General features: G+C 35.3%; 39 protein-coding genes (1 of these 39 only partly in view). 17 read left to right on the top strand and 22 right to left on the bottom strand.

Going from position 1 to position 57,671, the window contains the following annotated elements:
• The 9 genes from K5X82_00405 to K5X82_00365 all read right to left on the bottom strand — a co-directional run.
• Window positions 1-478 carry the 5' end (the start) of a BamA/TamA family outer membrane protein gene (locus tag K5X82_00405; protein ID QZT37369.1) on the bottom strand. 911 nt of this gene lie to the left of the window's left edge, so 478 of the gene's 1,389 nt are visible here — the first part of the coding sequence; its start codon is at window positions 476-478; the stop codon falls past the left edge of the window.
• Window positions 479-686: 208 nt separating this feature from the next.
• The gene (locus K5X82_00400) at window positions 687-2,834 is read right to left on the bottom strand and encodes a S46 family peptidase (GenBank protein QZT37368.1); all 2,148 of its coding nucleotides are present in this window, start codon (window positions 2,832-2,834) and stop codon (window positions 687-689) included.
• A gap of 73 nt (window positions 2,835-2,907) precedes the next feature.
• On the bottom strand, window positions 2,908-5,241 hold the full coding sequence (locus K5X82_00395; GenBank protein ID QZT37367.1) for a zinc-dependent metalloprotease: 2,334 nt from the start codon (window positions 5,239-5,241) through the stop codon (window positions 2,908-2,910).
• A gap of 75 nt (window positions 5,242-5,316) precedes the next feature.
• Window positions 5,317-6,849: a hypothetical protein gene (locus tag K5X82_00390; GenBank protein ID QZT37366.1), complete on the bottom strand. Its 1,533-nt coding sequence runs from the start codon at window positions 6,847-6,849 to the stop codon at window positions 5,317-5,319.
• A gap of 45 nt (window positions 6,850-6,894) precedes the next feature.
• Complete coding sequence (locus K5X82_00385; GenBank protein QZT37365.1) at window positions 6,895-8,349, bottom strand: RagB/SusD family nutrient uptake outer membrane protein; 1,455 nt, start codon at window positions 8,347-8,349, stop codon at window positions 6,895-6,897.
• Window positions 8,350-8,362: 13 nt separating this feature from the next.
• Window positions 8,363-11,350 (bottom strand): SusC/RagA family TonB-linked outer membrane protein, encoded by a 2,988-nt coding sequence (locus K5X82_00380; GenBank protein ID QZT37364.1) that lies wholly within the window; start codon window positions 11,348-11,350, stop codon window positions 8,363-8,365.
• Window positions 11,351-11,375: 25 nt separating this feature from the next.
• Entirely contained in the window at window positions 11,376-13,241 is a 1,866-nt protein-coding gene (locus tag K5X82_00375) for a 4Fe-4S binding protein (GenBank protein QZT37363.1), read from the bottom strand.
• A gap of 748 nt (window positions 13,242-13,989) precedes the next feature.
• A complete protein-coding gene (locus tag K5X82_00370) occupies window positions 13,990-14,787 on the bottom strand; it encodes an AraC family transcriptional regulator (GenBank protein QZT37362.1) in 798 nt (265 codons plus the stop codon).
• 539 nt (window positions 14,788-15,326) lie between these two features.
• Window positions 15,327-16,388 (bottom strand): SMP-30/gluconolactonase/LRE family protein, encoded by a 1,062-nt coding sequence (locus K5X82_00365; protein ID QZT37361.1) that lies wholly within the window; start codon window positions 16,386-16,388, stop codon window positions 15,327-15,329.
• A 258-nt stretch (window positions 16,389-16,646) separates the two neighbouring features.
• Between K5X82_00365 and K5X82_00360 the strand changes: the two genes are divergently transcribed.
• Window positions 16,647-17,324 (top strand): PorT family protein, encoded by a 678-nt coding sequence (locus K5X82_00360; GenBank protein QZT37360.1) that lies wholly within the window; start codon window positions 16,647-16,649, stop codon window positions 17,322-17,324.
• Between the two features lie 1,048 nt (window positions 17,325-18,372).
• On the top strand, window positions 18,373-18,837 hold the full coding sequence (locus tag K5X82_00355) for a superoxide dismutase, Ni (protein ID QZT37359.1): 465 nt from the start codon (window positions 18,373-18,375) through the stop codon (window positions 18,835-18,837).
• 134 nt (window positions 18,838-18,971) lie between these two features.
• Here K5X82_00355 and K5X82_00350 read toward each other — a convergent pair whose 3' ends face one another.
• Window positions 18,972-19,973 (bottom strand): haloacid dehalogenase-like hydrolase, encoded by a 1,002-nt coding sequence (locus K5X82_00350; protein ID QZT37358.1) that lies wholly within the window; start codon window positions 19,971-19,973, stop codon window positions 18,972-18,974.
• Between the two features lie 364 nt (window positions 19,974-20,337).
• Window positions 20,338-22,647: a glycoside hydrolase family 3 C-terminal domain-containing protein gene (locus K5X82_00345; protein ID QZT37357.1), complete on the bottom strand. Its 2,310-nt coding sequence runs from the start codon at window positions 22,645-22,647 to the stop codon at window positions 20,338-20,340.
• Between the two features lie 331 nt (window positions 22,648-22,978).
• Here K5X82_00345 and K5X82_00340 point away from each other — a divergent pair, with 331 nt between their 5' ends.
• Together K5X82_00340 and K5X82_00335 are read left to right on the top strand one after the other, a co-directional pair.
• Complete coding sequence (locus K5X82_00340) at window positions 22,979-24,406, top strand: carbon starvation protein A (protein QZT37356.1); 1,428 nt, start codon at window positions 22,979-22,981, stop codon at window positions 24,404-24,406.
• A gap of 93 nt (window positions 24,407-24,499) precedes the next feature.
• Complete coding sequence (locus tag K5X82_00335; GenBank protein QZT37355.1) at window positions 24,500-25,090, top strand: NAD(P)H-dependent oxidoreductase; 591 nt, start codon at window positions 24,500-24,502, stop codon at window positions 25,088-25,090.
• A gap of 91 nt (window positions 25,091-25,181) precedes the next feature.
• Here the strand turns inward: K5X82_00335 and K5X82_00330 are convergent, their stop codons facing one another.
• On the bottom strand, window positions 25,182-26,666 hold the full coding sequence (locus tag K5X82_00330) for an acetyl-CoA hydrolase/transferase family protein (protein ID QZT37354.1): 1,485 nt from the start codon (window positions 26,664-26,666) through the stop codon (window positions 25,182-25,184).
• A 1,009-nt stretch (window positions 26,667-27,675) separates the two neighbouring features.
• Here K5X82_00330 and K5X82_00325 point away from each other — a divergent pair.
• The 3 genes from K5X82_00325 to nhaC all read left to right on the top strand — a co-directional run bounded on the left by K5X82_00325 (window position 27,676) and on the right by nhaC (window position 32,186).
• Window positions 27,676-29,334, top strand: coding sequence for an RNA pseudouridine synthase (locus K5X82_00325; GenBank protein ID QZT37353.1), 1,659 nt, complete (start codon window positions 27,676-27,678; stop codon window positions 29,332-29,334).
• 175 nt (window positions 29,335-29,509) lie between these two features.
• Window positions 29,510-30,106, top strand: coding sequence for a sigma-70 family RNA polymerase sigma factor (locus tag K5X82_00320; GenBank protein ID QZT37352.1), 597 nt, complete (start codon window positions 29,510-29,512; stop codon window positions 30,104-30,106).
• 613 nt (window positions 30,107-30,719) lie between these two features.
• The gene (gene nhaC / locus K5X82_00315; GenBank protein QZT37351.1) at window positions 30,720-32,186 is read left to right on the top strand and encodes a Na+/H+ antiporter NhaC; all 1,467 of its coding nucleotides are present in this window, start codon (window positions 30,720-30,722) and stop codon (window positions 32,184-32,186) included.
• Window positions 32,187-32,234: 48 nt separating this feature from the next.
• On the opposite strand, the gene K5X82_00310 is transcribed toward nhaC, so the two are convergent.
• The 4 genes from K5X82_00310 to K5X82_00295 all read right to left on the bottom strand — a co-directional run bounded on the left by K5X82_00310 (window position 32,235) and on the right by K5X82_00295 (window position 36,936).
• Complete coding sequence (locus tag K5X82_00310; protein QZT37350.1) at window positions 32,235-32,891, bottom strand: leucine-rich repeat domain-containing protein; 657 nt, start codon at window positions 32,889-32,891, stop codon at window positions 32,235-32,237.
• Window positions 32,892-33,107: 216 nt separating this feature from the next.
• Window positions 33,108-34,226 (bottom strand): T9SS type A sorting domain-containing protein, encoded by a 1,119-nt coding sequence (locus K5X82_00305; GenBank protein QZT37349.1) that lies wholly within the window; start codon window positions 34,224-34,226, stop codon window positions 33,108-33,110.
• A gap of 389 nt (window positions 34,227-34,615) precedes the next feature.
• On the bottom strand, window positions 34,616-35,122 hold the full coding sequence (locus K5X82_00300; GenBank protein QZT37348.1) for a hypothetical protein: 507 nt from the start codon (window positions 35,120-35,122) through the stop codon (window positions 34,616-34,618).
• Window positions 35,123-35,379: 257 nt separating this feature from the next.
• On the bottom strand, window positions 35,380-36,936 hold the full coding sequence (locus K5X82_00295; protein QZT37347.1) for an arylsulfatase: 1,557 nt from the start codon (window positions 36,934-36,936) through the stop codon (window positions 35,380-35,382).
• Window positions 36,937-37,292: 356 nt separating this feature from the next.
• On the opposite strand from K5X82_00295, the gene K5X82_00290 reads away from it, so the two are divergent.
• The 6 genes from K5X82_00290 to K5X82_00265 are packed head-to-tail and all read left to right on the top strand — an operon-like array spanning window position 37,293 to window position 43,637.
• Window positions 37,293-38,246 carry an AAA family ATPase gene (locus K5X82_00290; protein ID QZT37346.1) on the top strand — a complete coding sequence of 318 codons (954 nt, stop codon included), beginning with the start codon at window positions 37,293-37,295 and terminating at the stop codon, window positions 38,244-38,246.
• Window positions 38,247-38,250: 4 nt separating this feature from the next.
• A complete protein-coding gene (locus tag K5X82_00285; GenBank protein QZT37345.1) occupies window positions 38,251-39,168 on the top strand; it encodes a DUF58 domain-containing protein in 918 nt (305 codons plus the stop codon).
• Window positions 39,149-39,610: a DUF4381 domain-containing protein gene (locus K5X82_00280; protein ID QZT37344.1), complete on the top strand. Its 462-nt coding sequence runs from the start codon at window positions 39,149-39,151 to the stop codon at window positions 39,608-39,610. The genes K5X82_00285 and K5X82_00280 overlap by 20 nt, the downstream gene beginning before the upstream one ends.
• Window positions 39,576-40,583 (top strand): VWA domain-containing protein, encoded by a 1,008-nt coding sequence (locus K5X82_00275; protein QZT37343.1) that lies wholly within the window; start codon window positions 39,576-39,578, stop codon window positions 40,581-40,583. The genes K5X82_00280 and K5X82_00275 overlap by 35 nt, the downstream gene beginning before the upstream one ends.
• Window positions 40,576-42,315, top strand: coding sequence for a VWA domain-containing protein (locus K5X82_00270; protein ID QZT37342.1), 1,740 nt, complete (start codon window positions 40,576-40,578; stop codon window positions 42,313-42,315). The genes K5X82_00275 and K5X82_00270 overlap by 8 nt, the downstream gene beginning before the upstream one ends.
• A complete protein-coding gene (locus K5X82_00265; GenBank protein ID QZT37341.1) occupies window positions 42,309-43,637 on the top strand; it encodes a BatD family protein in 1,329 nt (442 codons plus the stop codon). The genes K5X82_00270 and K5X82_00265 overlap by 7 nt, the downstream gene beginning before the upstream one ends.
• A gap of 57 nt (window positions 43,638-43,694) precedes the next feature.
• On the opposite strand, the gene K5X82_00260 is transcribed toward K5X82_00265, so the two are convergent.
• The 3 genes from K5X82_00260 to K5X82_00250 form a co-directional block, all read right to left on the bottom strand.
• Window positions 43,695-44,966 carry an MFS transporter gene (locus tag K5X82_00260; protein QZT37340.1) on the bottom strand — a complete coding sequence of 424 codons (1,272 nt, stop codon included), beginning with the start codon at window positions 44,964-44,966 and terminating at the stop codon, window positions 43,695-43,697.
• A 194-nt stretch (window positions 44,967-45,160) separates the two neighbouring features.
• Window positions 45,161-45,922 carry a DUF6515 family protein gene (locus K5X82_00255; protein ID QZT37339.1) on the bottom strand — a complete coding sequence of 254 codons (762 nt, stop codon included), beginning with the start codon at window positions 45,920-45,922 and terminating at the stop codon, window positions 45,161-45,163.
• Between the two features lie 11 nt (window positions 45,923-45,933).
• Window positions 45,934-46,545, bottom strand: a complete 612-nt coding sequence (locus tag K5X82_00250) for a hypothetical protein (GenBank protein QZT37338.1) — start codon at window positions 46,543-46,545, stop codon at window positions 45,934-45,936.
• Window positions 46,546-46,814: 269 nt separating this feature from the next.
• Between K5X82_00250 and nth the strand changes: the two genes are divergently transcribed.
• Both nth and K5X82_00240 read left to right on the top strand, forming a co-directional pair.
• On the top strand, window positions 46,815-47,465 hold the full coding sequence (gene nth, locus K5X82_00245; protein QZT39063.1) for an endonuclease III: 651 nt from the start codon (window positions 46,815-46,817) through the stop codon (window positions 47,463-47,465).
• A gap of 518 nt (window positions 47,466-47,983) precedes the next feature.
• The gene (locus tag K5X82_00240; protein QZT37337.1) at window positions 47,984-51,412 is read left to right on the top strand and encodes a hypothetical protein; all 3,429 of its coding nucleotides are present in this window, start codon (window positions 47,984-47,986) and stop codon (window positions 51,410-51,412) included.
• Window positions 51,413-51,557: 145 nt separating this feature from the next.
• Here the strand turns inward: K5X82_00240 and K5X82_00235 are convergent, their stop codons facing one another.
• Window positions 51,558-52,367, bottom strand: a complete 810-nt coding sequence (locus K5X82_00235; protein QZT37336.1) for a glycoside hydrolase family 16 protein — start codon at window positions 52,365-52,367, stop codon at window positions 51,558-51,560.
• A gap of 324 nt (window positions 52,368-52,691) precedes the next feature.
• On the opposite strand from K5X82_00235, the gene K5X82_00230 reads away from it, so the two are divergent.
• Window positions 52,692-53,366, top strand: a complete 675-nt coding sequence (locus K5X82_00230) for a sel1 repeat family protein (GenBank protein ID QZT37335.1) — start codon at window positions 52,692-52,694, stop codon at window positions 53,364-53,366.
• Window positions 53,367-53,384: 18 nt separating this feature from the next.
• On the top strand, window positions 53,385-54,812 hold the full coding sequence (rmuC, locus tag K5X82_00225) for a DNA recombination protein RmuC (protein ID QZT37334.1): 1,428 nt from the start codon (window positions 53,385-53,387) through the stop codon (window positions 54,810-54,812).
• Between the two features lie 80 nt (window positions 54,813-54,892).
• Here rmuC and K5X82_00220 read toward each other — a convergent pair whose 3' ends face one another.
• Window positions 54,893-55,642, bottom strand: a complete 750-nt coding sequence (locus K5X82_00220; GenBank protein ID QZT39062.1) for an SDR family NAD(P)-dependent oxidoreductase — start codon at window positions 55,640-55,642, stop codon at window positions 54,893-54,895.
• 462 nt (window positions 55,643-56,104) lie between these two features.
• Entirely contained in the window at window positions 56,105-57,313 is a 1,209-nt protein-coding gene (locus K5X82_00215) for a hypothetical protein (protein ID QZT37333.1), read from the bottom strand.
• Window positions 57,314-57,671: the final 358 nt, after the last annotated feature.

Below are 57,671 nucleotides of genomic sequence, written 5' to 3'. Positions count from 1 at the left end.
CAGGGTTATCACCTCCAACACCATAAGTACTTTGTGGAGCCATCGCCCACATCAAGGAACTAAAAATGTAATAATCATTATTATTGGTATATAAATTTGAGTTAAGACGGAAAGTCTGTTGATTATTCAATGTATAGGTATAAGACGGAACAAAATTCGAAAATCTTGTCGTAGATGAATCCCCAAACTTAGTAGACAAATTTCCTCCAACACCAAGAATTAGACTCGTAAAAGGATTATACGCTACTACAGGAAGAAAAACAGAATAAACTTTCTTATTCTTTGCCTCTTCTTGCTTCTTTTTCACTTCATCATTTTTACCCTCTTTAAGCATCTTTTCCATCTTCTTTTTCTTGAATCCATCAAGCAAAGTGAAATTATCAGGATTTAATTTCGGATCAGACCATTTATCAACCTGTCCAAAACTTAAGTTCACAAAGAAAATGGCAATAACAGTTGTAATAAGAAAACGTTTCATAAGCATGATTTTTATTAAACTTTTAATCACATGTACCCACATTGGTGACACCTCATCACCCAATTAGAGAAAGAGGCCTGCACTCTACCTATGAAACAGGACTTCATTAATAAAGTTCAATTTTACTATATATCAACCAATTACAAAAAACCACATAAACTAAATAGCTTATGTGGCTCATATATTTATCGATGATGGGATTATAGAATCACTTCCATTCTTCTAGAAGTGGCTCAGCATTTAGATAGCTCTTTAATACATAGCGAATATATCTAACATCCACAGAGATCTGACGACTTAGCTCTGGTAAATATTGATAGTCAGACACAACACCAGTTTTAACTCTATCAAAGTTTAACCCGACTAATTCTCCATTAGAATTTAGTACTGGACTTCCTGAATTTCCTCCAGTTGTGTGTACATCAGTAATAAAGCATGTAGGAATGTCGTAATCATTGCTTGAAATATTTTCCACGAATGTATCTGGTAAAGAATAGTTTAATGAATCCGATTTATATTTATCAAAGAGAGTTCTAATAGTGCTCTTGTAGTCATAGGCAACATGATGCAGGTTGTATCCTTTTACTTTTCCAAAGGCAATTCTTAAACTTCGGTTAGCATCAGGTGCAAGAGGTTTATTTTGAAACATTTCCTTTATCGATTGAACATATAGCCTATGATACTTCCCGTATTTACGTCTTATCTTTACCCTCTGTCCATAAACTTTGTCTCTATTCAGAAGATAAAAGTTGATACTTAAATCAAACAAAGGATCTTTTTGCAGTTTCTCCACATCCTCCTTTTGATAATGCTTAATGAAATTATTAATCTTCTTTTCATTAGTGAACAATGATTTCTTCATCAAGTGTTTCACATATTTGTTGATTTGCCCTTTATACTCAGCCTCCGCCTTCACTAATGATAGTGGTTTATTATCAACCCCTACATTCTGGCTAAAAAGAATCAAACTAGAAGATAAAAGTTCTTTTTCTACCTCTAATTCATAAGAATCATAGAAATCAGCAACTATTTTTTTTAATCTAACTAGTTCTTTATCTAACCTTTTTTGATTCACGCTCTTTCTTGAACAAATGGCATTAAGCATATCAAATTTAGCAACAAATGAAATAAGGTTAGCACTCCCAATACCTGCTTCCATAACATAAGTATTCACTTTCTCCAAGCTATCTAATTGACCACAATAGTAACGAATACTCGGAAGTACTTTGCCATATTTGCTCTTTCTGATTTCAGATGCATTTACCCATTTCTCATAGCGATCTTCAAAATCTCTCTTCATAGCAACTAGATCATATTGATCAATGCCATATATTTCACCTTGCCAACGTAATAATTTATTTGACATTTGACTGTAGTAGCTTTGGTATTTTAACCATGTCGTACTCTTCTCAGCCATTTTCTTTTCTAAAACAGAGACTTTCGCTTTACGTATAGCGACAGCATGATGATTAGTGATATGAACTAATTGATCTATTGCTTTTGCCGTTAAAAACTTTTTTGTATTTGCAGGAAAACCATAAACCATTGTAAAATCACCTTCGTCAACACCTCCTTCTGACAAATGTATGTAGTTTGGAGAAACAATTGGTTGATTATTCACTGAATAGTTCTGTGAACTGTTTTCATTCTCACCATACACCCTTAAAATACAGAAGTCCGCAGAATTTCTTGGCCAATTCCAATTATCTTTTTCTCCTCCAAATTTACCTATAGACACTGGAGGCATTGCGACAATCCGTACGTCTGAATAAACTTGATATACCTCTAAATAATACTGTGCTCCACTAAAATATGGTTTAATAACTGAACGATACCTCCCATTTTCATTGGCTTGAGCAACCATTTCTTTTCCTCTCTTTTGGATAAGTTTCTGGATTGCATTGTGAGACAATGTGTCACATCCACTTAAAATTCTAGATGTTACATCCTCCATTCGTACCAGTCTTGAAAGGGTTAATCCTTCAGCTGGCAGCTCTTCATTTGGTGTTTTAGCATAAAATCCTTCCTTTAAATAGTTTTTTGTTATTGAACTATGTTTTTGTAGGTAAGATACAGCACAATGGTGATTAGTCAAAACCAAACCTCTATCTCCAATAAACGATCCCGTTGCTGAAAAACCTAAAGGATTGCGCTTAGTTCCAAGCCCAACAATTGCATCATTAAGGCTTTTCTCTCCGACACGATATATCTGCTCTCCAGAAAGATGAAGCCCCATAGAAGTCATCTTCTGTAAAACATCTGACTTTAATTGTGCAGGAATCCACATTCCTTCATCTCCTATTGCATTAAAAGTAATATTTATAAAACAGAAGAATAGTATTATTTTTTTGGTCATAGTAGTCTTTATTTACTTCAGTAAGTATACGAATACAACTTTAAATTATTTACACAGGTTTCTTTTGTGTAATCTAAATCTCCGTTAGTAAGAAAGATAAAAACGAATAATGTTTTTCTAGTTTTCCACTACTCTTAGAAGCTTTCCTAATAACATCTTTTTTTATGTCAGAAAGCTCATATAGAATGTCTGCAATAACAACATTTGCAAAAAGATCCCCTTGCTTCAACTTATACTCATTCAACTCGTTTAAAAGCTGCTTCACATATACCACCTGAAGGTTCTGAATCCAAAATTTTCGTTCGTCTTTCTTTGACAACTGAAACAAAGTATTTGTTATTTGATCAAGATATTCTCCTACAGAAAAAGGCTTATCCATCATCTGAGAACAGCTAAAAAGTCGATACAACACAGCTCTATCAACTAACCCTTTCAAACACTTTTCTTGCCCCTTTACAATCTCACGATGCATGTTACCTAAATGATTCGTAATCTTCTCATCATTACTCCATTCGTAATAAGTCAATAACTGATTCATTATAAAATCTAACGCTGCCTTTTGATCCACTTTACTAACGGGATGATATAACTCTGGATAATGATGAGTTCTTTCATGGAATTCATACACTCCACCAATCATTGTAGTGGCATGCTTCAGATACTGTCCATACTGCTTCATTACGGCATCATACATTTCACGAAAGTAATCCAGTGAATGATTCGATGCATTCGTCCATTCATATAAATTGTCTAAAATCACTTTAATGTTACTGACACCATACTCTGATGCTTTCACAATATCGTCTCCTAATGCCTCAGTCTGTGCAGCGGGATCGAGACATCCATCCCCCATCCCATTTTTGGTCTTGAAAAGATACATATCATCTTCGGCATGTGCCGTAATCCAATCAGATAGTATCTCTACTTCATCCTGTGTCGATGCTACATCATATATAGGCTTATATCCCCACTTAATAGAGAAAATATCATATAATCCTAAAATTGGAGGAGTAAGTGAAACACCGTGATCTTTCGGTTGTGCCACATAATTATTTCGTGCATAATCCATGATAGAAGCAGCTGTTCCATAAGTAGCTGTAAAAGTCGGAGAACGCAATGAATCGACAGGATAACCAAAAGAAGCACGATAGTTGTGCTTTAGTCCTAAAGCATGTCCTATTTCATGTGCTGCAGCATAGCGAATCAGATCTCCCATCACTTTCTCTTCAACATGTTCCATGTCACAACGTATAGAAGGATCATTTGCAGCAGTTTGCACAAATCGCCATTTATATAGTTTAGAAAAAACGCCATGATACCATAATATATTACCCTGAAGAATCTCTCCAGATCTAGGATCAACCCATGCATTCCCCATAGCATTTGCTTTGTCTGAAACAACATATCTAAAGCATGATTTGGTAATATCACTCATTTCATAAGGACCAACATGTTTTGGATAGTCTTTAGCTACAATCGCATCTTTAAACCCAATTTTTTCGAAAGCAATTTGCCAGTCTTCAATCCCAAGTTTAATATATTTTCGCCACTTCTCAGGAAATGCACTATCAACATAGAACACAATCTGCTTCTTTGGAACCACCAATTCACCTTGTTTATAAGCTTCGATATCCGCCCCCTTTGGTTCGATTCTCCAGCGTTTTATATATCCAAAATTACGTCCCCCCAATGTCTCCGAAGACAACTCTTCTTTCTTCACATCGTAATAACCGATTTTATCACTAGATAAACGTGGTCTCATCATATCTTTATCTAGCAGTAAAAATGAGCGATGAAGACGACAACTAAAAGGTTCCTTTCTTCCTGAGAAGTGCATCTCTGTTACCAACTCAATATTCTGATCATAATTACGTATATCCAATGTACTTGTTAAAGTTGGGATTAACCTCCCTGGGGCAGCTCTCCCTCCAAAAGGAGAAATTATTGGTAGAGGATTATGTACAAATTTTGTTACATCAATAACATAACACTCCGTTGATCTATCGTATGTCTTATATCTAAATGATTCTAAGATTGTTCCTTGTCTATTGAGCTTAAACGACGGATATATCGGATCATCAACATCAATCATATTCGTTACATCCTGTTGTTGTAAAATGAGCATCTTATCTTTAAGATCCCATTTTACAACAATAGGATTGTGTCTCATCTGCCCAGCTGCAATCATACGATTAGAACTCACACTCTCTACACGACATGCCATTAAAATTGGGACACCAAATAATTTCTTAGGCACTTCTAATAATAGTTTATCCCCATTCTTTTTTATGGTCATAAACGATCGGCTTACTTCTTCTTTCTGACGCTCTTGTGTTTGAGTCGTTGAATACCCCTCTACTGAAAGGATAAATAACATAAATAGAATTAGAGATCGCACTTTCAACATATATTTTAATTGTTGCAAAATAATTAAACATCTCATTACAAAGAGAAGAACTCCTTGTAATGAGATAAAAAAGAATTAATATCTGTTTATATACTTGATACGTATTGTATAAGTATCACCATCTTTCTCAATATAATACTTAGGATCAATATTTAATCCTGCATCCGCACAGGTGAATTTAACATCTACAATAATCTCTTTTGTAGCAGTATTATATGTTCCAACAGATCTTTCCACCTCAACTAAGACAGTATTTACATTGGTAGAATTTTCAATATTTCCGACAGTATTACGAGAATCCTCATACCAGAAATAATGACTTTCCGTTGATCCATTGTGATCCACAGTTGTTTTAGCTTTCCAATCTACCCCCTCTTTTAAGGTATAAACTTTTAGTGTTTGCTGTGGAATAATTACAGCCCCTTCAGGGCTACGTGCATCTTTTGACGCAAAACGGAACCATCCTTTAGTAGAGCGGAAAGGTGCCTTCTGATAAGTTGCTTCATTCGAAAAGAATCTAGCTAGACCTAAGAGATCGCCACATTGATATTCATACCTTTCCTGCTCTTGGATATCAATACCTTTTCCTCCCAACTCTTTCTTAAATTGATTCACAACCTCTTCAAATTGGTTGCTATCTCTTCCAGAAACATGTAAATAGGTCTCTCCAGAAAGAGTAGACCAACCTGAAGTTGAACTATTGTAATAATATCGTTTTAAGAAATATGCGTCCGCATCCACTATATACTTGGTATCCGATGTGTTCCAACTCGCATATAAATAATCAAACTGGTTGGCATCATTAAACCATGAAGAAAAATCAACCTGAGGATCTACTGCTCTAAGAGTTAACTTATTGTCACTTGCCTTTATAGCATAATCTGTTACAACAGGAGCTGCGAATGAAATAACAGAGGACTTATCCATCCCCACAACACTATTGTTCTTAAAATGCACCGTAAAATTTGCAGAGACATTCCCTGCAGGAATAGTAATCTGATTTGCAGTTATTCCCTCCACAACATAATCAGTACCTTCCACTAATGTTCCTGAAATCTCAAAAGGAATAGTGATATCACTAGCCAAAGATTTGCTCAAACCAACTGAGATCACATGTTCTTCTTCTAAATATAGGTTCGTTAGAACTGAAGTCGTTGCAAAAGACACCTCAGGAGCATCAGATGCAGGAGTTTGATTGTCCTCAATTGTAATCTCTACCGCAGTAGGTGTGCCTATCTGATATATTGCAGAAGGGGCAACTTCAATCTTAACGACTTTGTTTGCCTCAATAGTTGACACATTAATTGGGTTAACAAATAGTTTAACAGAACTTTGATTTGCAGGAATCACTACACTTTCTGGTAATGTTTGATAATTTACACCAGCAATTGCTGTCCCTGATACTTGAAGTTTTACTTCTAATGGAGTATTAACTGTTATATTAGATTTAACAGTCACTACCAATGCAGATGTTGCATTCTCAGCAATTGTAGTTTCTGTTGTTTCTAATGATATTTGAGGAATTATTTGCACTTCCTCTTTTTTACATGAAAAGAATAATACTATGGCACTAACTAGCCACAATAGTTTAAATTGATTAAGCTTCATTATCAATAAAATTAAATGGTTTTATATTACGTTATACTGAGAACTCTAATATCCGGGATTTTGTATCATATAAGGATTATAATTCATTGCATCTTTAGGGATAGGAAGAATGAATAAATTGCTTGGATAAGACATATTTACATTCCTTAGTGCATTACAATCTACTCTATTTAGATTACGTCCCTGCCTTACAATATCAAAAAAGAGATGGCCCTCAAAGCACAATTCTCGTCGACGCTCATTAAAAATATCTTCCTTCAAAAGAGTTCCAGATAATTGGGTGGGTAAAGCTTCAGGGTTAGCTCTCTGCTTTATTCGATCAAGATCTGATCGCGCTTGGACTTCATTTGGAGATGGTAAGTTCATCGATGCTTCTGCTCGTATAAGATATAATTCGGCTAAACGAATAATTGGAGTATAGTGATCTTTATCACCTGCAAACTCTACCCACTTCTTAGTAAGAGTTTTTTCCATTTGAATGCCAAACAAAGAACCTCTAATATCTTTCTGATCGAACAACTGTCTTATATCCTCACTTGGAGTTAAATAAATTTGTGTTCGATTATCTTTTATCCCAATTCTATCAGAAACTGGTGCAGCAATATTACGTCCATTATTGTCCATTATAAAGATATCTTCTCTTGTTTCCATATTATTCTCATAATAAGAAGGTACCTCGTTTTGATCTAACAAAATGTAAGCTCCACTGTTTATCACTTTATTTGCATATTCAATGGCCTTGTTCCAATCTTGCTTATACAAATAGATTCTTGCTAATAAAGCCTGAGCAGCAGCTTTTGAGAAATATCCCTTAAGGTTCCTAGCATTATCAGAATTTAAGGGAGTACCTAGGTTCGACTCTGCATATAAAAGATCCCAAATGATAGATTCATAATTATCGTATAGCAAACCTCTTAAAGCATATTCGTCATACTTTAAGTTCTTTTCTAAGTATGCAATTCCAATATGTTGTGCATTAGCTGTATAGCCATAAGGTTGTGCAAAAAGACGTGCTAAATCGAAATGAGCAAGAGCTCGTATTGCCTTAGCTTCAGCTAACGCTTGCACCTTCTGTTTTTCAGTACCATCTGTTACTGAATTAATGCTATTAATAATGTTATTTGCAGCATTTATTACAGCATAAATTGAGGCATATATATCACTAGAGTAGTCATCATCTCCTGCCACTTGATGAGAGAACTCATAAGAAGGAATATAATTAAATGAAAATGGCGATTGATTTGTTAAGTCATTCACATTCAAATTTCCACCTTTTATTCCTGGTAACACCATCATTTGACAACCATAGTAAGAAAAATCTCCCATTAAATAGTAGGTTCCATTTAATGCTTCAGCCACACCTCCTATAGTACTAAAAATTTCATCGTTTGAAACCTTTGTATCGTCATCGACATCTAAGAAACTAGAACAACTAGTTAAAAAGCATAGGACTACAGAAGCCATCCAAGTCGTAATCTGTTTATAGTTTATTGTTTTCATAACTCACTTATAATTATAGTCCTATATTTAATTGAAAAGCAAAAGTTCTCGACTGAGGAAATGGGTAACGATACTCTTCAATACCATTCCGACCTTCTGGAGTTTTTTCTTTATACCATGTAAAAACATTTGTAACATTCACTCCAACAGATGCATTATTCAAATATATTGACTCACAAAAACGACTAGGAATCTGATAGTTGAGAGAGATAGAACGCAATGAAATATTGGTCATATCATACATAAATTGGTCACTATAAGCATTAAAAGAAATGTTTTGATCCAATCGTGGGACATCAGTAATATCACCAGGCTTTTGCCAACGATCCACCATATTCACACTCTTATTATATAGATGGAAGGTCTTGGGATTCATCATATCTCTTGACGGATATGGCATCATTTTATCTGCACCATACTCGTAGGTTAACATAAAACTGAAACTGAATCCTTTATAACTAAAACTATTCGAAAAACCGCCAATAAAGTCTGGGCTACTTTGTCCAATAATCACTTTTTGTGTCGGGTCACCAGATATAAGGCTATAGTCATCTGTTGCAGTACCATCTTTTAAATACCACATCGGATCACCAGTTTGAGAATTTACTCCTGCATATTTGCTTCCCATAATAATAGAGGTTGATTCCCCGACGATTAATCCTGTATTGCCTTGAATAAGTTGATCCTCATATTGGGTTAATTCATCTAAGCGATTACGATTTAATCCTATATTAAAATTAGATGTCCACTTAATACTTCCTAAAGAAATATTATTTGCCTTTAAGGTCATATCCACCCCATAATTAGTCAAATTAGCACTATTGACAGGAATAGAAGTCCATCCTGTCTCAGGAGCAACTTTTAAAGACATAATTCCATCTTTTGTCTTATTATTATAGTAATCAATATCTATCCCGAACTTCTTAAAGACCTTCATGGACAGTGCCAAGTTAAACTTATAAGTCTTTTGCCATCCTAAATCGGGATTTGGAGGCGTATTAGGAGTTGCGACTAGATTTCCATTATAATCAGACGAAGTGTTGTAGCTGTAAATACCATTCGCAGAATATGAACCTACTCTTGCATTTCCAAGCTTTCCATAAGAGGTTTTTATCTTCAAAAAGTTGATGATCTCGTTTTCTCTCCAAAAATTCTCTTTGGAGACAATCCACGAACCACCTAAAGACATAAAATTCTCTTGCTTTTTATCTCCACCAAAATAGGACGAAGCATCGCTTCGATAGCTTATAGAAAGGAAGTATTTTTTTGCAAAGTCATAGTTTAAACGTCCATAATAGGATAAATTTGCGGATTGACTAGTAGTACCACTTGCTTTCGTATCTTCATCACTTGATCCAGTACCAGGAATCGTTATTTTCTCAGTAATAAGGTTCTCTTGCGTAACAGTCAAACCATTTCTATCGTCTTTAGACAGCTGCATCCCGATAGAACCGGTAAGAGTATGACGCAAATAGCTTCCATTATACTCGATCTGATTGTAATTAACCCAATTGAAATCTTCCAGACGACTTTCTTTTATGAAGCCATTTTTTTTTCTCCCCCTACCATTTTCTTTCGAATAAAAGGTATAGTTTTTGGTTTGAGTGTAATCAATCCCCAATAGAGATGAAGCGCTCCAATTCTTAGAAATCTTTGCCTTTAAATTCAAACTATTGTTAGAATAAAATTTCTTTGAATTATTCGTATTTTGTTCAATATCAGCTAATGGATTGGCATATGTATCCATTTGTGTATAATTACCATTCTCATCATAAGGAGAGATATTCGGTTTATAAGCATATGTCGCAAAACCACTATACTTATCTGTTTTAAAAGATGAAAGTCCTCCATTATAGATTAATGTAATATTATCTGTAAGCTTCTGAGTTAAACTGAGTCGCATCGTGGTAGATTGAAAATCATTCCCCTTTGTTGTTGTTTCATTACTATTATAGCCTAGGGATAACCTAAATGTTGAACGATTTCCTCCTCCTGAAATGCCAACATTGGTACGACGAGACATCGCATTCTGTTGTGTCAGGGCCTGCCAATCAGTGTAAACATCAGTTGGACCAACTAAACTAGGAATATCTTCTTCCGCATAGCCACTATTGCGGTAAAATTCATGACACAGTTCCGCATACTGTTCCGTATTAAGATACTGTATTTTATCAATCGGTGTAGAGTACAACATCTTCTGTGAAAAGGTAACCTTAGTTTGTCCTTTGACTCCTTTTTTCGTCGTGATGATTATCACACCGTTTGCTGCATTTGCACCATATATTGCCGCTGCTGAGGCATCCTTAAGAATTGATACCGACTCAATATCTTCAGGATTAATTAGGGCTAGTGGATTGATCACAACATCTTCGTTTTGCCCAGTTCCGCTATCATTATTTGGGTTTAATGCCTCAACAAGTGGTACCCCATCCAAGATATACAAAGGCTCACTAGAGGCTGTAAAAGTTGAACCAGTCCCTGGTAGAGAATTATTCCCTCGAATACGAACTTTAACAGGACTTGTTGGATCACCGCTATCAGACTCAATTTGCACACCTGCTACTTGTCCTTCAAGCATCTGATCAACACTCTGTGCATTACTGAACTGAAGAAGTTCTTTTGATTTAACTTGCTCAACTGAACCTACAATAGACTCTTTTGATTTAACACTACCATATCCCATCACAACCACTTCATCAATTTTTTGCTTTTGTGATTTTAATCGGACCGTTTTTATTTCACTACCTTGGGCTGCAACAAATTGTGTTTCAAAAGCTAGATAAGAGAAAATCAATGTGGATTCTTTTTGTTTTAACCGCAATGTGTAATTCCCATCTAGGTCAGTCACAACGCCATTTGACGTTCCTTTTTCAATTACGGTTACTCCTGGCATAGGTAACCCCTTCCCTGCTTCAATAACGTGTCCCTTGACCAACCGTCCTTGTGCCCAAGCTGAACATGTTATAAAAAATGACAATAAAATTAAAATGATAGGCTTCATTTATGTTGGTTTTGATTACTCTTTATTATTCTGTTATCTTATTAAATTTAAATGGGTTAATTACATTTTCTTTCTCTCCAGTGGTATAAACAAGAGAAAGTTCTGGCTGATTAATCCACTCATTAATTAAGGCTGGTTCAATTGTATTTTTGACATAATAGATCGATAAAGTGGCTTTTTCATCATATCTTGCCACCATCGCAACTGTTGTTAAATATCTCTTTCCTAAATGATTCGCAAGTAGTTGAAACATCTGTTCATTCTTAGGAAATTCCAACACATCAAATTGTACAACTCCTATTTCCTCTTTATTAAATGATTTGTACTTATTAAATGTGGCCTTATAGTTCTTAAATGTTCTCTTCATTAATCCTTTCCCATTAATAGGTACTGAAGAAGTTGTTATATGTGCAACTTTAAACTTACCATCATCCACTGAATGAAATAAATCTTTAACCTGATTCTCACTCAGTTTAGGACTACAAAAAGCCAATAAACGAATCTCAGTATCAAACTGAGTCTCGAGCTGATAAATACCTTTATCTTTCAGACCTTTGGCCATGTCTTTAAGATCCTCTTTGTCGATATACTTCGACAATCGAAGTTTATACACTACCAAATCTTCATCAAGCTTTGGTTTTTGAACAAATTGTTTACTTCTTGCATAAAGCATCTTTCTTATCTGTACAGCCTTTAGCTTAGTGGTATCATAACTAATTATTGCTGTTCTATCTTTTATGTACGTATCAACACCTGTAATACCTTTCACTTCCTTCATTTGTCGCACAAATCCCATGGAGCTGCTAAAACACTTCAAGTGTGACAAGTGATCAATCCTTACAGTTTTAGAATTATTAATTTCATCTTGACTTCCCCATTGTTTCGAAACAGTTGGCAGGTCATAAAGGCTTCCCAGAATCACGCCTGTAAAGAATAGAGCAATAACAATAACCGCAGGCAACCATTGCATCTTCAACTTATCATTAAAGGTCAAGGCACCAGGCTTTGGACATGAAGAGACACAATCTCCACATATATTACAATCAGGATGTTTTACGACACTTAAATCGGCAACATCAATACCTTGTGGACAAGTTCTTGAACATAGACCACAGTCAATACATATGTTGGTATGCCTCGTTATTTTCAACACCGATTTTACTGTCGTTTTTAACCTATATATCTCAACCACATATCCAACAATACATATCACAGCAACAACATAAGAGATATCAACGCCCAGTTCAAAGAAGTAAACTGTAATCAAAATCAACATGACACTTACTACGCCGATCCAATACTTGAAAATATTTGATATTGCTCCCAAAGGACATAAGTACTTACACCAGAACAGTCGATACATCAATGAACCTAATACCATTAATAAAATGGAGATTGTTGCAAAAAGATAGTTTACTCTGTGACCAAACATCGTTATTGATGCATAAAACGGATCATATTGCTTGCAAAATAACTCGCCTGTTTTCAACGTAATGGTTATTGTAAAAAATAACAGTACATACTTTAGCGCACGTAATAGTTTATCAGGAACTCCATTAATATCTCTACGCAAATTGTATTTGTCTCCAATTCGTCCAATCCATTCAGAAACAGTTCCAATTGGACATAAATAACTACAATAAAGTTTTCCGAGAATGAATATCATTACAATAAATAACACTCCCATTACCATCTGAGTAAAAGTCATATTACATGCAATTATACCATCCTGCATTAAAGTCAAGATTGACTGTATTCCTCCCATTGGACAATAAGATTCAAAATCGACTTCTTTCCATCCCACCTGCTGTAAAATGAAGAAAACTAAAATTGCACCTAATATTAAGAGTTGAATTCCCTTTCTTATTTTACTACCTTTTCTCTTACTCATAATGATTTGACAATTATTTATTACATCGAGAACAAATATTACGATATAACACACAATCATCGTTTCATATAGTCATATGAAACCTCACAATCAGAGAACAAGACAAAAAAACATGTCATATTAAACTAAAAATCAACAATATGCACAACTAACTAGAATTATTCCAAAGAACAAGCAGAAATGATCTTACTGTACGATTTTATACCTTTACGAATCAACACTACACATAAATCAAAAGAAGACACATAGATCTTCTTTTAAACTAACAGAACAAATCACAAATTACTTACAAATAAACACTTCAATGGAATGCAAAAATAGACCAAAGAGTAACCAATCGAACATTGATAATAATTCCATGTCTATTTCTCCATCAATATATATCACGTCGTTTTTAAATAACGCTTATTAAAGTATCTGTGACAAAAATAATTGCATATAACTAACTTGTCAATCACAACAAAAGGTGAAAATCAATTCTTGAAGAAAAATTTATTTTGATCTAGCAATCAAAACCTTACTATGATATAATAACAGATATCGACAAACATCAATATTTTTTAACTAAAAAGATAACTACTTATTGTGAGTAGGGCAACAAACAATTAATGACTTAAGAAGTTATAATACTCTAGGAAATATGGGAATGGACAACGAATTCGCTATAACCACTCACAACAAACAAGTCCTTGATACTCCACAAAAGACTCATTTTAATCAAAATATTTCGATCATATAACTTAAGATACTACAAATAAGTTCGAATATATTCTGTTGGAGTCACATCATTAAATTGTTTAAAAACACGATTAAATGATGATTTTGAATTGAAACCACATTCAAAGGCCAATTGTAGAAGTGAGTATTCCTCATGTTTATTATCTTGTATCAAGGAGATAAAATGAGATATTCGATATTTATTAATATAGTCCGAATAACTACAATTACCAATTCTATTAATAGCATTAGATATGAGATGCTCCTGAATTCCTATTAAAGAAGCTAGTTTTCGTAAGGTGAGATCCCCATCAAGATAATACTGTTGTTCCAAAACGATATTACTTAACTTTTGATATAGTAGAACCATCTCCTCACTGATCGTCTCATCTTCACGAGATTTAACTTCATTATCAATAACCAAACCAAAAGGATGTGCAAACACAAAAGCATACCTAGTATATAAATAGATTAGGCCAATAACTGATAATGTAATGAGTATATTTACAATCATTGTTAAATCAATAAATAATGAGCCAAAATAATTTCCGAATAGCTTAATTGCACAAACTAAGGTTAAAAGAGATAGAAAACCCATTCCCATGGAACTTATCCACTGAAGTCCCATACGATCTATTTTTTTTCCCTTAGTTTGTTCGATTCTTTGACGAACTAATATATTACTTGTTATTACATAAATGAATATTACACTAAACTTGAATCCCTCGCCAATCATAGCATATATATTATGGGAATGATCACATGCCCCCTCTTCTAAACAATCTAAATATCCTAACTTGGTCATTACAATCTTGTAAGTTACAAGCATGAATAAGGGTAATAAATGCCACAAAACATTTAAGTTCAAATGAATACTTGGATTCAGAAAACTTAATGTATAGAAATAGAATATCACGCCATGAAGTATATAACTCGAACAACATAATTCATAAATCCAATGATAGTCTGAGAATAGATTATGCGATGATAAAAAGAAAGTTATTAGAGACAATGATGTCAGGCACATCCATCCAATAAAAATCCAGTCAGACAATTGTTTAGTCGATTGTTTTAATAAAGAGGCACATAGAAAAAAAATAACTACTAAGCCGATAACAAACAGATAATCCATCTTTGTGTTCTTCGTTTTAAGGAGAATAAAATAGTTTCTAAACACAATTTTAACGTTTTATCCTTTTGATGTCAATACGATTAACACTTTATAAGTCTAGTATATTTTTTTTACCATGTCATTGTACACGTTGTTACTTTGGAACAAAAAACACCTAGTTTATTAACAATAAAAATTGTCAAAACTAGGTGCAAACGAATCTATATTTAACATGTATATTTAAAATTCCGAACTTCTTATTTTTTTAAAACAGGAGGTAAAAAACGATATAGTTTGTATTTACCTCTATCTTTTTCATCTAAATAGATTTGTGATGTAGGAAAATACACAAATCCATTTCCATCTATAGCAAAAGAGTCTGCCCATTTTATTCTTTCATCTTTGATCACTTGCTCTAATTCATTACGAGAAGATAGTCTATTAATAGCATCATCCTCAAGTCCTCCCATCCACAAATTACCCTTTGAATCAAACATCATTCCATCTGTAGCGGGAACTTCAGTAACTTTTTCGACATAAACTGCCACTTCTGCATCATCTAAACAATAGTCTCTTAAAACTACTGTTGGTATACGGTATAATGTATGACCAGTTAGTGCTATATAGTATAGAAATTGACCATCTGGAGTTAAAGCAATGCCATCAGAGTCAACACTATTATCCCATCGGACACCATTACACATCAAATGATCTTTTTCACTCTTTGTCGAATAATGCTGGGATAATCGTCTTTTAACTTCTTTATTCTTAAGATCTAGAATGACCAACGCTCCAGATCCTGAATCGGTCAAATAGACAACGTCATATTTACAGTCAACCCTCAAGTCATTAAAATAAGACCCTTTTTGGTAAGTATCCGAAGGGAAATAGTACTTTTCAATCAAACTATTATTAGAGAGGTTAAAACAAAATAGGACTGGTCCTCCTTCTAAGACCCCTTTAAACTTCGGATTGCGTGTATCAAGAACCCATAAACGATCTTTTGAATCAACATATACAGATTGAACTGCAATAAAATGATCCTCACTCTCAGAATTCCACTCTAAATCAGGAAAAGGCATTGCATCACCTCGAACGACTTCCGCAACACTAATTGGAACATCATCAGACCATCTCGGGTAATTGACAAAAATTCGCCCTTCTTTAGAAACAGCAACTCCTGTCCACTGATTTACACCATTACCCATCTCTTCTAAAGGGTCACATTCCTTATCAGGACCACAACAAGATGTAAAGACTAAAAGAGGTAAAAATAAAACACTAAAAATGTAATAAAGGGAACGATGACAATACTCCATATATAAGTTTTTTGTTAAATAATCAGAGATGAATATTTTCTTTATATAAATTCTCTAATTGTCAAATTTAGATCAATATCCCATTGGGGATATCTTACTATGAAAACAAAGTGTTCTACAAATAGTTCATCTTTAAGCAGGTGTATATGTGGTTTAAATCAAACAATCACCAAGGGAAGCATAGATCTCATTTGTTAAATTTCGCAAAAAAACTACCTTTAAGGTAGTTTTTTAACTAAACACTTCAATTCATTAATTATGATAAAGATTAAAACACTCTTCTCCTTAGCATGCACTCTATTGATGCTAAATACATCCTTTGCTCAAGACAAAAATGGTTTCGGTGTTAAAGCAGGTATGAACTTCAACAAACTAAACATCGATAATTTTGATAATAACAGCACTTCATACCTTGATGACACAAAAAATAAAACTGGTTTTCATGCTGGTATTTTCTATAATTTCTGTAGCAAGAGGAATAATATTGTCTTCCAACCAGGACTAAACTTTATACAAAGAGGTACGGAGGCTTCTTATATAAAAAAAGATGGTTATTACACCGACAAGTACGACTTTGATATGACGATGAATTATCTTGAGATACCATTAACAATCAGTTATAATGTTGCCAAATTAAACGGAACTGGTAATTACTTCCGCTTATTTGTTGAACCAGCCATTTCTTTTGCATTGTCTGGAAAAATAGATAACAACAACGATGAATCAAAAATCCGATTCGGGAATGATTTATCAAACGAAGATCAGATAAAACCAATCAATGTTTCTTTGAAATTTGGTGCTAGCGTTAAAATCAATAGCTTTGAACCATATCTTGGATATGACCTCGGTTTAAATGATATTAATAACAGTAATAGCATATATCAAAATAGAGGCTTTTACATTGGTCTATCTTACCACTTTAAATCTATTTATTAAACATATTTCAGGGAAGTTCATAAAACTTCCCTTTTATTACTTTTGATAATAGTCAATTTTTAACGAACAAGTCAATGGAAAACTATTTATTCTTTGTTCAAATATTTGTTTTTGTATTTCAAGAATAAATGAAGATGCATTCCATCACACAATCCCCATTAGGATATTTTGTATATGCCTCACTTCATATTCACTCGACTCAAGCTCGTCCCTTCTTTTACCTTCCTCCCACTCTTACTCACCTATTAGAGGTATAAGGGGCATATATTGGTTATGCATTCGTCACAACACATGTGTAGTTGATGTAACTGATATATGACGGATATGTGACCAATATATCAACAAAAGACGAAGGAAGGGCGAAGGAAGGGCGAAGGAAAGTAGGAGGAGATACTATGGTGGGAAAAATCGAGTAGTTTACGATTCGTTGTTTGGGAGTGTTAATTGACTCAGTCCTCTGTCTGAACAATATTAACCCGTCGGGAGTGTAATATCACGATTTCTTTTGTAAAGTCTTAAAATCAAATTGTCATAAAACAATTAATTGCGACATGTTGGCGTCGGTTTAATAGTATCGATTTATGCATCGGGTTACTTTAAATTAGCATTTTATCTATACTCTATCGAAGCGTCCTCCACCCTAACGGTTATTTGATAGAGAACAAACATGAAGTGGGTGGCTTTTAAGAGTTGTTTAATTCCCTTCTGTTATGGAAGGAAACGATATTCAAACTCCATTTTACCACAGCATAGAGAAGGACAAATAACAACCGTCTGATGTTCGAGCTGGCGTGAACATCAGACGGTTGTTATGATACTTGCATAAGAAAGTTTAGACTCTTCATCAATACATCAATCACATGACACCTTTAGGATATCAGACAGTTACACAAATTCTGGAATTATGTTATCATATTATTGCAAAATAAATATAGGTATCCGAAAACATTTTAGAGTTGCTTTTGTTTAGACAATCGAAAACAAGACATAAATATCTCTTTTATTATTTTTGCGGAAGAGTTAGTAAGAAATCATTATTATAATTACTATGAAAATTAAATCACTTTTACTGTTAGCATATTTGACATTGGGAATGACCATGATCATGCCTAAACCTGTACAAGCTCACTGTGAGATTCCTTGTGGAATATACGATGATGCATTAAGAATTAAGTTAATTAAAGAGCATATTCAAACCATTAAAAAGAGTATGCATGAGATTGATCATTTATCCACACAAAGCAAGACAGATCTTCAACAGATCGTTCGATGGACTAACAATAAGGAAGATCATGCAAAGAAGGTTCAAGAAATTATGACACAATATTTTCTATTCCAAAGGGTAAAATTAGGAACAAATGATGCGACAAAGAAAAGACAAGAACAACTTCTTTTGTCACTTCACGAAGTTTGTGTGTATGCAATGAAATGTAAGCAGTCTTTAGACTACAAAATGGTAGATAAGCTCCAAGCTGCTACTGAAAAATTTGAGAAACTTTACTTTAATAAATAAATATCTATTCGTTTTTTTCCAGCAGTTGTAACTGGTGAGTTCTGCTGGTTCTTTTGTTAATTATTTCTGACATATCGATAAGAGGCAACCATGATTACATGAGTTGCCTCTTTATCTTATTGAGCAATTAGGCTTTAATCACCAAATACATTTGCCCAATCTTGTTGCATATCTACGACTACATAACCATTTTTGTGGGCATAGGGAAGCACTTTATCAGTATGCCCATCATATTGAAACTCTCGTTTGGCATCTGTATGGTGAATTAAGATTGAGAGAGTTTGCCCTTCCCCTTTATGCGTATATTCTAACATATGAAAATCACCATTTGAATTACCAGCAGCAACAATAGGTCGTTTTCCAATCGCTTGCTTTATTAAACGTGGTTTTCCATCCCAATTATTCACATACTGTCCTTTACTCGTTCGATATAAGATCCCTTCATCATATTTCAAGGCAGTGGTTGTTCCAAAGACATGAGAAGGGTCTACACCATATAGTTCACGACTGAAAAGCTTCAAGAAGTCACCTTCATCTGCTGTAATAATGTAGACCTTGAATCCACTCTTTTTCAGGAAGTCTATCAACTCTTTCATCGGCTGGTAGGTCATCTGAAATATTGTTCTATCTAACTTATTATTCCTCCATTTGGAGAAAAAAGTCCTATTCCACATTTCATACTCTTCTACTTTCATGCCAGAAAAAGCACTACCCATTAATTGTCCAACGATATCTAACATTTTTCCTTCCTTATACTCTTCCATAAAAAAATGAAGGTCTTTCATGCTCTTCGAAAGAATAAACTGGTGAAGACTTTTAAATGGTTCCTCATTAACCTTTTCAGGATGCTCTTTAATTAATTGTTCTACTCGATAGAACACACCATAAAAGTGGCTATATAGAGGTTTTTCACTCCACAGGGTCCCATCATTATCAAATACTGCAATACGATCTTCTATTGGAACAAAAGTATCGCTTCCAGGAGTTGTCACTTTATTTACAAATTCAACAATTCTTTTTTTTACTTTATTGTCATTCCAGCTGGCTAAATCTGCAGATGGTTCTACAGGTTGTTTTTGTTCATATTGACATGATATAAAACAAAATAGAGTGATACCAAATAGTATTTTATTCATAATGAATCTTTTAAATTTCATCTCTTTATAACATTATAAAACATCAAATGGTTCACCACTCGCATTCGCACTGAAATAAAAAGTAAATCCACAAAGACAAAATATTAATTGATGGTACCCTTAATAAGATGAGTTGTTTGCTATGAAATTACCAATAAAAACAGATATTACAGAAGCAATAGAGTCATCAAATTATAAAATAAGGCACCCGTTGATGTAATGGTATTCAGTTTAATAAATCAAGACAAAAATTAGATCTAAGAGTAATACACTGAATTTCTTGCCTTGTATAATCAAAATATCTTCGCAAGTCTTGAGATCTCATTTCAAAATGTAATTGATATCAAAGGTCTATTTTCCGGAATCAGAATTTCTCATACAAGATATCCTCAGTCAATTCCACTTTTTCGTTTAATGCATCTATCTGAAACACAAACTGTCCTTTCTCTGCAATTCGTTGCCCATTGTTTAATACAAAGCTTAAATCTTTTGCGGTCAATACAAAAGATATTTCAGACGTCTCTCCTACATTAAGTTGCACTTTTCTAAAACGTCTAAGACGAATTACATCTGGAGTTAACGATGCATAACAATCAGAACTGTATAACTGAACAACCTCTTTTCCTTTACGAGACCCTATATTTTTCACCTCAACTGAGACAGTTATTGTATCCTTAGAACTAAAACTTTTGGGAGATACTTTTAAATTTCGATATTCGAACGTGGTGTAACTCAATCCATAACCAAAAGGGTACTGAGGATAGAAGCCACCGGAATAATCATATAAACCATCTGTGGTTTTACTCTCCTCAGAAGGCTTATGATAATAGACATCAAGAGAATTTGCATGCATAGGATAGGTGTATGGAAGTTTCCCTGAAGGGTTTACCTTTCCAGTGATAACATCCATCAAAGCTTCTGCTGTATAACTCCCAGAGATATAAGTTTGAACGATAGCAGATACTTTCGGTTCTATATTTCTGATTATTCGTGGTCTTCCTTCACTAAGCACCAATATTAGAGGTTTGCCACTCTTTGAAGCAGTATCAACGAGTGTTTGTTGTTTCTCCGAAAGGTCTAGTTCAGAGAGATCTCCAGGCTTCTCTGTATAAGAATTCTCCCCAAGACAAAGAATAATATAGTCTGCTTTCATAGCGCTCTTTGACACTAAGGAGAGGTTACTTGACTCCTCATGAAAATATTTAGCACCACGATATAAGACGGTAGGTAAATACTCTACATTATTTCGACCAAATATTTGAACGGCAGCCTCAAGAAAAGTCGAGTAATCGGCTCCTTCTTTGTCAGCATTCTGACCTTGCCAAGAGTAAGACCATCCTCCTAATAAAGGACGCATTGTATTTGCATTGGGACCCAATATAAGCAACTTAGATTCCGTGGAGATAGGAAGTATATTACCTTCATTCTTTAATAATGTTATAGCTTCGGATGCAGTATTATATGCTAATTTCTTTGAACTTTCTGATGCAATATTTGGGTACTCTCTAAATGAAGTGGTTGGAGTATTAAATAGATTCAACCGATGCTTTAAGACTAGATTACGCCTTACAGCATCATCTAATCTCTCCATTGAAACCTCTTTGCTCTTAACTAACTCAGTAAGCAATTTACAATATCTCACATAATCGAATGGAACCATTGATAGATCTATTCCTGCATTGAAAGCCATTTTAACAGCCTCTTTATGATTTACGGCCACTTTATCTCTCGTATGTATCTTTTCAATATCAGCCCAATCTGTAACAACGACACCATCAAATTCCATCCTTTGCTTTAGCAAATTGGTCAACAAATCTCTATTGGCATGGACAGGAAGACTATTTACAATTCCAGAATTTACCATCACAGATAAAGCCCCTTTCTCTATTGCCGCTTTAAATGAAGGCAAGTAGTAGTCGTACAACGTTGATTTAGAGATCTCGATAGGAGTACGATCTTTCCCTGAGTTAGAGGCATAACAGAAGAAGTGTTTTAAACAAGCAGCCACATGATGCTGATCCACATTATCGCGTGAGACCCCTTGGTATCCAATAACTGCAGACTCACCCATCTTCGAAGCAAGGTAAGGATCTTCCCCATAGGTTTCCCACATCCTAGCCCAACGAGGGTCACTACCTAAGTCCATTACAGGGGAAAAAGTCCAAGGGATTCCACTTGCTCTTGTTTGTTGTGCAGTCACTTCATTTATTCTTTGTGCCAGCACAGGGTTCCAAGTCGCAGCTTGCGCAATTTGTTGTGGAAATAGAATAGCCCCTTTTGTATAAGAAGCACCATGAATAGCATCCACCCCATAGAGGATCGGCACATGTAAACGAGACTCATCGATCGCGACATTCTGAATTTGTTTGATTAATCGATTCCATGTTTCAACAGGTAATGCTCGCCCTTGGGTCGTATTCAATATTGAACCCACATGATATTTAAGAAGTGCTTGATTCAATTTTAAAGTATCAAGCTCTATTCTATGTTTAGACTTTTTATTTATCACCACATCGAGGGTGATCTGTATAGTTTGTCCAACTTTCTCTTCAATAGACATAGAAGAGATTAACTTCTCGACTTCAGGAATTCGTGGAACATCATCATTTTTTTGAGTCTTACATGAGAATAGAGCAAGTGTGATGCTGATGGCAAATAAGAGAGGGTTTTTCATTATAATGTGTTAAGTTCAAAGTTTATTCTGAAATATATCAATTCTATATTCGGACGAGACTTGCCCCCCTTCATGCAGAGATGCACAATCCCTATATCTTTCAATATAATAAAAAACTTTAACAATCACATGATAGCTGAACGTGTCCATTTCAATAGAGCTGTATAGACTAATTTCATCATGTTCCATAACACATAAAAGCGTACTCAGAAACAGTCTATATTTTTCTGTTTAGAAAAGAAAAAAAAATACATTTATCCCTCAAGAACTAATCAATAAAGTAGAAAGGGGAATTCTACTACGTAAGAAAAATTGAACTAAATTAATACCTATGATTACATTTTTAGTATCAATAGCACTACTTGTTATAGGCTACTTTGTCTATGGTCGCTATATGGAAAAAGTGTTTGGAGTAGACAAAAACCGTCCAACTCCAGCAATTGAAAAACAAGATGGGGTGGATTTCGTTCCGATGCATCCAGCAAAAATATTTCTTATCCAATTCCTAAATATCGCAGGTCTTGGTCCAATATTTGGAGCTATAGCAGGAGCATTATGGGGGCCGATTGCATTCTTATGGATCGTATTTGGATGTATCTTTGCAGGAGCAGTTCACGATTTCTTGTCTGGTATGTTGTCTGTTCGACATGGAGGAGAGAGCCTTTCAGAGATTGTAGGGATCTATCTCGGCAAAGCGATTAAGATATTTATGAGAGTCTTTTCAGTCGTACTACTTATTCTTGTTGGTGTAGTCTTTGTTAAAGGGCCTGCAACGATTCTACACGATTTAACAAACATGGAGGTTCCGGTCTTGATCGCCATCATATTTTGTTATTACATTCTTGCGACACTTGTTCCTGTAGATAAACTTATTGGAAAAGTATACCCTCTATTTGGACTATGCTTACTGATTATGGCAGTAGGAATTGCATGGAACCTGATAACGGAAGATTATGCAATTCCTGAATTATCAAGAGAGATGTTTCAAAATCTTCATATTCAGAAGAAACCAATATTTCCAATGCTATTTATAACCATAGCATGCGGTGCCATTTCTGGATTTCATGCAACCCAATCACCTATGATGGCAAGATGCATGACAAATGAAAAGTTAGGGCGTAGGATTTTCTATGGGACAATGATTACTGAAGGTATTGTAGCCCTTATATGGGCAGCAGCAGCAATGTCATTCTTTGGTGGAATTAAAGAGCTTGGAGAACAGATGTCACAACCAAATCACAATGCAGCATGGGTGGTGAAAGAAGTATGTAACTCCATGCTAGGTAAAGTTGGTGGTATATTAGCCATCTTAGGGGTAGTAGCAGCACCAATCACATCAGGAGATACGGCATTTCGTTCAGCACGTCTAACAGTAGCTGATGCATTAGGTTACTCACAAAAGAGTATAGGCAAGAGACTAGCCATAACGATACCAATCTTTGCGATTGGCTTTCTTCTAACACAAATAAACTTTGCAATCATTTGGAGATATTTTGGATGGGCAAACCAAACATTAGCGACCATCACACTATGGGCAGCGACAGTATACTTAATGCAAGAAGGACGAAACTATTGGACCGCATTTATACCCGCTTTTTTTATGACGAACGTAGTCACAACCTATATTTTCGTTGCAAAAGAAGGAGTCGGTTTACCAATGAATTTATCGACAATATTGGGAGCCATAGGCTCCATCGTTTGTATTATTCTTTTTATTTTATATCGCAGAAAATATAATCGTGACAAACTAAACTCTTAATCAACATAAAACAAAGACTTACAAAGCCATTAGCTAGAACAAATATCATATTTTATTGTTCTTCTAGTGGCTTTCATTTTAACAACAAAACCTATGCAAAAAACCTTAATCATTTGTGCTCATTACGAGAATCAAGGATACTTAAACGACATCTATCAGCAGATATCGAAAACACTTGTATCCTCAGGTCATGCCTTAGAAACCATAACCCTCTATAAAGAATCTTTTGATCCCATAAGGAGTGAATATGAGGATAAGATGTATAAGATGGGGATAGAAGCTCCTTCAGATGTTCAGAAATATAGCAACCTTATTATGCACTCCGATCAAATAATCATACTCTTCCCTCTTTGGTGGAATGGATATCCTGCCATTCTAAAAGGGTGGATTGATCGAATTTTCTCACCTAATAGACTCAATAATCCCACTCGAATCACGGAGAATATTAAAACACAAGTTAAGCTTATTGCTTTCTACGAAACCCCATGGATAATGGAGCCAATAAAAGAGACCAAAGAGGCACTAGAAATAACTTTAAACCAAGGGGTATGGGGAAGAATGGGATATCATACCATGCCTATCATATGGATCGAAGACCAAAGAGAGCTCTCCAAAGAGAAGGTTGAAGATCGCCTAAATCGGATTATCCATAAAGTCCAATTAGATAGCCAAGAAGATCAATAAAATATCGTAGGATATAATGTATGAAAAAAGGTAGTACTCGAAAGTACTACCTTTTCAATATTATCTAAAAAGATATCATGTTGACTAGTGTTTACCACTTAGTTTTTCTCATATCTTTTGAATCAGCAAATTCAAGGTGCATATTAAATGCAGACCCTAATGTTTGAGGTGTATGAACGATCTTTTCATTCAATTTCAAATAACCTCTTAATAGGTCTTTATACTCAGGGTGTACACAATTTTCGATAATAGTTTCTGCTCTTTGGCGTGGACTCTTACCTCTCAAATCAGCAATACCTTGCTCTGTAATAATAATCTTCACTGAGTGCTCAGAGTGGTCTTGGTGAGAAACCATAGGAACGATAGTACTAATAGCACCACCTTTAGCAACAGAAGGACAAGTAAAGATTGACAAGAAACTGTTACGAGTAAAGTCTCCTGAACCTCCAACACCATTCATCATTGTTGTTCCAAGTACGTGAGTACTGTTTACATTACCAAAGATATCCGCTTCTAGAGCAGTATTGATCGTAATCAAACCTAATTGACGAACAACTTCTGGATTATTCGAGATCTCCTGTGGACGAAGAACCAATTTATCCTTAAAGAAGTCATAATCACGATAAATACCATCTAACTCTTCAGGTGTTACAGTAAGTGAACATCCACTCGCAAAAGTAATATCTCCTTTACGAATTAATCCAATAACTGAATCTTGGATCACCTCTGTATACATTCTAAATGGTGGGATATCTGGATTAGAACCCAATGCACCTAACACTGCATTAGCAATGTTACCTACACCTGACTGAATAGGTAAAAACTCTTTCGGGATAGTTCCTTTTTTCAACTCTCCTGCCAAGAATTTAGCTACGTTCTCTCCAATTTTTGTTGTTACCTCATCCGCTGGAGCAAAAGCACCAACTTCATCCTTACGGTTTGTTTCAACAATACCAACAATCTTAGCTGGATCTACTTTAATCACTGGAGAACCAATGCGAGTCTCAGGATTCTCAACTGGAATTTCCTTACGGTAAGGAGGATCAAGAGGCTCATAAATATCGTGTAGACCACGAATAAAAGTTGGATGGTTGCTATTCTTTTCGAGGATTACCTTTTTAGCAAGACGAATAGCAGTTGGTGAGATACCTACTCCTGAAGTAAGAACAATTTCACCATCTTCAGTAACATCAGCAACTTCGATAATAGCAACATCGATATCGCCAAAGAAACCATAACGCATCTCTTGCGCTACAACAGACAAGTGAAGATCAAAGTACTCTGCAGAACCATTGTTCAATGCTTTACGTAGATCTTTATTCGACTGGTAAGGAGTACGGAATTTAACCGCGTTTGCACGAGCTAAAGCTCCATCTAAAGAGTCACCTGTAGATGCTCCAGTGATTACTCCAATTTTAAATGGTTCCCCTTTTGCGTGAAACTCCTCTGCACGTTTAGCAATGGCAGTAGGAATATCTTTAGGCGATCCAGCTGGAGTAAATCCACTGAACGCCACAGTATCATCATGTTGAATGAATGATGCTGCTTCTTCTGGTGTTAATATTTTGTATGACATATCAGCAGTATTGCAATGAATTTTTTACGAGTCACAAATATAGCGAGGCAGAATGTAAAAAGAGATGTTTTTTTTAAAAATATAAGCTCATAATCAAAACATTCATATAAACATCCTTTCAATCTTCTATTTGAATAAGATCATAAACAAAGCAACTAAACACTGATAATCAAACACATAAACACACAACTCATTTAACATCTTCACCATAAAGACATTAAAATAAGATTATTTAATTTAGACACTTTCTAATCCAATTGAGAGCCATTCAATAAGGTGTAAATAGTTTTTCATATCTTTACATTATTAAACTTTTAATTTAAAACAATCTCTAATAATTTGAATAAATCCATCCCCTATTCAACTACGATTTTAATCCGTATTACACGATAAACCAGCCATATAGAATACTCATATATATTTTTATGGGAATAATAATTAATCTATCGGATTCCATTGAACCTTGAATTCAAGTGACAAATGCAGGAATAATTCATTAAATCCTTTTTCATTAAGTTGACCTATAAAGCCATAACTAAGATCTAGCGAGATGCCCTTCACTCCTTTTTAACCATAGACAAGCAATTGTTTTCCCCTACTTTAACACAGTCTTATGTCGGTCCTTATACGGTTCGAATACGGTGATGGTTCATAGTTCGTTCAAGGTTCCTTCATAGTTCACTCAAAGATCCGAGCTTTTTTATGAAGCAACTAAGAAAGAGTAGCAAACTAACCTTGTAGAGTCACCGTATTCGAACCGTTTATAATGCGTTTTAATACCCTGTTTAGCTGCCACTTAAATACTGTTTGATTAATATTTAGTCGTCGCTTAATAGTTGATAACGATAGAGATAGTTATATGCAAAATATGGATGAATCCGAAAATAAGCCAAACAAAGTGACTATTGGCAATAAATACGGCACAATTTGGTTACAAAAAAATGATTAGGTATTTCTCGGTAGCAGTAGAATTATTTACTTTGTATTCTTAACAAATGAAGGAGAATTGATGTTAGAACTTAGTGATTATATATATCCACTCGAAGGAGAGATCGATGCCCAAACTACAGCATTCACATTTCCTTTTCAGTACAATCCACACGATCTTGTAGTGCAAGCAAAGTGTGAAGTAATTAAATGCTTACAATCATTCTCATCCAATACCTATTTGGACAAACATGTCAACCAAAAGATGTTTGGAATATTAGTAGTAACCAACAAACAGCAACAGTTGGGCTATCTAGTAGCTATTTCAGGTATTAACCCAGATCTAACAAAAGAGTTAAACTTAGTCCCTTCAATCGTTTCATTAGAGACAAAAGATGGTTTCTTTAGAAAAGAAGAAACATACATTACAAGGATAAATCAGCTAATCCAGGACATTACAGATAAGAGCCTTTACAAAAGTAACGTAGAGAAACTTACACAAGTAAAAACTCAAAATAGCATCTATTTAGAAGAAGCAAAGAGCGTAAGACAGGAGGCAAAACGAAAGAGGGAAGCCATTAGAAGCTCTTTCAATACACTATCTGATGAAGAAGTATTCGCTTTAGATAAATCACTAAAACAAGAAAGTCAACTTCTAAAAAAAGAGTATAAGAGAGAGAAACAGCTTCGCGAAGCATTAGAACAAGACTTACAACAACTTATCGACAAGTATGAAACACTCTTAGATGATCTTAGATGTATAAGAAAGAGGATGTCACAAGCACTCCAGCAAAAGGTATTTAATCAATACCTTTTATCGAATGCAGAAGGAGATCAAATAAATATCACTAAGTTATTTCAAGACACTAAGGGAGAAAATCCACCAGCAGGAGCTGGAGATTGTGCTGCACCAAAACTTCTACAATTTGTATATAATAATAATCTAACCCCTCTTCTAATGGGAGAATTTTGGTGGGATCCAGAACATAAGGATGATCTGAGAAGACATTTACAATTCTACCCTTCATGCAAAAGCAAATGTCAGCCGATCTTAGGTTTTATGCTTCAAGGGATTCATGTCGACCCCAATCCTATTACTGAAACGGCAAATAAACCATACGAACTTCAAATTCTTTATGAAGATGATTACTTAATGGTGGTCAACAAACCTTCAGGTTTATTATCGGTTCCAGGAAAAGAGATACAGAATTCGGTTTACCATATTATTCACACTCGCCATCCTGAATTCGAAGGACCTCTATTGGTTCACAGGTTAGACATGTCGACTTCAGGTATTCTAATAGCAACCAAAGACCTTGAAACTTATCGAAGAATCCAAAAGCAGTTCCTTCAAAAGAAGATACATAAAAAGTATATCGCATTGATCTCAGGAAAAGTGACAAAAGATAACGGTATTATTTCACTTCCTTTACGAGTCGATTTAGATAATAGACCGCTACAGATGGTTTGTGAGAAATATGGGAAAGATGCCATCACACATTGGGAAAAGATTTCAGAATCTAATGGTAAGACAAGATTATCGCTCTCCCCGATTACAGGAAGAACCCACCAACTAAGAGTTCATTGTGCACATACAAAAGGTTTAAATGCACCTATTTTAGGGGATGAACTATACGGTACAAATACAAATGGTAGGCTATGTCTCCACGCAGAACAGATTACTTTCGAACATCCATATACGAGAGAAACCATAGAAGTTCACTGCGAATGTCCATTTTAAAAATCACGCAAAACGTATAATCATAAATAATATTGCAATATATTTTTATTTGTTTTGGTGGTACACAAAAAAAACATATATTTACAAAAAAATAATCAATTTACTTATTAACAAACATTAAAGCTCATTGCCTATCGACATGATTCTACCTTTATAACCAACTCAAACTATATAGATGAATCAAAATAATTTAATCCCAGATCAGACTTTGGTACAAAAGTACCTTGATGGCGATGATTATGCTTTGGACGTATTGATTACACGTCATAGAAATCGACTATTTACTTATATTGTAATGGTTGTCAAGTGTCACTCTTTAGCTGAGGATGTATTACAAGATACTTTTATCAAAATTATTCATTCCTTAAAGAATGGCAAATATAAAGATAACGGTAAATTTATCTCTTGGGCAGTAAGAATTGCACATAATCTTATCATTGATCATTTTCGAAAAGAAAAACACCTGAATACAATATCTAATGACAATTGTGAGGCAGATCTGTTCAACTGTATTCAATTCTCCGACAAAAGCATTGAGACAGAGATAATTAACGACAGGGTTATCTATGAAGTAAGTGAAATCATGAATCTTCTTCCTAAGGATCAACAAGAAATCATTAAACTTAGACACTACTATGGTCTTAGCTTTAAAGAGATTGCGGAACAAACCAATGTTAGCATTAATACAGCTTTAGGGAGAATGCGATATGCATTAATAAATATGCGTAAAATCGTTGATGATAAAAATATAGAACTAACTCTTTGTAGTTAAAACTCATCTAAGTGTTCTCTATGAGAACATCTATATAGGGTGAGGTAAAATAAACAGATTCGATCATCATACTTTTAGAAGAGTGATGATCGAATTCTCATTATATTGCTGCTGAAGAGCTATTATTATATTACAATATGAATATAATAACTCATACCGTTTTTTACTTCTCAAAAACACATCCTGCAACACTTCTATTCACACAGCTATCTTTAAATAGTTGAATGAAATACATCTTCAATAACAAAAATCTAGATATTTTCTTGATTCGATAAAAAGTAGACTAAAATAACACTTCCTAAATCCACACATATAGACTACAATTGAATCATAGACTTTTTTAATATAAAGTCAGAAATGGGTAGTATAATAAAAAAAACAGACTCCAACAACGTAATCACATTAAGTACAACATGTTACTAACAATAAATATATCAAAAAGTATTATTTCTTTGTAAAATAGAGAAGATTACACCTAATATTTATTTACATAATACCACCCCACAAAAAATCAATTAATAGTTTAATTCGATAAAAAACTTACAATTCGTAGATTTTTAAACAAAAAAATCGTTTATTTGCGACAGTTTATAATCTAAGTATATTTTAATCCGTGAATTTTTCAAGACAAGAAGTAAAGCAGCCTACACTATTACAGGCGCTCATTCCAATTGCATTTTTATTAGCATTATTGGCTATAAACGTAAAGATTTTTGATGATACTATTGCAGGATCAAATCAAATTGCATTATTACTTACAGGGGGGCTTGCAGGTCTAATCGCAATTTTTAACGGGCAGAAATGGGAACATCTTCAACATCAGATATTGAAGACGTTACATTCAGCGATGCCATCCATGCTCATTCTTTTTCTCATAGGCTCACTTGCCGGAACATGGATGATCAGTGGAGTCGTTCCAGCAATGATTTATTATGGATTGGACGTCATCAATCCGACATTCTTTCTTGTATCTTCTGTAATTGTATCAGCCATTGTATCAGTTGCAACAGGTAGTTCGTGGTCTACAATTGCAACCATTGGAGTCGCACTATTAGGAATTGGTAAAGCATTAGGTTTTTCAGAAGCAGTGACTGCAGGAGCGATTATTAGTGGAGCCTACTTTGGAGATAAGATGTCACCATTGTCTGACACAACCAATCTAGCTCCAGCCATGGCAGGAACAGATCTTTTTACCCATATCCGTTATATGGTATATACAACTGTTCCATCGATAACGTTAACACTTATTATTTTTCTAGTAATGGGATTTACTATGGAGACAAATGGTATAGCAGATGTATCGGCAGTAAAAGATGCAATAGCACAGACCTTCACCATATCACCTGTTCTATTTTTAGTTCCAATAACACTCCTAGGGATAATTATTTTAAAAATGCCTCCTCTCCCAGCACTTTTAGTTGGAACCTTAATGGGAGGATTGGCAGCGGTTATCTACCAGCCACATATTGTGAATGAAATTTCGGGTGTTACAGATAACTATGCATTATCCTCGTATAAAGGTGTCATGCAATCCATGTTAGGTTCTGTTTCAATAAAGACTGATAATACCATGGTTTCGGATCTCATGAATACATCAGGAATGGGAGGAATGCTATCAACCGTCTGGCTTATCATATCAGCGATGGTATTTGCAGGAATTATGGAAGGTGCTCATTTTCTACAAAGAATCACACAGTCCATTATCAAGTTTGCAAACAACACAACTTCACTTGTAGCGGCAACAGTTGGAACAGGCGTATTCTTTAACTTTACAGCATCAGATCAATATTTAGCTATCGTAGTTGCAGGAAGAATGTTCAAACAACCTTATCAAGATAAGAAAATAGCACCAGAAGTTCTAAGTAGAGCACTAGAAGATTCTGGAACTGTTACCTCTGTTTTAATCCCCTGGAACACATGTGGAGCTGCCCAATCAAAAGTACTAGGAGTAGCAACACTAACATATCTTCCTTACTGCTTTTTCAATATCATCAGTCCACTCATGTCTATCTTTGTAGCAATGATTGGCTATAAGATTCGATACATAAAAGACAACAAAGAGGAAATCATATCAGAATAATTTAAAAGGAGTTCGTTTAGCGAACTCCTTTTAACTATTATAGTGCAACTATCTACCATTCATAGCACTGACCTTTGAGTACACCAGATAATTTGAGAGGTTAGATACTTTAATAAAAATATCATATGAGACAATCAACTGCGTCTGCCATCCTACCTCTAAAGGAAATTCATATGCACGATTAACTCGCTTTCCTTTACTTAATACCTCAACAGAATGCAAAGAGTTGTAAACTATTAATTTTAGTTGATCACATCCTCTAAAACAACATCTCTCAATTTGACGAAGATAAAAAGGAAGTTCAACTATCGATAATTTTTCACAACCTGCAAATACTTCCCTCCCTATAAATTCGAGATGGTCAGGAAGAGAAACATATGACTTTAAATTACGACAATTATAGAATGCACGATCTTCAATATATTGAAGTTTATACGGCCACTTATTAATTCTCTCAAGACACCAAAGACCAGCAAAAGCTTCAGTTGATATCCCTACAATTGGCTTGCAATCAACATAATCAGGAAAAGATAGAGCTATTCTACTCTCTGCGATTATTTTCACATCATTAATAATTATTCGATTATCGAATTCTTTACATATCAATTCGACGTTCTTGTTTAAGGTTACCGAGAAAGAGTAATCGTCTAAGGTAGTCTGGTCAGATACATAAGAATCTGAAGAAGAGCTATACTTATAGGTCATAACAAGATATTTAAACAGTTTTCATGAAGTCTTACATTCATACAACAACAGCAAATTCATATTGTTACAAAAAAGGCACATAAAATATTAATTCTATGCACCTTTTCCTTTTTTTATAGCTTATTGTGACCTTATCAATGATTTTTACGATATCCAATCACCCTCATTTTGATTTTATATCATCATTGCAAGAAGATTTATTAACATTATTGGGGGCTAGTTCTTTGTAAATTTAGAGGAATAAACCAATTTATGATCTGTTCCGTATAACTTAATAATGTACATCCCCGAAATTAATGATGAAACATTAAGAGCTGTTTCATTTGAGTCAATTGCACCCTTTGAAACAATCGATCCCAATACATTGTAGATCTCAAAAGATGAAATTAAATCATTACTTTTCACATTCAATATCTCAATAACTGGGTTTGGATAGATTGAAACATTCACTTTTTGCAAATCTACGCTTGCCAAAGCTCTACTGTTCTCGTAGATAAAAAGTTTGTCAGTAGTAGAAACAAAAACTTCACTTCGACTACCAGCAATACTTTTCAATGCACTAACTTTCACGACAACGTTATCCACAACATTATCTATATTCTCATAGGTAGTAAGTTTCTTATCAAACTGATTTACTCCCCAGTGATTCGAACTTTTGTCTGTAAGAGATAAAACCATAAAGAAATCAGCAGATTCAGCAACAGCTTGTGATTTATTAAAGGTATCGTTATTCTTGTATTTCTTCGAACACTCAAGGTATCCATCTACATGAGCATTACCTTCAGTAATAGAGATACCACGATTGCGGTCTAACATCATTACTTTATCATTTGAAAGCAACATTAAATCTCTCACATCACTAATAATACTTTTCTTTGAACTTCCAGTTGCTGTAAAAGTTTGTTCTAAATTACCATCTGCTGTAAATATCTCCAAATCAATTCCACCAACCCAGATACGACCATCTGCGGCTTCAAGAACACATTGTGGAGAAACAGCTGAAACGAACTCATTAGTCACAACACCTTTAGAGTCTAAAAAATATAGTTTATTAGATACATCACTTACAGCAAGAAAAGATCCATCTGACTTAATCGCAAAAGCATTAATACTTATACCTGGAAGTACTGCATTAAAATCTACGACAGTGGTTAATACAGAAGTCGCAGTATTTACAGTTACAATAGACGCTTTGTTGTTTAATGCATATAACTCATTCTTATAATATTTAAGTGTAGTTAATCCAGCAATATCTAATTCAGCTTTCTTTTTCCAATCATGCGCAGAAGTCAACAACGGCAATATTAAGCCAATAAAAAGTAAAAGTTTTTTCATGTTATGTATGTTTAGAGTTTGTATCTATTTGAATAACACTCTATGGTTATAATTTTGAAAATGTTTACTTCAAAACTATTAATCCTAAAAAGGAATAGACTTCACTTTTTCACATATTAAACACAACATATGTCTAAAATAAATTCATTTTTGTAGAATAGATAAAGACTAATGTTCTTTAGAAGAGTAGACAATCCTAATTATCAATAGGTTCCACGAATAATATTTTTATTCACATTTTATTGGTCTTTTCTGTAACAAAATCTCACTTCAAACGTCTTATGTACAGTAGGCAATTCGTTCACACTGCCGTTACAATGTGAAAGTCTACTATCTCATAGATTTTATATTTGATTTGTAAGGTGATCCCACTAGGTCACCTTATTTTTTTAATATATATAGAAACGATTTGACATTAACCCTAGCACCTCCTTAATCCTATTGTATATGTCCGTTGCAATAGTTCCATTATATATCCCATCAGAACTAAACAGAGGTGTCTCAAATATCGTCTTCCCTTTCTTCTTGACAATAATTCGATCTGGAACCACCCCCATACGACTTGTATAACGCAACTCTAGATTATTACCAATTGCCTGTTCTTGTGACCATGTAGCCACTGAATTACCTTTGGCATATATAACCTCAACTACATCAGCTCCTTTATATGACCATTTAGCGAAATGATTTTCAACCAAACGACTATTAGCTTCAACTAAGCATGCTTGCGTATAGCCTAACAAATCATTTGGAGTTGAATAGATATAAAGACTACCACCACCTATATATTTTTCAAACTTTAGATCACCTTCGATCTTCACATCGCCATAGTGTCTCTTAGTACCACAACTACATGTAATTGCAACTAATAGAAGTAAAACTATTTTCTTCATCATATTTCATTATTTTATAATTATCATAAAACAAATATAATGTTCCAACCCACAACTTATTACAATTTTAAACACTTTATGATTTGACCTTTTTTTACCTTAAGATAGCGCTAGTACACCAAATAATGGTTGTCATAAATAGTAGAGATCTTCTTTTAGAATGGAATTTTAGCGAACGTGAATATTTCACAAATAAAAAAAGCCCAGCATTTATACTGGGCTCATTCACTGCTTATCTGATATGTAATTAACGGTACTCGTTACTTTAACTCTAGTTTTTCAACATTCTTAAGATAATCTGCTCCACGTAATTCAATAAAAATCTTCTTCATCTCCTCTAACTTCTCAGGATTAGTTGAAGCTAAGTTATGTTGTTGACCAATATCTTCTTTGACGTTGAACAATTGATACTCATTGTCGTTTCCAACTTCAATGTTAACAAACGTGTTTACTGCATTTCCTTGGTAAGGAGGAATCAAGATCCAATCCCCTTTACGAAGTAGTGTACGACTTGTAGCCTCTGTAATCAAGGTCTCTCTACCTTTCTTAGACTCTCCAAGCAATGCAGGTAAAATATTTTCGCTATCAGGACCTGAAATATCACTACCAAGCATATGAGCAAAAGATGACATCAAATCCACTTGACAAACGATAGCATCTGAAACAACTGGCTTAATATGTCCTTTCCAGTAAGTGATAAAAGGAACACGTGCCCCAGCTTCGTATAAACTATATTTACCTCCTCTAAGAGGTCCCCATGGTTTATGTTCACCAAGTTTCTCAACAGCATCGTCATAGTATCCATCATTAAGAACCGGACCATTATCACTAGTAACAACAATAATCGTATTCTCAAGTATACCTTCTTTATCTAAAGTTTTCACTAGTTCACCAATAGCCCAGTCTGCTTCAAGAACGACATCACCACGTGGTCCTAAACCTGATTTACCCACAAATTTAGGATTTGGCACACGAGGTACATGAGGTTGCTCTAGAGCATAATATAGGAAGAATGGCTTATCTTTATGATTTTTCACATAATCCTGTGCTTGTGAAAGAAAAACATTTGCCATCATCTCATCATTCCAACGTGCCTCTTTTCCACCTTTCATAAAACCAATTCGAGGTACACCATTAACAATAGTACCATTGTGTCCATGATGCCATTTCATCGTCATCATTTCTGGATTATTTAAACCAGTAGGCTCCCCATCGAAGTTTTTATCATAACTAACATAAATAGGGTCTTTCGGATCTAATCCCTCTACATTACCATCTTTCAAATAAACTGTTGGCACACGATCTGCTGTAGCAGCCATATAGAATGCATAGTCGAAGCCCACTTCATTAGGTCCTGGACTCACTCTTTGATTCCAGTCAACCATTCCAGTACCTAGACCTAAGTGCCACTTACCTACCAATGCAGTCTGATATCCACTTTTACGGAACATCTTAGGCATTGTCATCTGATCTGTTTTTATTAATAATGGTGCCGTCCCAGGTAAAATCTTAGCATCTTTATTTCTCCATGGGTAACGTCCAGTCAACATTCCATAACGACTCGGCGTACAAGTAGCTGAAGTAGCATACCCGTCAGTAAAGAGAGCTCCTTCATTTGCAAGTTTATCGATATTTGGTGTCTTTAAAACCTTTCCACCATATGCACTTACATCACCATAGCCTAAGTCATCTAAACAGATAACTACAACATTTGGCTTTTTAACCTCTTCGTTCTTGCTCTTCTTTTGAGACTGACATGCACCAAATGATAACAGTGCAGCAGTAGAAAATGCAATTGTACCAAGTTTGTTTTTCATCACTTTTTATGTATTTCGTTTTATAGATTCTCGTGTTCCTATTAATTAGATTCTCGCCATTACCATCAAAGTAAAAAGCAAGCGAATAGATTAATCAAAACACCTGCATGCAAGGTATCAAAAAAAGAGAATTATATAGTCACATATTATTCGCAAAGAGTGCTGTTATTATACGATTCATTTGTCCCTTATTATCCACATCACGATACAACCAACTGTATGGCTACCCATTACACAACTATTTAACAATATAAGCTACAAGAAAGACACATCAATTCATCGATGTGTTTAAACAAAATATTAAGAGAAAGTGTTCTTAATATAAAGCATAATAATTATAACAAAAACATGACTCTATGAATACTACAATTCAAAAACTACAAGAAGGAATTAAGGGGACTATTATTGGTCAGGAGGAGCTTGTAGAATCCCTGATCATTGGACTTCTAGCAGAAGGGAATCTACTACTAGAAGGACTTCCAGGCCTAGCTAAGACTAGAGCTGTAAAATCATTAAGTCATGTTATGGACATTGAAATGAATCGTGTCCAATTTACTCCAGATTTACTTCCTTCTGATATTACCGGAACAGAGATATATAGTCCTGAAAGCGAAAACAAATTCCAATTTAAAAAGGGGCCTATATTTTGCAACCTTGTACTGGCAGATGAGATTAACAGAGCTCCTGCTAAAGTTCAATCGGCACTTTTAGAAGCCATGGAAGAGCATCAAGTTACTGTTGCAGGTAAAACCTACAAGATGGATCCTCTTTTTATGGTTATTGCAACACAGAATCCTGTTGAACAAGAAGGAACATACCCTCTACCAGAAGCACAACTCGATCGTTTTATGATGAAAATAAACATTGAGTATTTAACCCCAGAGCAAGAAGAGTTAATGCTCAAAATGGTAAGAGGAGAAGAGGATAATACGAAAGTCGAGATTGTTCCTATCTCTAAAGACTTTGTGTTTGATGCACGTAAAGTTATTTCAAAGATCCATGTTTCTGAAGAGTTGAATCAATACATTATTCGATTAATTGATGCAACTAGACATTCTGAGAAATATGATGATTCTATTGGAAAATATATATCATTTGGATCAAGCCCTAGAGGAACAATTGCATTAGATAAAACGGCTAGGTGTATTGCATATATACAAGAGAGAGACTACATCACTGTCGATGATATTAGACAAGTAGCGCATCGAGTTTTAAGACACCGAATTGCTCTAACATACCAAGCGAATGTAGATAAAAAAAATGCAGATGATATTATTTCAGAAATATTGAATGTAGTCCCGATCTCATAAGCCGATGAAAAAGAACTCGCAAATATCCATCACAGACCTTCTACAACTTGAGGCAATATCAACAGGACCTGAATTCTTTCGTAGACAAAGAGTATCAGGGCTGCTATCGGGGAAACATCGCTCTTCACTAAAAGGGCGCGGGTTAGATTTCTCAGAAGTACGGAAATACATCCTTGGCGATGATATCAGAAATATTGATTGGAAAGTTACTGCCAGAACGCGTGTTACTCACACAAAAGTGTTTAGTGAAGAGAAAGAACGTCCTCAACTGACCATACTAGATCTCAGCAGAAACACACTCTTTGGAAGCAAATATGCACTTAAATGTCATATCGTTTTGAAGGTTGCAGCAATACATGGCTTTAGAGCTCTTAAAATTGGTGATCGCTTTGGAGCTATTCTTTTAGATGATCTAAATATCCAAATTGTAAAACCATCAAGAAGTAGGCAACATTTCCAAGCAATTTTAGACCATGCGGTCACCACCTGTAATGAAGCAACGTCTCGAGCCCAAGATGCACAACCCCAAGTGACAATGGAGGAGGCACTAAGTAGACTATTAGGGATAGCTCATCATGACTATATTATAAATATTGTAACGGACGCATCTTTGCTCTCAGAACAGAGCATTGAATTTATTGGAATGTTAGCACAGAGTAATAGCGTTATGATTACACACATAATTGATCCTTTTGATATCCTATTACCTGAAGAGAAGATTCCTTTTTCTGACACAAATTATCAGATAGACTGGAAAATTGACAATGATAGTCAGGAAGAATATAAGCAAGTATACCTAAATCAACTTAGTGACCTTGAAGATAAACTTGCAGCACTGAATGTTCCATTCCTAAAGCTTCGTACAGACAAAGACCTAAAACATCAATTAAAAGAGATTCTAGATGAAAACTACCAGAGATAATTTTACAGATCTGCTTTCTCCATCTCCAGTCGAATTCTCTTTTGACACAATAGGATGGAGAGTATTAGGAGTAATTGTTTTACTTCTAATACTATCAATAATTGCATGGATTCTCTACAGATATCAGAAAAACCGATATCGTTCTGAAGCACTAAAACTGATTTCTCATATTCACACCAAAGGACATACTCGTTTAATACAAACAGACAAGATTCTCAGAAGAACTGCTTTCACTGCATATAAAGATCCTCAAATCAAAAGCATGAACTATAATATGTGGAAAGATTTCTTACTGCAACATGCACCACCTTATTCAGAAGATACAGATTTCCTATCAAACATAGGTGAAATCGTTTATCAGAAAGATGAAAAAACAGATGATATATTAATCTCAAAATTCGTAAAATATGCAAGATTTTGGATTCGAAAACATGAATTTTGAATGGACACATGCATGGGTATTAGTGTTTATTCTACTTGCACCTCTTGCATTTTTTCTTCTTCCACCAATGCGTCAAAGAAGTAAAGCAATCATTTACCCTGCGTTTACGCGCTTAACACAAGTGTCAAAGATCACCCCGTCAAAAAAAGCATGGGTGACGAAAAAAAATGCCTTACAATGGATATTAATATACATCACTTACATCCTAATTGTCATTGCCTCTGCAGGCCCTAAATTCGTTGGCAAACCAGAGAAAAAGATAAAGACTGCAAGAAGTTTCCTCATTACCGCTGATTTATCTTTTAGTATGAATACAAAAGATTGGCAACTTGATGGAAAAAAACTTACAAGATGGCACGCTGTTCAAGAGATCATGTCTGAATTCATTGATGGCAGGAAAAGTGATCGTATCGGGTTGATATTATTTGCATCACATCCATACCTCCAAGCACCACTAACCAATGACCTATCATCTGTACAATGGCTTTTACAAGATGCAGAAGTAGGTATGGCTGGGCAAATGACAAATATTGGTGATGCTATTGCTTACGGGATGCGAGTATTCAAAAACGATACAATCAAGCAAAAAGTCATGCTACTTTTAACCGATGGAGTAGATAGTGGAATAGGAACAAACCCTCTAGATGCTTCTACAGTTGCAAAAGAGGACAGCATTAAGATTTACGCTTTAGGGATAGGCGATCCAGAAGGAAAGGACAAGATAGATGAAAAGACACTGACATATATCTCGGAATCGACCGGAGGTCAATATTTTAGAGCGATGGATAGCAAAGAGCTAAAAGAAGCTTATCAGACATTAGACAAGCTAGAACCAATAAAGTATGAAAGCTCAGAAATAAAGCCTGAGGTATTACTCTATTTCTATCCTTTAGGACTGGCTCTAATCATTTCATTTATACTCATCTTGTATCTAGCTATTTTATCACGAATTAAAGTTTCGAAAAATGAATAATGCAGAACTTATAACATATCTCAACCAATTTCATTTTCTTAGACCTAGACTTTTATGGTTTCTTCTCCCCATGCTCTTATTGCTGATCTACTTCTTCTTCACAAAAACTAGAGATGGGAAATGGGAGCAAATTATTCGTCCTGAATACCGAATCTTTGTTATATCCAATGCACAACTTAGAAAACTCTCTTGGCCAGCATTAATATATTTTTCAATATTTACTTTAGCAATAATTGGTTTAGCTGGACCTACATTCAGCCAGAAACAGTTACCTAAGGTCGTCAATCAATCAGAAGTCATGATTGCTTTAGACCTATCACAAAGCATGATGACGATTGATATCCCACCGAACAGGCTAGAAAGAGCGAAATTAAAAATCCGAGATTTGTTTGATCTAAATCTTAACACCAAGATTGGATTGTTAGCATATGCAGGTACTACACATACCATATTTCCACCAAGTCAAGACAAAGAAATAATGGTACCATACATGACCTCCATAAAACCACGTATTATGCCAATACCTGGAAGTAACTACCCAATTATGATCAACAATATAGATACTATATTTACAAAAATAGAAGCACCATCGACGATTCTACTTTTAACAGATGAGCTATCAAGTGATAATGCCACACAGTTATCTAACTACATAAATAAAAGTGGAGACTATCTTATCGTGTGGCAAATTAGTTCACAACAAGGTGGTATTGTTCCATCACCTAAAAACCCAAAAAAACCATTACTATACAATAAAGAAGTCGTAAAATCCATAGCAGATCCAGCAATAATATCCTCATTACAAATTAATGATCATATATGGGTCGTTCCGATCACCTTAGACGACACTGACACGAAATACATTGGAAACATCATCAATCAACATCGAGTTATTCAAAGCGCATCTAAAGAGAAATCAGATATATGGAGAGATGTTGGACCATGGTTTCTTATACCTTGTCTATTTCTAGGTCTTTTGTGGTTTAGAAAAGGATGGGTTATTGGTTGGTGTATTCTTATTTTGCCATCTATCTCATCCTGCTCATTAGAATCCAAACATTCATCGTGGTGGTATTCCGACAATTATAGAGCAGAGAATGCTTTAATTAACGGAGATTATGAAACAGCGGCCAAGCTTTTTGACGATCCATCTCACAAAGCTTATGCATACTATAAGAGTGGCGACCTTGACAATGCCACAACATTTTATGCAATGGACACGACTGCGCAATCAAAATACAATCTTGGTCTTATATATGCTCAAAAGGGGGATTTTCTAATGGCACAAAAGTCTATGGAAATGGCTATTCAAAAAGACCCCCAGCTTTCTGTAGCCAACCAAAAACTTGAAGCAATAAAAACAATTATTGAAAATACACCTCAACTTCTTAAAGAACAACAAAAAGAGAAGAAAAGAAGCACGCAAGAATTTAGTAAAGTCGAAGAGATGTCTCAGAAAGATCAAAAACTTGCAGACAAAGATTACAATGCCAATCGTGACACCACAGATAATAGTCATGACAAAGTATATAGCGACAAGCACAAATATAAGGAGGTAGATTGGCCTCAAGATCCAAAAGACAAAGATAAACAGCTAAAAAATAGAGTACAAGCATCTTCACTGTTGATGGAGAAATCCAATAGTGATCCAAGTGAGTTCTTACGGAAGAAATTCATTCTTCAAAAAAAGAAACACTATCCAAATATCAAAAAAGGAGAAAAGACATGGTAAGAAAGATCTTATATATCTGCGTAATTTTATGCATCTCAACCATTGCATTCGGTCAAAAACCTTTTGCAAAAGCATATATTAATCGCACACAGGTTTACAAAACCCAGCCAGTGAGGTTGACCATTAAAGTATATTCTCCGAGGTGGTTCACACAAGGATTACAATTTGATAAACTGAAGGTTAACGATGCATTTATCGTTCCTTTCACACAAACATTAGCAGGAAAAGAGATTGTTAATAGACACTCATATGCTGTATTAACATTCTTCTATCTGGTATATCCTTACGAAACAGGAGTTATCAAAATACCTAAAGTTCCAGTAACAGCATACATTCCTACAGGAAACAGTTATAAAGAGACAAAAATAAAACTTACAACAAACACGATTTCATTTCGTAGCATCCCCTTACCTCAAGATGAACGAACAATAGTTTCATCCAATGTCTTTATTCAAGATAAGTGGAATAGACCTTTTAGCAACCTCAACGAGGGAGATGTCTTAGAACGAGAAATAACGATTACTGCTTATGGAACGATTCCTAATTTCATTCCATATATTGAGATGGAAGATGTACCGTTCGCTAAAATATATAAGACACAAGATTTCACCCAACAAAACATTGACAAAGAAAGTGGTAGCGTTATAAGTAAAAGAATAGAGAAGTTTTCATACCTATTGACTGACAATGGGAAATTTGTTATGCCAGGGACAAAACTCTCCTTCTTCAATCCATACCTTGGAAACTACAAAGAGAAAAGCAGCATGTCCTCTGATATCGTCATCAAGAAAAATGCCCAACTTGGAATTGTTGCATCGATGGCTGATAGCCTCGAGAAACAACAGGCCCGAATGGTCGTTGCAACACCTAAAGTTCCATTTAAGAAGAAGATGATTCGCTTTATAGTACAAAACAAATGGAAACTACTGGGACTAATCCTAATTCTTCTATCCCTAAAATTTATTTTTAACACAATAATGCTCCTTATTGCCAAAATTGCGAAAAGAAAAGAGACTTATATCAACTCCGAACGACATGCATTCTATCAATTGATTAAGGAGGGAAAATTCAATTCACCAAAGTATCTCACAAAACTCTATCATTGGCTTTATAAACTTCCAAAGAGGGAAGCTTCCATCATGCTATTAGCTCACAAAACAAAAAATGAAACAATACGATCTATCCATGAACGTATTTTTGCAAAAATATATCGCAATAAAAAAGTGTCGATAAAAGAACACTTCGCATATACACTAAGGAAATTCAGGAATCAATTACGCAATAAAAAAAGAGAACATACAAGCCATCTTGAAGATTGGTAGGCAAATATGATTTCATCACTTCATTTTACGAATAGCATGATTGGTTGCAAGTCAAATCTACCTTTTAGGGTCACGAACAAAAAGTGCCCCTAAAAGGAGTATTAGCGAAATGACCATACAGATAGCCCCCGCCCAGATATAACTTCCAATATCCTCACGACACAAACTAAATATAAATGGAGCAATAGCACTCATCACAACCATAACTGTCATATTCACACCACTTATCTGACCAAGGTTAGCTCGCCCAAAAAAACGAGGATGAAGTACAGCTGCACTAGCGGTAAAAGATCCAGAGAAAATAGCAATACCAACTACAAGACACCAATAATACGCTGCATATCCCCTCATGAACAGTCCTATTGATGCAATTAATATTCCGAAAACACAAGCTGCTAACACATACTTTGATGCAACATAATCACTTATAATATTGGCCAACAATGCACAAAAAACAGAAATTGCAGTTGCATAAATAAATAAGTTTACAACCATATCCTTACTCCATTGGAACTCTTCTGCAATAGAAGTGATATGAAAAGTAAATCCTCCAATAAAGAAATTACAGAAACCAGTTACCAAACAGATAATCCAAAAAGGATATGTACGCAAAGCCTCTTTAATTGTTCGACCTTTTAGAGACTTTGAAACATTAGATCCTGCTTCACCATCAGGATGTAAATGATACTTTTCTGGGGTGTCTGCATAGAAGAAGAAGATAATTACAGACAAACACATTAATGATATTGCTAATATTCGATAAGACTTCTCCCACCCATAAAGATAAAGCAGTGTTAATAGTATAGAAGGTGCAATAGAGAAACCTACACTTACCATCGTACCGCTTACAGCATTGGCAACGCCTCTCTTTTGATCGAACCATTTCATAATCATCGCCCTTGACACAAGAGCCATAGTACCTTGACCTAGAAGGCGAATAGAAAAGAACACCAAAATCATATAAATCATAATCGACGTTCCTCCTCCTAACATCTGTATAACAAATTCGCTATACGATAATATCCCCTGAATTAAAGCCAATCCAACTGTCGCAGATAACATTACAATTCTAACCCCAAATCGATCATACATTATCCCAACAAAAGGTAAACAGCATGCACTAAACAAAGTTCCGATCAAATAATACAAACTTATTTCATTGCGTGTAAGATGGGTTACAGACATTAAAGCATCTGTAAATGCCGAAACTCCAAAAGGTTGACCAGGGATACTTCCTAGCATTCCGAAGGTCCCAACAATCATTATCACCCAGCCATAAAAAAATGGGTATTTCGAAACATTAATAGGAAATTGGATCTTTCTATTCAAAACTTTTTATTACAAATGAATAACAACATTAATGAAACTCAAAAGAACGAAAACGAATTCTGTGGGGACAGAGCAAATGAGAGCTATATGAGACATTCATCTGAGCTATAAAAAACAAAAGAGATTGTCTGTAATGCATAGACAATCTCTTTTTCAAATAAGGTCGATGATCTAAAACCGATTCTAGAGATAGCTTAAAAGAAAACTTGCTTATAAACGACTTCTCCATCATGAACCACAGCCTTGTAGTATTTACCTGAAGACTCATAATACGAGTCACCATCTTTTTTAACAACTACTGCTCCTTCAGGTACTTGTTTTAGTATTTCGCCAGAGGGGTTTGGAACAACCACATAATGCACCTGGTCACCAACTGCTTCAGGACGATAATATGCTCCATGACACGCATAATATGTCGTACCTCCCTGCTTTACAGTCTTTGTTCCTTCAGGCAACTCTGTCACCATGACTCCAATTGGAGCCTTAACCACTTTAAATTTCTTCTTTTTAATTTTCAAGTAATAAGTCCCGGCAAAATAATAATATGTACTCCCCTGATAATCAAAAGTAGAACAATTATCGGGTAGAGAAGAGACAATAGCACCTATTGGAGCTTCAGTCACTTTATACTGTGATCCTGATTTCTGATAATATACGCCTTCATTATAGTAATAAGGGACGCTATTCACATACATCATAACACATGCAGCAGGTAAAACAGGTAGATAAAAACCTACAGGATGCCAATACGGTCCCCAATACGAAGGGCCTCTATAAATTGGAGGTCTCGTTACAACAACATGCCTAGGAGGCGTATGCACGATAACAGTTCTTCTAGGAGGTGTTACAACAACCCTATTATAACTTGGTCTAACAACAGTTGTACGACGCACCACTCTTTGCCCCATAAGTGGCAAAACAATAAATACAGATAATAATACTAATACATTTCTCACAATAATAATTTTTAAAATTTCAACTCTTTATCTAATTTGAAATTCAAAACATAGCCAGCGGGTACTTTCATATCTCCATTATGTGACAATAATTGAAGTCCACCCATAACAGCTGCTCCTCGACCAGCTCCCGTTCCACCATTAAATGCTGCACCGATTGCTGCACCAGCACCAGCTTTTCTTATGGTCTCTTTTCCTGCCTTCTCAGTCGACAATGCCAATGCAAAGGTTGTCACAGGATGGTATTTTTTCTCATATTGTATAAAGGTTAACTTCAAAACAATCTCTGCAGATCCTGCCAACCTTCCACCTTTTTTAGCAGAAACAATAACACCTTGCACTTTACAATTTTGTGGTAAAACAGAGCCATCGCTAGCAATAACATCCATCGAAACAACACCAGCGAATTTGGTCCCAGGCTGACTACCAGATGCCACCAACATAGAAGACAACTTGATAGGGATTACAGTTCCAGACTCTAACACTAAGGTAGGTGTTGATACAGCATTAGATGCGGGAGGTGCTGTAGTGGTAGTCTCTTGACTAAACACATTACCATCACACAATAGAAAAATCATTAATGTCAATACCACATAAACTAATCGTTTTAATCTCTTTTTCATACCTACATCAATTTAATATCATCATTACACATTCTCATAAAATCAAAAATCGAACCAAAAACAGACCTTGGTTTTATTTTAAATAATCATTAACAACGTACAAGTGATCTCTTAACAATTGTCACTTATGAATAGTGACACTCTTTTTATGCGATTTCAAAATATGTTTGTATCATTGTTATATAAGATAAACACAAATCACTTTTTAATTGTTTAAGAAGATGCTTTAAATAATATTATTTTGTGTCATTTACCCAAAACCAAGAATGATGAATAAGAGAGAGAGATACAATCAGATTATAGAATGGTTTCAGACCAATATGCCTATCGCTGAAACAGAATTAGACTATAGAACGCCTTTTGAATTATTAGTAGCTGTAATACTCTCTGCTCAATGCACAGATAAACGAGTTAACATGGTGACTCCAGCTCTTTTTCAAGCCTACCCCAATGCCGAGAAAATGGCACAGGCAGAAGTGTTCGAGATTTTTGAATTCATAAAATCAATTTCATTTCCAAACAACAAAGCAAAATACCTTGTCGGTATGGCTCAAATAATACATCATGAATATCAAGATGAAATTCCCAATACGGTGACAGAGCTAATAAAACTACCTGGAGTAGGAAGAAAAACTGCAAATGTTATCGTCTCAGTCATCTTTGATAAACCAGCCATGGCTGTCGACACACATGTATTTAGAGTCTCAGAAAGACTAGGGCTCTCATATCGTTCAAAGACTCCGCTAGAAACGGAAAAACAACTTGTTAAGCATATACCACTTGAACTTCTCCCCATCGCACATCATTGGTTGATATTACATGGTCGATATACATGTGTTGCTAGAAAACCGAAATGTGACCAATGTGGACTAACCCAATGGTGTAAATGGCATGCTCGAGAACATAAAAAACCTAAATAATTTTAAACCATTCAAAATAATTCCCTAAACAATTTTCAACCTATCATAAAATTTTCCTACCTTTATAGCACCAATAACACAGCTAGCCCTCCGTCATAGTTAAACGTGCTAAGAACTTTAACTATTGAATTTTTAAGCATTCAAATTACACTTCATAAAAGCATTACAAATCGTCGATTTTTTTCAATAATAAAGTCGATGTATCACTGCATTCTGAAGTTTTAATACAAATAGACAGTTATTCCAACAATACTCTCACTTTAAGTCATTTTTATTTGTATTTACACTCACTTATGCTATATTTACACAAAACTTTTAAACATATTGTCACAGCAATACATGTTTTACAATAGGTTTTATGAATAATAAATAAAACAATCTGTAAAAACTGTGGTTAGAGAGTAGATACAATCGTTATTTTCATCTCAGTGATATGTTTTATACTGTTTGAACAAGTAGTGAAGTAAAAGATAGATATATCAAATTTGTTATTTAGATAGACTTAAGAAAAGATAGCTATGTTACAAAACAAAGACCTTATCCAATACCTTAACCTTAAGCTTACTGAGCTAGGACAACCAGGTTTTAAGTTTGATTCGGAAACATCAGAAAATCAAAGTGCTATTCTTCAACTTACTGAAGAGCTAATGCTTAGTTATAAAGAGAGATATCGTCGAATGGACGATCGTGTTTCTGCTGCCGACCGTCGTATTCAAGAATTCCTAAACGATTATCTCAACGATTTGGACGAAGAAGTGAAACTTCCTTCTCAGACTTTAATACTAGACAGACCAGGGTTGGCTAGAGTATTAAGTCTTCCTCCAAATAAAGATGTTTTTAAAAACCAATATGTTACAACCACTCGTATCGAACAAGGGTTAGTTAACAACCCTCGTAATGATAAACGTACCACTAAAGGAACATTCCACATCGTTGCTGATGGACTTCCTGTCCCTCTAGACAAAAAAGAGGTGCCTCGTGTTACATTTGCTAGACTATTCAATTTGGCAATGCAACCAGACACTGAACTTAAAACACTTCCTTTTACTTCAGCACAAGATGAAAAAGCGGAGATTTTCACCTCTTTCCTTATTCGACCAGTAGTTTGTCCTAAAGTAACAAACTTCATCGAAGAGAAGCGTATGGAGATTCGTTTCTATGCACCAGGTGCATTGGTAAGTAACATTGACTTTGTTGAAACAATTTTTGGTAATGCGGGAGATCCTTTCTTAGCAGAGAATGATGCAGCTCTTGATCCAGACCATTGGACAGGACATACAGGTTGTATTATACTTGCACCTCACCTAAGCAACTACACCAAAAAAGAGCTTGGACTTCCTCATTATGATGACGCGACAGAACGTCAACGTAAGGATGAAATGTGTTGGAAGGATGCTGACGAGAAATATAACAATGGTTCACCATTTAAACTAACTTGTCGTGATGAAAGAGGTGTTACTGTAACTTTAATTGCAGATAACTACTTTGGTTACTCAAAGAAGGAAGTAAAGACACAAATCGGATACTCAGCAAACCTTTACGGTTTAGTTGAAGAAGAGCATGCAGGTGGTGCAATTGCGTATCAACGTATGAATCTAGGAGATTTCTTCTCTGGAATTCAATACATGCGTATGCTCAAGAAGTCTTTCTCTTTTGAGGATGTTAAAAAGACACTTGGAGACATCATGGAAATTTATCCTGAAAACTATGGTGTAGACAAACGATTCCCTAATATCTTCTATATCCAAGAAGATGCTAAAATGGATATCTATAAAGGAAAAGTGACATGGAAACATAATGGTGAAGACTTCCATCTTTCACTTCAACCAGGATATATCTTTGTACACCCTTCTGGACATAAGATCCATATGGAGAAACACCCTTCAGCTCCTTCATGGAGACTAATAAGCACTTTTGCTGAAGGTACATTCTGTCATAAGCCAGCAACCGTATCAGGTGGTGGTAAGAGTGAGATCTCAAAATCATTAATGAATGCAATCATCTATGGTTCTCTATTTGTTGATGATTTCGAAAAAGATTTCGAATTAATCGATAAAGTAATTAATTTCGATTACTCTCAAAGATGGAAAGAGCGTAAGGACAAGAACAAGATAACTTCTCGTTCACTTCTTAGCCCAGAACGCTCTATTGGATCTGTAATTAAGCTATTAACACCAAGTGAATACCAGACTGATGAGTACAATGAATTCCTTAGTACTATTCCTGATCGTGTTAGAGCCATTGTTCTATTCATAAAGAGACTTTATAGAGAACATGGTGAGCAAAAAGGATGGAAAGAGATGTTTTCTGTAGATACAGTTAATGGAAAACAAGGACATGAACTAAAGTTCAACAACCGTCAAGTCATTGCTTCTTACCTTCGTTTAGGTTTTGACCTTGATAATTCATGGTACCTACATAAACTAAGAACAGATTTCATGGCTGCACAAAAAGTGCAAATGGAAGATGATATTTCAGCATCTGTTGTTGTTCCTACGTCTCAGATTAACATGTCTAAGAAAGTAGTCAATCCATCAGTGAAATTCACAACGAACTGTGAGAACTATTTCTTCCAACGTCCTGATGAAGCCATCGTAAGAGGATATGATAAAGAAGCAGAAGAAGATCTTACAAGTCCAAATACTTTTATCTCCAACTACGAACCAATGGACCAAGAGCAAGCAAAAGCTTTGGTTGCAGATGCAGTAGGTTTTGATAAATATACACAGCCTGTTAAAGACTTAATCTCTAAAGTAGCCAACGGAGAAGGAAAGCAATTCTTTATTGCACCATCACATCCACGTATTATTGGCGATGGAAAACCAACGAAGAATCCACGTTACCTTCAGAAGCGTACGGATCTTGACCCATTCGAGAACTACTTGACTGATATCGGAACACGTGTATCACGCAATATCGCTATTGATCGTCCAGTATATCGTCCAGTAAACGCAGTTCTATCAGGAAGAAGAAATAACCCACAAGACAAAGCAGCAGGTATTCGTCCACTTAGTGTATACAGTCCGCTACACTATCAAGAGCTTCCTGAGTTATTGATGGACTACATCTGTAGTTTGACAGGAAAATCTCCTTCTACAACAGGTGCTGGTACAGAAGGTGCACTTACAAAAGGGCCTTTCAACATGCTTTCACCGACAAGTGATATTAACAACTCACTACTGTCATTTATCCTAACAGGATATCAAGGTTATTCTACAGCTGCAGGATGGGTAGGATCAGAGAATCGTTTTGATCATGACATCTCACTATTGGTTCCTGAATTATGGTGTCGTATGACTGCTGAAGATGCGGATGCAAACCTTTTGATTACTGAAGGAGCTTTAGAGAAACTTGACGATTTTGAGTATAATGGGAAAACCATCAAGGCTTCTCGCCTGGGTTACCGTATCACCAAGGATTTCTTATTCCGCTATATGGGACGTGTATTTGATGAGCCTGGTGCAGTATTTACTGAAAAGATGCTGAAACCAGAACTTCAAGACATGGATGCATTTGTGGATGGGGTTAACAATATTGTGGAAGCACAAGAAAAAGTAGCACTTGACTACTTTGCGGACAACACAGTACAAGGTGCAATTCCACCAGTGAAAGTATTGCTTCACATGATGGCTTACGGTCAATTTGAAGGCAAAGATCTTAGCGATCCGGAACTAAGAAAGATGTTCGACCGCGACTATGTTCTAAATTCAGATTGGTACAAAGCTCGTTTGGTTCGCAAACAAGAAATTGACACTGCATATATTGAAAAAGAGATTAAATATCTAAATGATTTTATCTCAAAATCATACAATGCAGAATATACTCAAAGCCTTGAACTTACAGCCAAAGTCACAAAATTAGAAAGTGAACTTGCATTCGTAAAATCAGATGCTTATCTAGAGAAAATCACTGGAACAATTGGAGCTGACATCCTTTACAAAGGATAATCTCTATAGGTTCTAAGATTATACAAAAGCGTTGGTCAGCACATACAGCAGACCAACGCTTTTTTCATCGTCATCATCAAATGATAATCTTTGATCATGAACATTATCACCCACAGTCTATAGCTATGAATTACAGAAAATTGATCTACTTCAATTGATAAACCTTAACATAGTCAACATACATTTGAACTGGCAAATCTTCACTATCTATTTTCCCCACCCATTTTCCTCCTAACTGCTGGCTTAAAATAATATAATATGGATGATCAAATGGCCATTGTTCTGAATCCGCATCTTTCAATTTAGGATAGACAAATGTCTCTTTTCCATTTAATGTAAAAACCAACTTGTTTGGATACCACTCTACACCATACACATTAAATCGATCAAAATGCCCCTTTGCAGTACCATGGTTTGGTGGTGACTTCTTCTGTTTTTTAACATCGGCATACTCTGTATGAATTGTCTGATAAACAATATCATCAAAATTAAGATGCTCCATAATATCAATTTCACCACTTCGAGGCCATCCTCCATAGCTATTCTTTTCTGGCATCATCCATATAGCAGGCCATGCCCCTTTTGCATACTCAAGTTTTGCTCGAACTTCAATCTTTCCATACAGAAACGAAAACTTATTACGAGAGTGGACACCTGCAGTAAGCACCTCACGAGAGTCTTTTTTCACATCAGTATTGACAACTCCCTTTAGTATTAATGATCCATCTTTGATTTCATAGCACCTCGGATCATCTGTCATATGTTTTGCCCAATCTGATCTCTTCCTTTTAACAAGGTTCCAATTATCTGAATTTAATTTGGATGAGTTAAAATCGTCTTCCCATACTAACTTCCATTTGGCACTGACATCAATATTTTTATCCTTCTTTAAAGGATTAGAATAGCCCACAACACACTGAAGTAGGACAACTAAAAACAACATAAAACACTTCATTGGATCTTCTATTTTGGTATATTGTATTAAAATAGATAAAATCAATCTGCGATAAAACGGAAGAGATCAACAATAACAAAATATACCATTTTCATGACTATAAATGGACAATACTTGAGTTCAATACTGAGATCATTGTACTCGACACCTACAAAAAAACAGATTCTAAACATCTAAATGATCTTCTTTTCCTATGATCTCTTATTTGAACAAACATATTTTAAGAAAACAGCATGGAGCAATCAACAAAATGAATAAATTTGTATTAAGTTAATTAATATGATTCTGATGAAATATCTCCTCTTCTTATATACAATATTGTGGATGACACCTTGTCACTCACAATCTATCGACTGGCTAGGCAAAGCTGAAGCTGGCAACCTACAAGCACAATATCGTTTAGGTAAATCATTTATGGTCGGTGACACCATACCCAAAGACATAGATCAAGCCATTACATGGCTCGAGAAAGCGGCATTAAAACAAGAACCACGTGCAATGTACCTCCTTGGACTTTGTTATTATAAGGGAGAAGGAAAAATACAAAACGATACTACAGCCTATCAATATTTTAAATCTTCAGCCTTACAAGGCTATCCCCAAGCCCAATATTCATTGGCATTGAGATACCTAAAAGGAGAAGGAGTTAAGAAGAATGAACAACGTGCATTTCATTGGTTTCGTAAGGCATCAGAAGCAGGAGTACCTCAAGCACGTTATTCTGTTGGTTTACGACTACAAAAAGGAGAAGGAGTGCAAATGAACAAAGAGATGGCATTAAGATTATATCGTGAATTAGTCCTACAAACACCACACGACCCTTTCTTCGATTACTATCTGGGCTATAGTTATTACTATGGAACCTGTGGGGTAAAAGACACAAACGCAGGAAGTCGATATATACAAAAAGCAGCGGTGAATGGATGCAACGAAGCGAAACAGCTACTTCTAAATATTCGTAAAAACAGAAACACCACACAACAAGTCACCTATTTTTAACTCTCTTGATCATATCTTATGTTAGAAACTATATTACTTGCTCTAATTCTTATTCTCCTTGTATATATCATTTGGGGAAAGAAAAGAAACAGAACTTCAGAAAACCTAGACAGTGATGTTAGGTTAGAGATGGAGATTCTCCGCAACGAAAATTCACAACTAAAAAAAGGACAACAGACACATCAAGAGCAACGAGATCAAATAATCCGTCTTCAAACGGAAAAACAAAATATGACAGAGCAATATCAATTGCTTAATGATCAATGTACACACAAAAATGGGGAGCTTCAAAAAAAGGAACAAGAACTAATTACACTCCGTGCATCACACCAACAAATTTCCTTTGAGAAAGACAACTTGAAAACACAAGTAGCACAAGAGAGAGAGAGCATCAATGTGACCAAAGTACAACTAGAGAAAGAGTTTCAGTTATTAGCCAACAAAGTACTTGAGACAAATAGTGAACGATTTGCTGCAAACAACAAAGCCTCTTTAGATGCTATTTTAAAGCCCCTAAGAGATCATATCGACCTCTTTAAGGGGAAAGTAGAGGAAGTATATGATAAAGAGTCTAAACAGCGTTTTAGCCTAGAACAGGAGGTAAAGAAATTAATGGAGTTAAACCAGCGTATCAGCTTGGATGCACAAAACCTTACCCATGCACTTAAAGGCGAAAGTAAAGTTCAAGGAAACTGGGGGGAGATGATTCTCGAATCTATCCTTGAAAAGTCAGGCCTCCGCAAAGGTCAAGAGTACTTTATGGAGCATGTGCTTAGAGATAGCGAAGGGAAGAAACTCCGTAACGACCAGGGGAATTCTATGCGCCCTGATGCAGTGATTGTATATCCTGACCAACGAAAAGTGATTGTTGACTCTAAAGTATCCTTGAACGCCTATATCAGATACTGTGAAACAGACGATCCCAAACAACAGCAGAACGAATTAGACTTACATGTAGCAGCAATCAAACAACATGTGATTTCACTAAGTAAAAAATCTTACGACGATTACCCAGAGGCATTAGATTTTGTAATGATGTTTATCCCTAATGAACCGGCCTATATGGCTGCCATGAAACATGAACTTCAACTTTGGCAATTTGCATATGACAAAAGAGTTCTTATTCTCTCCCCCACCAATCTAATCACAGCACTCAAATTGGTATCGGATCTTTGGAAGAGAGAGCACCAAAATATAAACGCTCTAGAGATAGCAGAAAGAGGAGGTAAACTTTACGATAAATTTGTGGGGTTCGTAGAGAACCTACAAAAAGTAGAAAAAAGTCTTAACCAAGCACAAGGAAGTTTTGGTGATGCTTTTAAGCAGCTTTATACAGGAAAAGATAACCTTGTAAAACAAGCTGAGAAACTCAAAGAACTAGGGGTGAAAAACAAGAAACAGATCCCTGAAAAATACACCAACGATGAGACTCCAATATTACCATAAAAAACACAACACCGAAAGAGATATTATCTTATAGTATCTCTTTCGGTGGCAAGAGCTAGAACAAAGACTAGCAATATTCACTATGCTGTATAAACAAGACTCGCTTGTGCAGTAGGAGTAATCACCATATCATTCACACAAACATGTTTCGGTGTGTTGGTGACATAAACAATCGCATCAGCAATATCTTCAGCATTAAGTGGAGTGAATTTCTGATACACTTTGTCTGCCTTATCTGCATCGCCCTTGAAGCGAACAAGAGAAAATTCCGTCTCCACCATTCCTGGAGCAATATTGGTAACTTTAATCCCATCCTCGACCATATCAATACGCATCGCCTTGCTCAAAGCATCGACGGCATGTTTGGTCGCACAGTATACGTTACCATATTTATATACATCTTTACCTGCAATAGACGAAACATTGATAATATGTCCCTCTTTACGTTCTACCATATTGGGAGCAATCGCTCTTGTTACATATAACAAGCCCTTTATATTCGTATCAATCATTCGCTCCCAATCATCTACGTCGCCATCCTGTATTAACGACAAGCCAACAGCCAAACCTGCATTATTGATCAAGACATCCACTTCACGCCACGTCTTAGTCAGTGAGGCTATCGCCTTATCCACCTCTTGTCTCTTAGTCACATCAAAGCAAAGAGAAGTTACCTGCACCCCCTCTCCTCTGAGTTTGTTCACCATTTGATCCAAACGATCTTGACGACGTCCTGTCAATATTAAACGATGACCTTGTAATCCAAATTGCAATGCACAAGCCTCACCTATGCCTGCCGTAGCTCCTGTTATCAATATGGTCTTCATAATCATTAATCCATTAATCCATTAAAAATCAATCCAATACTTTTTCAATATAGACTCTCTTAAAGATACCAAAAATAATTTACTTCAAGATATATGTCTTGAAGTAAAACAACCTTCTAGTTTATCTAAGTATTCATTGATATTAAACCTCCAGTTTATTAGTCTAAAGAATTTACACCTTTGTTTCGAATCCACGTTATTGAACATGCACTGAAATTAGAATTGCGACATTTGAACAGGCTTACAGCCTTTATTGACAGGGGAATAACCTATTCCTAGGATATAAAGTTTAGCACTTTCAGTACATAGTTGATGCAATTCCAATACATTGATGACTTATGAATAGGACATGCCTATCGATATAATCTTAAAGGTTTTCAATGATAATCACTATAACATAAAAACAGTTCAACTAGTTAGATGATGCTTTATTTGTAATCGAAGACAGTTGTTAATTGTTGGGAACTATAAGCTAGACCAACTACCAGTCAAAGCATTCGCGATATCTCGTAGATACTCTGCGACGCCACCTGGTTTATTAAGGAATTTAATAAAAGAACCTGCAAACTCAGAAAACGAATTTTCAACTCCCTCTAGATAGGCTCCTGCAGACAGTGAATAGACAATAAAGAAGATGTATATAAAGACTAAAACAAATACTTGTTTCCATCGTAACGCTTCACTAAAATAGAATACCAAAATAGTAACAATGAGAAGCATTATACGAATATCAATCAAAGTAGCACCTGCCTCTTTAAAATATATTGGTTCGCCAGTGATCATCAAAAAAATAGCTAGAGGCAACCCCATGCTTATCGTGATATCAAAAATATTCGAGCCCAACACATTTGATAAGGAGTCATCATAATTACCTTTTCGAGCATCTTTTAATGAAATAATAGTATCTGGAACACTACTCGCAGCAGCCACAAGTACAAAGGCAATAAAAAGAGGATTAATGTTCCAATCGTTGGCAATAAACTCAGTTCCTTTAACCAACCCTGCTGAACCAATAGCTATGAATGCGGTACTCATTAATAATAAAACCCAAGCCCTAGCAGTTCGGCCAACTGCACGACCAAATAGATATCTATCATACCACTTTACAGCTTGATCACTCTCTTCGATCTTATCCGAAGACACATCTCCTGCCCCATCTTTAGTCATGGTCACCATCGTATAGAGAATGTAGATAAGATAAAAAAATGTAAATACCCAACCATGCCACATCGTAATATAATCACTTGACAACAATACCAGCAGAAGCAATTCTGCAACGATTAGAAATAGACCATCTCTTAAGATCACTTTTTTGGCCACTCTTACCCCTGATACGCCAATGGCAGTTAATAGCACCATCCCCACCACTAGCATAGGAATAAATACACTATTAAAAATAGCAGAACCAGTACCTCCTCCAACAGATGCTGCAAAACCTTCTGCAATATCTGTGTTGGCATAAAAAACCAGAAAGAATATTGTCGTCAACATCTCTGGCATAGACGACCCAATCGCATTAATAGTAGCTCCCTTAACACCGTCAGCCATATTACGCCCTAGATAATCTGCTGCCAACTCAAAAATATTACAAGCTCTTGCGATTACAATCGACATCACAATCATAAGCCCAATTCCACCAATCCAACTATCAAAAAATGATATAAAGATACCCATTCCTATTTTATTAATTAGCACTGTATATGACAAGACATAATCCTCTTTAATAAAAGAAAAAAAGTATTGCCATTTAGCTAAGATCTGATCTATATACCTTTACGCATAATCGATCCCAACATTTACACAAATATAGTCATTTCACCCCCAATTTTAGATACGTTTCGGTTGGACTCTTTCACAAAAGATCTATTTTAAAATCACTTCATCTCAATATCCACATAATATACCCCAACACAAAATACACCGTTAAAGCCACGACTATACAATCGATAATTAATCAATGGATGGCAAACAAAAAAAGCCCCCGTAAAGATTTAACCTTACAGGGGCTGCGTTTATTTGATGTGGTTCAATA

It is taken from the genome of Prolixibacteraceae bacterium (genome assembly GCA_019856515.1).
GTDB lineage: Bacteria > Bacteroidota > Bacteroidia > Bacteroidales > Prolixibacteraceae > Halosquirtibacter > Halosquirtibacter xylanolyticus.
This window is presented reverse-complemented; position numbering and strand designations above follow the sequence as displayed.

Coding starts and splice junctions, on each gene's coding strand:
- K5X82_00400 (QZT37368.1), bottom strand. CDS start 2,834: ATGACCAAAAAAATAATACTATTCTTCTGTTTTATAAATATTACTTTT.
- K5X82_00395 (QZT37367.1), bottom strand. CDS start 5,241: ATGTTGAAAGTGCGATCTCTAATTCTATTTATGTTATTTATCCTTTCA.
- K5X82_00390 (QZT37366.1), bottom strand. CDS start 6,849: ATGAAGCTTAATCAATTTAAACTATTGTGGCTAGTTAGTGCCATAGTA.
- K5X82_00385 (QZT37365.1), bottom strand. CDS start 8,349: ATGAAAACAATAAACTATAAACAGATTACGACTTGGATGGCTTCTGTA.
- K5X82_00380 (QZT37364.1), bottom strand. CDS start 11,350: ATGAAGCCTATCATTTTAATTTTATTGTCATTTTTTATAACATGTTCA.
- K5X82_00375 (QZT37363.1), bottom strand. CDS start 13,241: ATGAGTAAGAGAAAAGGTAGTAAAATAAGAAAGGGAATTCAACTCTTA.
- K5X82_00370 (QZT37362.1), bottom strand. CDS start 14,787: ATGCTTGTAACTTACAAGATTGTAATGACCAAGTTAGGATATTTAGAT.
- K5X82_00365 (QZT37361.1), bottom strand. CDS start 16,388: ATGGAGTATTGTCATCGTTCCCTTTATTACATTTTTAGTGTTTTATTT.
- K5X82_00360 (QZT37360.1), top strand. CDS start 16,647: ATGATAAAGATTAAAACACTCTTCTCCTTAGCATGCACTCTATTGATG.
- K5X82_00355 (QZT37359.1), top strand. CDS start 18,373: ATGAAAATTAAATCACTTTTACTGTTAGCATATTTGACATTGGGAATG.
- K5X82_00350 (QZT37358.1), bottom strand. CDS start 19,973: ATGAATAAAATACTATTTGGTATCACTCTATTTTGTTTTATATCATGT.
- K5X82_00345 (QZT37357.1), bottom strand. CDS start 22,647: ATGAAAAACCCTCTCTTATTTGCCATCAGCATCACACTTGCTCTATTC.
- K5X82_00340 (QZT37356.1), top strand. CDS start 22,979: ATGATTACATTTTTAGTATCAATAGCACTACTTGTTATAGGCTACTTT.
- K5X82_00335 (QZT37355.1), top strand. CDS start 24,500: ATGCAAAAAACCTTAATCATTTGTGCTCATTACGAGAATCAAGGATAC.
- K5X82_00330 (QZT37354.1), bottom strand. CDS start 26,666: ATGTCATACAAAATATTAACACCAGAAGAAGCAGCATCATTCATTCAA.
- K5X82_00325 (QZT37353.1), top strand. CDS start 27,676: ATGTTAGAACTTAGTGATTATATATATCCACTCGAAGGAGAGATCGAT.
- K5X82_00320 (QZT37352.1), top strand. CDS start 29,510: ATGAATCAAAATAATTTAATCCCAGATCAGACTTTGGTACAAAAGTAC.
- K5X82_00310 (QZT37350.1), bottom strand. CDS start 32,891: ATGACCTATAAGTATAGCTCTTCTTCAGATTCTTATGTATCTGACCAG.
- K5X82_00305 (QZT37349.1), bottom strand. CDS start 34,226: ATGAAAAAACTTTTACTTTTTATTGGCTTAATATTGCCGTTGTTGACT.
- K5X82_00300 (QZT37348.1), bottom strand. CDS start 35,122: ATGATGAAGAAAATAGTTTTACTTCTATTAGTTGCAATTACATGTAGT.
- K5X82_00295 (QZT37347.1), bottom strand. CDS start 36,936: ATGAAAAACAAACTTGGTACAATTGCATTTTCTACTGCTGCACTGTTA.
- K5X82_00290 (QZT37346.1), top strand. CDS start 37,293: ATGAATACTACAATTCAAAAACTACAAGAAGGAATTAAGGGGACTATT.
- K5X82_00285 (QZT37345.1), top strand. CDS start 38,251: ATGAAAAAGAACTCGCAAATATCCATCACAGACCTTCTACAACTTGAG.
- K5X82_00280 (QZT37344.1), top strand. CDS start 39,149: ATGAAAACTACCAGAGATAATTTTACAGATCTGCTTTCTCCATCTCCA.
- K5X82_00275 (QZT37343.1), top strand. CDS start 39,576: ATGCAAGATTTTGGATTCGAAAACATGAATTTTGAATGGACACATGCA.
- K5X82_00270 (QZT37342.1), top strand. CDS start 40,576: ATGAATAATGCAGAACTTATAACATATCTCAACCAATTTCATTTTCTT.
- K5X82_00265 (QZT37341.1), top strand. CDS start 42,309: ATGGTAAGAAAGATCTTATATATCTGCGTAATTTTATGCATCTCAACC.
- K5X82_00250 (QZT37338.1), bottom strand. CDS start 46,545: ATGAAAAAGAGATTAAAACGATTAGTTTATGTGGTATTGACATTAATG.
- nth (QZT39063.1), top strand. CDS start 46,815: ATGAATAAGAGAGAGAGATACAATCAGATTATAGAATGGTTTCAGACC.
- K5X82_00240 (QZT37337.1), top strand. CDS start 47,984: ATGTTACAAAACAAAGACCTTATCCAATACCTTAACCTTAAGCTTACT.
- K5X82_00235 (QZT37336.1), bottom strand. CDS start 52,367: ATGAAGTGTTTTATGTTGTTTTTAGTTGTCCTACTTCAGTGTGTTGTG.
- K5X82_00230 (QZT37335.1), top strand. CDS start 52,692: ATGACACCTTGTCACTCACAATCTATCGACTGGCTAGGCAAAGCTGAA.
- rmuC (QZT37334.1), top strand. CDS start 53,385: ATGTTAGAAACTATATTACTTGCTCTAATTCTTATTCTCCTTGTATAT.
- K5X82_00215 (QZT37333.1), bottom strand. CDS start 57,313: ATGGGTATCTTTATATCATTTTTTGATAGTTGGATTGGTGGAATTGGG.